The sequence below is a fragment of the Streptomyces sp. NPDC102467 genome, assembly GCF_044765445.1.
In the GTDB taxonomy this organism is placed as follows: Bacteria; Actinomycetota; Actinomycetes; order Streptomycetales; family Streptomycetaceae; genus Streptomyces.
In genome coordinates this window covers 170,329-225,772 of the sequence record NZ_JBIWKA010000013.1, presented here as the reverse complement: position 1 = coordinate 225,772, position 55,444 = coordinate 170,329, and the positions used below count along the sequence as shown (strand labels likewise).

The following is a 55,444-nucleotide window of genomic DNA, read 5'->3' as shown; positions in this document are numbered from 1 at the left end:
CTCGACCACCTGCTGACCTGGAACGAGTCCCACGCCCAGCAGGTCCTCGATGCCTGTGCCCGGCATGACAACGGACATCGCCCGCACCAAGCTCGGGGACAACTCCCGCCCCTCGCCCAAGAGCACCCGGCGTCCGGGACCAACCTGACCACTCACCAGCTCCTCCGCACCCGAGCGGGTGCGTGATCAGCGAGTACAGATACACGGCTTGACCAGTGGCGACGAGTTCCCGAACGGCACAGGGTCTGCGTCTCAGGCACCCGCCGCATCCATGCCGGCCCGCGCACCTTCACTTGATGTTGATCTTCCGCAGCATCGTGATACCCAGCAGTGCGGTGAGGATTCCGGTGCCGAAGAGAACCGGATAGTTGCCGCCGTCGCCGACCGCCAGCAGGGACGGTGCGGCGAAAGGGACGAGGGACTGCGGAATCGTGGTGGCGATGTTCACCAGGCCGAGATCGCGAGCGGTGGTCGAGGCGTCGGTCAGGGTGGCCGTTGCCATGGCGACGTACAGGCCCTGGAAGAGGCCGTTCCCCACGCCCACGATGCCCACGCCGACGAAGAACACCGGCAGACTCTTCACGCTGAGCAGCACGGCCAGGCCGACGGCCGCCAGCAGTGCTGAGGCCATGAACACCGGCTTGCGGCGGCCTATGCGGTCGGAGGTGACACCGGCGAGGGGGCTGCCGACCAGGCCCAGCAGGTTCATAATCAGGACGCTGATAAAGACCGTCCCCGGAACGTCATCCTTCGGGATGTGCAGGTAGTCCGAGGCGGTGGGCGCGGCGCTGAACACGGCGAGCTGCCGCGACAGATGGAGACCCAACGGGGCTCTGCTGCCCGGTAGTTCTGCGAGAGCCGACGAGTGCATGAGGCAGGTCGAGCGCGGCAGGACAGGGAACCAACGAGGTTCCTGTCTCAGCGAGTTGAGACTTCGAACATCTCTCTCAACGGCACGGGTGCTTCGTGCGTTGCGGCCCCCGCCACCCTCACCCGATCAGTGGCCACGCTGAAATGCTCACTGACATGATCCTTCGTTTGTACCAGTTGCACCGCATTTTGCTCGAGAAACTGAACCCGGTCGGCGAGCTCGACTGGTTACGCAAGATCCCCCCTTCTGGGCGGGATCATCAGTTGCGATTGGTGCACCGGCGCCGCGGTTTCGGCCCAATGCCAGTTCACCTGCTGCCAATGGCACTCGGCGGGGGTGTGCAGGACAGCTGCACCCCCCGCCATTTATGGCAGGAGAGCGCCTCTCCTGCGAGTGCGCGTCACTTTGTGGCCGCGTCCAACTCCTCGGCCTTTATCAGTTTCCTTAGCTCCGGCAAGGTCTTCTTCGAGGTCTGCTCAATGTAGAGGGTGCCTCCGGCCGGATGGTCCACGGTCACGGCGTAGACGGGGTCCACACCTTCGATCGCGTACACGGTTACAGGTTCCGAAGTCGCTTCCTGGTCATCGTCGTTGGGAGTGTCGTCGCACCCAGGGCTGGTGCCCGCCCCCAGCCGTCTGCCCGCTCTGACGTCGTCGCTGTCGCCTTCGTCATCGGGATAGAGCCCGTGGCCGAGATACGTGTGGCCCCCGTATACGAGCAGAGCCGCGCAGGAACTGTCCGCACCACCTTGCGTGGTGCCCGCCCCAGCGCAGGACGTGGACATGATCAGGGCCGCCGCCGAGAGCGCCGCCCGCACACTTGTGGTCCCCGCCAACCTTCCGCGCGCCGCCCAACCGACCGTCTGCTTGCCCGTCATGAACCGACCTCCCTCAGCTGCCGCTACCTGCGGCCTGCCGCACCTTCGACGCCACAGGGCCGCGAAAGGTTCGCTCGTCTCCTACGGCATGATGAGAGCTGTTGAACGACCCTCAGCAGGAGATCCTCAGCAGGGCGCCGACAGCTCCATCGGGCGGCTGACGCCCTTCGACGCTGTTGCCATCTGTCAGGCTCCGGCCCTGGTGCGCGGCGCGACCCCGGCTTCCGGTCGATGAGCTCTGGACATCAAGCAGAGCTCGGAGACTCTGCGCGGGGGCGTCGTCAAAAAATGATCAGGTGCGTCGGCAGCTTTGCCGGGGCCTCAACTCGCTTACCGTGCCCCGGAATCGGGTTGAGGTGTATGCGCTGCCGCGATCACTGTGGGTCACGCAGCCGGAGTGCAGTCCGCCGCGGCCGTGGGCCATGTCGCTTGCGTCCACGACGAGGTCGGCGCGGTGGTGGTCGGCCTTCAGTAGCCGACGACCTCGCGGGTGGCCAGGTCCAGCCGGCAGGCGAGGTGGTGCCGGCCCGCGGCGGTCGGCAGAGTGGTGATGTCGCCGACCGGTTCGTGCCGGGGGTCTCGGCGTGGAAGTCGCGGTCTGTCAGGTCCTGGGCCGGCCGGGCCTTCTGCCCGGCCGTGTCAGCGAACGGCGCTTGCGAGGGGTGACGTCCTGGATGCCGTGCTCGCGCATGAGGCGGACGACCCGTTTGCGGTTCACCCGCCCTTCCAGAGGCCGCAGTTCGGCAGGGACGCGCGGGACGCCGTAGGTCTGGCGCGAACCTTCGTGGATCACGATGATCTCGTGCACCAGGGCTTGGTCGGCGCCCGGCGGGTCGTCCGGTATTCGCCGCGGTAAGCCAGGCTTAGAACGAGGAACGGGCCACCTGCAGCAGGGGGCAGGGGGCAGGGGAAAGCGACACCGTGGGTGGCCTTCTCCGCCTCGATGAAAGCGAATGTCTCGTTCACCGATCGCTCTCCTTCGCGAAGAAGATCGCGGCTTTTCGCAGTACCTCGATCGTCTTGGCCTGTTCGGCGTTCTGCCGTCGCAGCCGCTTGAGCTCCTCGTGCTCGGCGGTCGTGAGCTCCCCCGAGGGCACCCTCGCCCCGGTCGGCCCTGGCCTGGCGGTACCAGCCGCGCAGGGGCTCCGCGCTGATGCCGCGCTCCCGGGCGCACGGCGGCGACCGTCTTGCCCGTGGAGTCGACGAGCGCGATCGCGTCGTTCTTGAACTCTGCGGTGTTCCGCTTCGTGTACTTGCTTTCCACCTGGTTCTTCTTCCTCTGGAACCTCAGGTCCCAGGCTCCAGGTGCCCGCGACCAAGGAAAAGGTTCAGATCGGTCGCCGGACCGCACGGGGTCCAGCTCGGTGCCGAAGCGGCGAACCTAGGCGACCGGCCCCCCATGCGGTAGCCCTGCACGCGGGGAATCACCATGCGGCCCTAACAGGATGCTGACAGGGCACTGACGGGAAACTGAAAGGTCATTGCCACTGTGCGCCTCATGAGACACCTCCGCCGTAGCATCCTGCTGACCGGCGCCGTGACCACCGGCGTCCTTGGTCTTTCCCTCCCGGCCGCCGCGGTCGGCGCCCCTGTCGCCGGACTTCTCACGGAGCGGCCGGCCGATGCCGGGCCCGAGTTGCTGTTCCTCCCGAACATCGACGACGACGCGGGCGTCTGCCGGGACCGGGCCCGCACCCTCGTCGAGGAGGCCGCGGACCGCGAGGCCGCCAACGACGACGCGTTGCAGGAGAAGCGTGAGCAGTTGGAGCAGGAGCCCAATAAGGAGAAGGCCGAGGCGGAGTGGGCCGAGGCGGTCCGCTCCCACCGTTGGAAACAGAACAAGACGGACCGCGCCCTTGCCGCCTGCAACGACGCCGCCGACGACGTGGTCAACGGACACACCGACGAGGCCGACCTGGCCCGTCTGCGCACCCGGGCCTGGCCCGGCGCCCCCGCCTCCGCGAAGGGCCGTCTCACCGTCCCCGCCCGGGACGCCGGCCGGATACGGCTTTTCATCCACCGTCCGGGCAGCTCCGCACCCTACGGTTGGGAGGCGGTCGGCCCACGGACCAGACTCACCGCGGAGGAACTGCGGCACGGCGTGGAGATCGGCGTCGAGGGCCGCGACGTGGTCCGGGACGCCGCCGTGTGGAACGGCCGCACCAGTGTCACCCTCACCGTCACCGCGAACGGCGCGAGCGCCTCGGCGGCGCTGAAGCTGCGCCAGGCCCCCGTCCTCACCCAGCTCAACACCGCCCCCGTCCAAGAGGTGCTGCGGGCCCGGGCCGATGAGGACGACGCCTACACCCAGGCGTTCGTCAAGGAGCTGGACGCCGCCCTGCCGGCCGGCCGGGTGCAGCGCCCCTCCCGCGCCCTCGGCACCCAGGGCGACGCCTGGGCCCAGGACATCTTCGAGCCCGCCTACACCGCCGTCCCCGGACCGGACGGCCGTCCGCACGGTATGCGCGTCCTGATCACCTCGGTCAACGACGACCGCCGGGTCGCCGCACGCACCGCCTTCACCGAGCTCGCCGGACCCGACGTGGCCGCCGTTCACATCACCCACGTCCCCGACGTGAACGAGAAAAGCGGCTACGACTCGATGGGCAACCTGGAGACGGCCCCGCCGAGCCCCGGCAACCCGCACGGCCGCGTCGTCATCGGCGGCGGCGACGGCTCGGCCCCAGGCCCGACCGGGCCCGCCCCGGAGATGCTCACCTTCCTGCGCGCCCAGGGCGTGCAGGACCCGATCTCCCTCGACACCTCATGGCTGACCGTCGGTCACGTCGACGAGTTCGTGCAGTTCCTGCCGGCGCCCGGCAGCCGACTCGGCTGGCGGGCCGTGATCGCCGACCCGCGTGCCGGCCTCGCCCTCCTGCGCGACGTACGGAAGAAGGGACATGGCGGCGACCTCCTGCACGGCGGACTGCCCGAGCTGGAATGGCCGTACGACACGCGGCTCGACCAGCGCAGCGTCGACGCGTTCCTGACCGACACCCAGTTCATCGGGACCAACGAGCGCGCCGCCGAGCGGATCGACACCAACGTCGCCGTGCTGAAAGCGAAGGCGGGCCTCACCGACGCAGACATCGTCCGCGTCCCCGCCCTGTTCACCGCCCGCTCGATGGACTACGGCATGCTTCAAACTGAGATCGCAAGCATGGAAGACGGCCCGGAGAAGGAAGCCAGGCAGAAGGAGCTGGCAGGGATGCGCGACGCGGTGGCCGAGATCCCCGGAACCGTCAACGGCCTCGTGCTCAACGGCAGCCGCTACGTCGCCCCCAAGCCCTACGGCCCGGTCTTGAACGGCAAGGACGTCTTCGCCGAAGCGATCACCAAGGCGTTCCGCGGCACCGGTTACCAGGTGACCTACGTGGACGACCTCATCAGCTCGCACATCAGCGAGGGTGAGATCCACTGCGCGACCAACACCTTCAGGGACGTCTTCAGCCCCAGCAACCGCTGGTGGCGGCACTGATCCGTCGCTCGGCGCCACAGCCGGTCCGTCGAGTCGTCCGACGGGGTGTCCGAGGCGACCGCGCTCGTACGGCCTTCGCCGACGCGGCCCAGCATCGCGTCGCCACGGTCTCCTATGATCTAGGCGACCGTGCCTACCGGCTGCCGGCCACCGGCGAGCCCGTCGAACTCGCCGCGACTGTGCCCTATCCCCGCAACCGAACCTTCCCCGCGGGCGCGGCGGCGACCCGGCCGGCGCTCCCTCCGCCTCTCGCAACCGCTCTTACACGGGGACGTAAAGGTCCTGCGGTGACGCGCCCAGGATGAGCCCGTTGTCGAAGCGGACCTGCACCGTCACCAGTGGCCCCTGTTTCTGGAACGCGACCCACGCCGGCTGCAGTGCGCCGACCTTCTGCTCCAGCTGCCTCCTGCTTTCCGGGGGCATGCCGTCACCGTAGGAGTCGAGCAGCGACTTGAGCCGCTCGTATTCGCGGACGTCGGCGTCCTCGCGGGCGTGCTCGACGACTTCTTCCACGGTTCCTTCGGTGTCGGCGGCGAGGGAGAGGATGCCAATGACCGCCCCGGACACCTCGATCGGGTCGGTCAGTCGGAGATCAGCGACCAGCTTGACCCGCTGGCCTTCCTGCAGAGTCATAAGATTCCCTGTTCTACGGTCCGGTCGTGCTCGCCCCATGATCGCGCTCGCCCCGCTGGGCCGTAATACCGGCCGGGCCGCTGGCGGCGATCGCAAGGTGTCTGCTGCCAGACAGCGTTCGTCGGCCGTGGGGGGCGCCCCCTTCCGGGTGCTCAGCCAGGCCACGATGCGCGCCTGGCACACCTGCCGCTCGCCAACCGGCCGCTGCCCTCGGTCGCGGCCTACGGCCAGCCGTGCGACCGAAGCGGCCGACCGACCACTTTGCCGTCGAGGGAGAAACGCCATGACGACGTGCAAACGTCACCGCGGGCTGACCGAACAGGCCGCCGACGCTGCTGCCGACCAGGCATGCCCGATGTTGCGGCTGCCGACCAACGGACATCGCGGTATCGGGGAAGCAGCCGACCGGGGACGCTACCGCGGCTCGGTCCCGTACGCAGGCCGGGCCGGGTCCCAGCAGTAGCCGTCCACGCTGGCGCCGGCTGGAGCGAGGTTGGGCCAGGATCCGATGCTGCGCCGCACTGCCAGTGCGGCGCCGCTTCTGTTCCGTCGAACTGCGATACATCGTTCCCCTCCAGGGGAACGATGTATCAGCTCCTGGCGATGTCGGGGCGTTGGGTGGCGAGCCGGCTGAACTGGGTCACGGCCGGGCCAGTAACGCCGGGGCAGCACGGCGCCCAGGCAGCGGGCAGCGTTGCCCTGGTCCGGGGAGCCTATGTAAATGCTGCGCTGTCCCTACGACGCCGCCCTAACGGGATTTGGGCGTCCAGGCCTCTAGGGCCCTTCTGACGGATCTCCGTGGGAGAAGGAGCGGCGTAGTGGGGTCTCCCCTGCTCGAACGGAGTTGAGAGCTTGGGGAAGCGTGCCCTCGGCGTGCGGTGTGAAGGGACATGTGGCGGAGCCACCTGTCCCTTTGCGCCGTGCGCCGAGGGGGCGTGCCGGGCGTCGTGACGCCGCGGAGATCCGTCAGAAGGGCCCTAGGTGGGGCTCGGGGCGTCCTTGCAAGCAACCGGGCAGCTGGGGCGCGGCGGCAACCGGATCAGACGCTTCGGCGGTCGCCCTTGGCGTCGCAGGGGATCTGGGTGGCCGGGTGGTGGGCGAGGAAGTCGCGGGTGGCCTGGCGTTCCACGTCCGTGATCGCGGTCGGTTTCACGTCGATGATGCCTCCGAAGGGCCGGTCGACGTCGCGGATGATGACCAGCATCGTCGTCAGCAAGGCGGTGATCACGGTGAGGGTGATGAGCTGGCCGCGGTTGTGCCTGCGGGGCAGGCAGACACCCAGCGCCAGCACCGTGATGAACAGGGTGGCGAGCAGGAACCAGAAGATGGCGGGAGGGATGCTGGCGCTGGCCTGGGTGAGGCGTTCCTCGCGCTCGTCGGAGCGCTTGTTGTCGGCGGCGACCAGCATGCCGAAGACGGACTCGCCCTGCAGGGTGCGGAAGGTGCGGCGCACGTCGGTGGACCACACGCTGGGAGCGGTGGAGCCGTTGCCGTTCGACATCGCCGGCCACTCCTGGACGCGTACGGCGCGGGCGTAGCAGACGGCGTCGGCCTGGATCTGGGCGCGCTGCTTGGCGGGTGCGTACTCGGCGGTCTCGACCAGCTGGTCCAGGGCGCGGGCCTCGCCGCGGGAGGCGACCTCGGCCTTGCCGTAGGAGCCGTTCGCGGTCACCAGCACGAACGCCAGCAGTAGCACGGTCAGCGTGAGCAGCGGGCCGACCAGGTCCTTGACCGCCATGCCGGTGTCGTCGTCCTCACTGAGCAGCCGCGGACGCAGCCAGCGGTTGGCCGCAAGACCAACCAACAGAGCGATGACAGCGACGACGATGACAACGAGCACAGACAGCCACCTCAGGTGAGCGAAGGGGATCTGCCCTGCTGCGGGTGCGGGCCGGGCTTGGTGATCATGTCGCGGGCGTGGCCGGCCGGCGACCGCACGACGGTCGTCTGCTTCGAACGGGCGACACCCTTTCCGCCAAGAGGGCGCCCTCGCGCAGGGGCCGGAAGCCGTGCTCGTGGACATCCCCACCGCCGGCACCGCCCTGGCCAGACCGATGACCGCTCAAGCCCGTCCGACCGGCGGCCCGTTACGGGTGCGGGCGCCCACCGCAGGGACAACGCCCCCTGATTCACCGGGCAGACTTCCCCAAGTACGACTGGCACGGCATGCGTGGCGGCGGAGGAGAGCCGGTCGGGGTCGAGGATGCCCACGGTGACGGCAAGCGCCTCCTCCCCCATCTCTGCTTCAGCACCGCCCTCTTCGGAGCGCAGCACCGCAGCGGTTCTCCTGGCTGGTCTCAGCCGAGGATCTGGACCTTGTCCGCTTGCAGCCCCTTTTGGCCTTCTACGGCCTCGAAGGTGACTTTCTGACCTTCCCTAAGGGTCTTGAAGCCGTTGCCTTCGATCGCTCGGAAGTGGACGAAGAGCTGTTCGGCGCCTGAGTCCGGGGTGATGAAGCCGTAGTCCTTGTCATCGTTGAACCACTGCACTACGCCGTTCTGACGCTCAGCCATGCCGCCTCCTCTATGTAGTCAAGCGATGAGAGATATCGATCATCGCGTTCACAGGAAGGGATCGGCTGCATCTGAAGGAGGCGGGGCACAGGTCGACCTGCGCGACAATCGTTCAAGGGTGTCGTGCGTGGGTTGATCTTGTGGGCCGTCTACGGGTCGCCCATCCCGGCAAGGCCTCGGTCCCGCATCCCGTCCCTCGGTCGCACCGGGCTGCACCAGCCCCGCAGGGGGCGAACCGGTGCAACCCGCCAGGTGGTATTGGTGCCTCCCGCGACGGCAGCACCACAGTCTGGGACGGCGCGGCCAGCTCTATCAGCCGGGCCCCCCGGGTCACGGCGGAGCAGGCAGGTGCAGCTCGAGGAGCGCGTGGCCGGTCTCGGTCAGGGTCAGGCGACGACTCCTGGGTGACCACAGCACTCCGGCGCCCGCCCAACGGCGAACTCTCGCCGACCCAGCAGCCCGTCAACCGCGCACTCGCCCAGGCCAGATCGCCGGTCGAGCGAGGTGTTACCCGCCTGAAGTCCTGGCGCATCTTCCGCAGAGCCCGATGCAGCCCAAATCGACTGACGCCAATCGCCAAGGCCGTCCTCACACTCGAGCGGCAACGCCGAAAGAGCTCACTCAGGGGACGACGATGGAGGAGTCCGCTCAGCTCAAGCCATTGAAGAAGGAGAAAGCCGAGCTGAAGCGGGCCGGATGAAGAACTACAAGGTCCCCTGCGACTGCCGGCAACGCGGCGACGGTGTCCACCATGCCGTCCAAGCCGCCCCCCACATGCACAACCTGGCCCTCGCATCATGCCCAGAAGACCGCCATCACAGGCCCTGGCCTGCCCGAACGCAGCCTTGTGCAACACCCTTCAGCGCTCGGGGAAACACAAACGTCTCGGCATGAACGTCCAGGCCCTGACCGACCCCTTTGGCCGCCTGCTGTGGGCCTTGCCTGCCCCGCCAGGCGTGACTCATGACCTGACGGCCGCCCACACCCACCTCATCATCGACGCACTCGTAGAGGCGGGGCTCAAATGCCGGACGGACAAGGCGCACCAAGGAACCCGCCGCCATGTTCACGTTTTGTTCCGGGGCCGCGGGCTCAAGCACGCCGCGACGGCAGAATGAATGAGGCTCACTGCTACCGATCGACCCGATCGACCCGATCGCGACGGAGAGGCCGCACGCCGGACGGCGTGCGGCCATGTTCCGAAGGGAGACTCTGCCTGGTCCAGTGCGCCCCGGGGGTCAGTCGACGTACTGGTAGTCCGTCAAGATCTGACCGAACTCATTGAGCGTGATGAAGTCGAATCCGACCGAATCCGCTGCACCCGTGACTACGGAGTGCATCTCCCAGTTGAACCGCACCGACCGGTGGTGGCCCGTCGCGTTGGGGACCGCCCGGAAGGCGAACTTGCCGGGCTTGACCCACTTTTCGTACGCGGTGCCGACGCGCTCCTCCATCTCGGCGCGACCGCGCACCTCCTGAGCCGGCGTGTAGTGCCGGGCCTCGGGGGCGAAAAGCTCTTCGATCGCCTTACTGCGCAGGCCGGGGTCGGGCTCGTTCCACATGGCGATGTAGCGGGTGGCGAATTCGTTCAGGTTGTCGGTCACGATGTTCTTCCTTCGCTTGTTACTTGACGTCGGCGGGATTCTTGGGCAGGGCCTGCACCACGAGTCCGAGCAGCACGGTGATACCGAGCACGTAGAACAAGCAGGCCCGGAAAGCATCCGAGAAGTCGGCTGTGGCCGGGCTGTTGCCGAGGACGTTGTAGAAGACGAGGCCGATCAGGGCGACGCCGAGACCATTGCCGACCTGCAGACCGGTGGTGAGCACGCCCGAGGCGGAGCCCGCGTGCTGCGGTTTGACCCTGGCAAGCACGGTGGAGACGAGCGGGGCGATCGCGAGGCCCATACCGGCACCGTCCAGGAACAGGCCGGGGATCAACCAACCGATACCGCCGGTGACGCCGACGTGGCCGACCGCCCAGATCTGCAGCACCAGGGCGACGACCCGAATCACGCAGCCGATCGCGATCGTCTGCGGTCCGAGCTTGGCGGCGACCTTGCGCGCCGACATCGAAGTAATGATGTAGCCCACTCCCAGCGCCCCGAACACGATCCCGGAGTTCAGGGGCTCCAGCAGCCGACCCTTCTGGAGATAGAGCGCGAGTACCAGAAAGTACGACGCCATGCCGGCGAAAAAGATCAGCTGGGCCGTCAGACCGACGGCAAAGGCTCTCTCCTTGAACAGTGAGAGGTCCACCGATGGCGTTCTGCCGCCCGCACGCAGCCTGTTCTGCTGCACGGCGAAGACGACGAACAGCGGGAGAGCCGCGATGAGAAGGCCCCAGGCCCAGCCCGGCCAGCCCTGCTGCCGGCCTTCGATCAGCGGAGCACACACGGCTACCAGCGCCATGGTCACCAGCACCATGCCGAGCAGGTCCAGCCGTGGACGGCCCGGGGCCTTCGACTCGGGCACGTACTTCAGCGCCATCGCCGCCGCGACGAGACCGATCGGCAGGTTGATCAGGAAGCAGGCGCGCCAGCCGAGGCCGAACACATCGAACTTGATGAGTACGCCGCCGATCAACTGGCCGAACACGGCCGCGAATCCGGAGATCGCTCCGTACCAGTTGATGGCACGGGCCCGGGCCGGACCTTCGTAAACGGTGGAAAAGATCGCCAGCACCTGAGGCGCCATCAGGGCCGCTGCGGCACCCTGCACCATGCGGAAGGCGAGCAACGCCTCAGGAGTGGGCGCCAGCCCGCAGGCCGCCGAGGCGAGCGTAAAGGAGACGAGTGCGATCACGAACAACCGGCGGCGTCCGAAGAGGTCGCCGAGCCTGCCGCCGGTGATCATACCGACGCCGTACATCAGCGCGTACGTCGCGACGATCAGTTGGATCTGCGCTTCGCTCGCGTGCAGATCGGCCTGGATCGCGGGAATGGCGACATTGACGATGAAGAAGTCGAGGCCGCTGAGGAAGACACCGACCAGGACGATGGGCAGCGTGGCGGGATGCGGCACCGACCGGGCCGGTTGTTGGGTTGCCCGGCCTGAAGACGTGGCTGATGCAGCGGATGTGGTCATGGAGGATCTCCCGATCGGGGCAGGCTGATCTCACAGGCTCCCGGGGGCCTGGACTTGATGCCGCCAATCTCCCGCCGAGAGGTATGGAGTGCAATTACTTCCGAGGTAGGAAGCTCCCACCCCAACCCCTTGACCTGCGGCGATTCCCTGAAAGAGTTTCCCGCCTCAGGGGCGGCTCATACCTCGTACCGCCTCGGCGGTGGCCTCGTCGGCAGGGAAGAAGGACTCAATGATCAACTCGGCCACCGTGATGTCACGCGGCGTGCCGAACGTCGCGAGGGTGCCGAAGAAGGACAGTTGGTGCTCGCCCCTGCGCAACTGCAGGGGAATGCAGATGTCCCCGAGGCCCGGAACGTCGAGTTCTGGTTCCTCCTGGTGGCACGGGTACTCCAGGAGCTCCTCGTAGAGCGGGCGCAGCCGGGGGTCCGCGGCCGCACGACGGCTGAGCCGGCCGAGGAGTTTGGCGCGCCACACACCGAGGTTGATGATCCGCGGCGCCATGCCCTTGGGGTGCAGCACAAGGCGCAGCGCATTCACGGGTGGTTCGAGGAGTTCGGGTGCGGCCCCCTCGGTGAACAGCTCGAAGCTCCTGTTGGTGTCGACGAGGTTCCACTCGCCGTCGACCACCAGCGCCGGGTAGGGGTCATGGCCGCTGAGCACCTGCTTGATGGCGTCGCGTACCGGCTCCATCATCGGGTCCGCGAGCGGCTTCTGCTCATACACCGGGGCGTAACCGGCCGCGAGCAGCAGCGCGTTGCGGTCGCGCATGGGGACTTCGAGGTGCTCGGCCAGTCGCAGCACCATGGCCCGGCTGGGCTTGGCCCGGCCGGTCTCGACAAAACTGAGATGGCGGGAGGAGACTGCGGCTTGATTGGCGAGGTCCACCTGGCTGAGGTGGCGTCGCTCGCGCCATCCTCGCAGCAGCGGCCCTACCTCCGACTGCGTACGCTGCTCGGACACGGCCATGCCCTTGCTCACTCCCCTGCCCGATGTGACGGCTCAGGTCAGGCGCCGATCCCCCCAGACCCGGGCTGTCACGTTAGACGGTCCGCCGCTGCTTGACCAACGGAACGTGACCGTCCACCCATGGCGCACCGGGATGCGTACGGTGCGCCATGGCCCGGGTCCGCCGGGTTCAGGACCGGCCGGGCACACCGCCGGGTCTGATCGGGTCGCGCGGTTCGCGGCGGAACACCTTGCCAGCGGCGTTGCGCGGCCGCATCTGGGCTCGGAGCCGAACTCCCCGAACTCGGCGGGCATGAGGGCACCTCCGTAGGTGGCCTTGCACAGCGAGGCGAACGCCTCGGCCCCGGCGATGGATTATTCGTCGAGCATCATCTGCGGCGTGGCGGAGCACAGAAGGTGATGGTGACCTGCTGCTCGCAAATCAGCCGGGCCGGGTCGCCCCGGCCACGATGCCAAATATGAACCAGGCCATTCGCATGGACAACGGTCGCTCAGCCAACTCCCCACACGGAGCGGGTGGGACGCTGCTCCACCCATCCCACCGAGGAACTGACCAAAACCCTGTTCAGCACCCGCCCCCGATGAAGTCGGTCGGCGTGCTGTCATAGGGCAGTGAGGTCACCCCTTCACTCATCCCGATTCATCTTGCGCTCTCGCCACGCCCACCCCAGGACGGTGATGAGCGTGATGACGACGAGCACGATCGCACCGGTAGGCCAGAACGGGGTGGGACGGTCGGCCGCCCAGTAAAGGAGTTCCACGCGTACCTCTTCCGCCGGTCGTGGGCCAGGCCCGTCAAGCCGCAGCCGTTTCTGGACGCATACCCGCCTTCATCCACGACACGGCAGAGAACGTCGCCTCAGGCCACCTCGTACGGGCGCCGTGCGAATGGACATGACTTCCGCTGGCATCGCGGAATGACCCCCACACAGACCTCCGTAGCCACCCATATCTACTCGGGCCGGCCGGCGCCGCTAGGACGCGCAGCAGACGGACGTGCAGGTACTCGACTACGACCCTGCGCGCGGAGTACGCGGGCCAGAATTCAGTGAGACCGCTGGCGCTTTACAGAATTACGACGTGTGGCTCGCAAGCAGTCACCATCGTGGGTGGCCTGGATATTTGGGCGATCATCAGCACGGCCGCCACCGGTCTGCTCGGCGCCGGTATCGGCAGTGCCGGCGTTCTTCTCAGCGCGCGGTGGCGAGCACGAACATCAGCTGATCAAGATCGGCGTGCGTCCGATCTCCCTGGCAGCTCCCCCTCTGCTTTAGGCGACGTCGGGCCTGGTCATCAGCGGGGAGCGGAGGTGCAGCAGCAGGCTGGGGCCGGTCAGAGGCGGGGGGCTCCAGGTTGCCGTCGCGGTGCCCGTGCCAGCATCGACGGCCAGCCGGACATGATGCGGGGTGGTGATGACGCGGAGATCGGCGACGAAGGTGCCGTCCTGCCAGGCGCCGGATGCGACGGCGGGCCGGCCGAGCGGTGCGCTCTCCCGCCAGTGACAGTGGCCGACATCCACAGCGATAAGTGGCCCGAGCATCGCCCCGCTGCCCGGACACGCGCCCAGGGGCCAGGGCTGGAGCCGCGCAGTCGGCGATGCGGCTCCAGCCAGTCTCACATGGCACGGCTCGGGGACCGGGAGCCTTGAAAAGAGGCGGGCACCAGGCCCTGCACTCTCTCTCCAATTCCTGAGCGTAGAGCGGACGCACGGGCCCAGGGAAGCAGTTCAAAGGGGCCTACATGTTCGATCCTCTGCCACTCCCGGTGCCCGGACCTTACCGTCGCAACTGCCGCAGGGACGACGGCGTTCGCGTAGACAGCCCTGCCTGTATCGCGCGCGTCACCGAGACAACCGCGTACCGCGTGATCTCCGCCGCGAACTGGTACGCCACCCGGTCGGCAAGGCCCATCGCCTCGAACCCGGGCCGGTCGGCCGATGGAACCGGTCAGCCTGTCGCGCAGACTCAAGGCGCTCGGCATCAGGCCCCGGCCCACCAGGAACGCCTCCCTCATGGACCTGGCCGCTGAGCTTCCCGCGTTCGTTTTCAGCCGTCTGCTCGGCTTCTGCGAGCAGACCGCAGCGGACTGGATGTCCGAGCACGGCGGCGACGAGGCCCGCTATGCCGCCCGCCGGGCCCGTGGGGCGGGCTGCGTCCGCCCGGCCCACCAGGGCGATGCAGCACCGGCGCCGCGCGTGCCATGAATCGGTGTTCCGCAGCCGGACGCCGCTGCAGTTGTAACAGCTGAAGCTGTCCCGTGTTGGCACGGTCCACTGTTCCATCTCCCGGTTCTGCCAGGTGAGGGGCGGGACACACCGGGTGGGCGGGGATACCTACAGCAGGGCGCCGCCGGACACTTCGAGGCGCTGGGCGGTGACCCACCGCAGGTCCTCGGAGGCGAGCGCGGCGATGGCGCCGCCGATCTCCTGCGGTTCGCCGACGCGGCCGAGCGCGGTCTGCGCACTCAGGCCCTCGCGCAGCTGCGCGTCGTCCCGCATGGCGCCGCCGTTGAAGTCGGTGGCGGTCGGCCCCGGCGCGATGGCGTTGACGCGGATCTTGCGCGCCCCCAGCTCCACTGCCAACGTCCGGCTGAGAACCTCGACCGCCGCCTTGGAGGCCGAGTAGACCGAGGTGCCGGCACTGGTGTGGCGGCTGAGGGAGGAGGAGACGTTGATGATCCGCCCCCCGTCGACCAGCACGGGCGCAAGTGCCTGGATGAGGAAGAACGTGCCGCGCACATTGGTGTCCATCACCGCGTCGTAGTCGTCGACCGTGACCGCTTCCAGCGGTCCGAACAACCCGATCCCGGCATTGTTGACCAGGACGTCCAGCCGGGTCGCGTCCCAGCGCTCCAGCTGCGCGGCCAAGTGGGAGACGAAGGCAGGAAAGGAGGCCACGTCGCTGATGTCCAGCCGCAGTGCAGCCGTGGCGCCGGCTTCCTGAACGCTCTTGACCGTCTCCTCGGCCTCCTGTGCGTCGCCGCGGTAGGTGACGATGACGCGCAGCCCGTGCCGGGCCAGTGACTGGGCCGTGACCCGGCCCAGCCCACGATTGCCGCCGGTCACCAATGCGATCTTGCCTGACTCCATGAGTGTCTCTCCATGCACGAACGGAAGGACACCGGCGGGAAATGCTCCCGCCGGCCGGATGCGAGTCGTGCGACTCGCCTCCCTTTCCACGTAAACACCTGCCGAGTGGCGAGTCAAGTGACTCGCCTCGTGATAGGTCATACTGGGACCATGACCGCAGGACTCTCCGCGCACCATCAACAACTCGCTCAGCGCAAGCGCGAGGCGATCACCGCAGCGGCCACGAAGCTGTTCCTGGAACGGGGCTATGACGGAACCTCGCTGGCGAAGATCGCGCAGGAAGCAGTCGTCTCGAAGTCCACGCTGTTCAAGCAGTTCCCCACCAAGGCGGCGCTCTTCGAAGCCATCGTCACCGAGTACTGGAAGGGCGGGCCGGACCCGGCGACGCCCGCGACGCAGCCCGGTGACCTGCGCGCCGGCCTGAGCGCGATCGGCCGCCAGTACGCCGACCTGATCGGCCGGCCCGCGATGGCGGCCCTCTTCCGCATCGTCATCGCCGAACTGCCGCGCTTCCCGGAACTGGGACGGGCTCAGTTCGCGTTGGGCAAGCTGCCCTACTTCATCTCCGTCCAGCACTACTTGGAGGCCCAGCACGCCACGGGCACCGCGGTGGTACCTGACGCGGAGAGCGCCACCAACCAGTTCCTCGGAATGATCGCCAACTACGTCCTGTGGCCACGGATGCTGCTCGCCGACTGGAGCCCCGCACCTGCCGACGTTGGCCACGCCGTCGACGAAGCGGTCACGACGATGCTCGCCCGCTACGGCCGCAGCGCCGAGGATCCGCAGCACTCCTGAGGGCTCCGGCGCCGCTGCGGGTGCGGGTGCGGGTGTGGGTGTGGGTGCGGACAACGCCCGCCCCCGGGCCCTCGGAACGCTGCGGGAGGCTGCCGGTCAGCGCCGGGGCGGCCTGCAGGCGTCATTCACGGCGACGGAGCCCGGCGGCTGTGCCGCGTCAGGAATGTAGACGGCGTCCCCGACCGTCGCCTCAGCGCTGGCATGGCGCGGCAAGAGCATGGGAGCCAGGCGCTGTCAGCAACTGCGAGCCATGTCGGCATACCCTCAACCCCTAAAATATTCCGCAAGGTCCGGCACGGATGCTCTAGTTGAGAGCAGGGACTTCTGGCTTCTCTCGGAGGCCGGGTGGAACTTGAGGCAGACCTGGCGGCCTTGAGCATCAGGCGTTGAGCGGTTCTCTCCGCCGCTCTTGCGGCTCGCCAGCACTCCGGGGTCGCTGCGGAAGATCTCCTGCGGCGACCGAGCCACCGGATCGATGCTGGAACTCGCCTGACGAACAGGGAACGTTGCGTACGGGCGATGCGGAACTTGGCCCACGGAGGCCAGTCCGTCTCGTACAGGTGGCCGTCGAACGTCGATCTTGGTGTGGCCTTACTTCAGAGGTAATCGTCTCGCCCTGCCTTGCGTTGGCAAGATTGGTGATCTCTCCGCGTCGACAGGACGCGGGCCAGGACGGAGGGCCAGCCATGTCCATAGCCGCACCTACGAACACGCACACCGTGGTTGACGAGCTGCTGCGCAGGATCGGTGAGGGCGACCCCGAGCGCATTGCCGAGCTGTATGCCGAGCAGGGCGATTGGAAGCTGAACTGGCCGGAGGCCGAGCATGGTCGTACTGCCACGCCGTGGATCCGTCACCGATTCACCCGGGCCGACGCGGCCGCCCACTATCGTGAGCTTGCCGAGCACCACATGCCGGAGCGCGTGGCGACCGAGGTCGAGCGCATCCTCATCGACGGAAACGACGCGGTCGTGCTCGGCGAGATCCGCCGGACCGCCCGGTCCACCGGACGTGCGTACAGCGCGCGGTTCGCCCTGCACCTCACCGTCGAAGACGGCCTTGTCACCCGGCACCATGTCTACGAGGACAGCCTCGCCGTAGCCCAGGCATTCGAGGCGGACAATCGGTGAAGGGTCACAGGCCGAACGTGCAGATGCTCGTCACAGCCACTCGTTGAGGGCTGCGATGACGACCGTGGCTTCGTAGCGGACAGCGAGTTTGTCGTAGCGAGTGGCCACGGCCCGGTGCTACTTGAGGCGATTGATCCCGCAACGCTTCCGCTTCTCCCCCGGCCAAGCCCTCATCCTCCTGCACGAACACAGCCTCAGAACGCACCAACCCTGCACGGTCCTCGCCCGCCAGGCCGTGCAGCACCAGGGCCTGGCCCCATAACCCCGCCCGCAAGGACACCTGCACCAGCCCCACGGCCAGTGGCTGTGGGTGCGCCCGGGGCACGCGCAGGGCTGGCATCCGCCCGGCGCCGCCCGCGGCCCGTTCATCCTGTTCGAACCAGATGTACTGCGGCCCGACATCGCCCGCCTGCTGGCCCCGCTCACCGCACACGAGGCCCCCGCCGTGCTGAGCCCGCACCCCGACGACGCCGCCTGGCTCCAGCAGACGGCACTCCAGCTCCTGGACGAACACCGCGCACTGGGGCGCCGTCCCCTCGACGTCCACCACGCCCTGCGGCGCAGCCTGCTCGAATCGCTGCTGCTGCGGCTTGCCAACGCCCCGGGCATCGCCCCCATCGACACCGACAGGGCAGGCGCCAGCCGCGCCAACAGATACGGGCGCTTCCTGGACACCTTGGAGCTGCACTTTCGCGAGCTGCACCAAGGCGCGGACTACGCCGAGTTGCTCGGCTGCTCGGTCCGCAGCCTCAGCCGCGCCGCCCGGGAAGCCTCCGGCAAAGGGGTACGTGAGCTCATCGACGAGCGGCGCCTCCTGGAAGCCCGGCGCCTACTGGGAGCTGCCCGGTGGGATGCCCGGTCCGTGGCCGACCACCTCGGCTTCACCGATCCCGCGAACTTCGGCCGCTTCTTCCGCGACGGCACCGGTCTCACCCCGGCCGCCTTCGCGGCCCGCGACACGACCCACCCGTGACGGCGGCCGGGCTCCGGCTGCCCATGCGGTGGAACCGGTGGTCGATGCGCAGGTCCGCTTGCGTTGGGGGCAGACCCAGTTCGGGAGATGCTCTTCGGCGTAGCGAGCGCCGAATCCACCGTTCGGGAGGATCTCGCGGATCGCGGCGAGATCGGCCTCGGTGAGGGCGACGTCGGCGGCGCGGGCGTTCTCTTCCGTACGGGTGGCGCTGCGGGTGCCCGGGATCGGGACGATCTGGTCTCCCTGAGCGGCCCGCAGCATTGCGCCACTCGCATGCCACGTTGAGCGGTGGTCGGGCGGGCGGCACGGGCGGTCGGTCAGCCACCCTGTTGGCGCCGAGGCGGGCGGCACAGGCGGTCAGCCAGCCGCCCTGTAGGCGCCGAGGCGGGCAGGACAGGCGGTCAGCCAGCCGCCCTGTTGGCGCCGAGGCGGGCGCGGTGCCGGTCCACGATTCCCTCGACGATCTTCATCAAGCGGTCTCCCGTCCGATCGATGCTTCCGTTCTGTGTGCTGACCTGCGCCCCTTCGAGTACGAAGGTGATCTCGGCCGCGGCCTGTTCGGGGTCGGGCATCTGGGCTTTGGTGCACATGCCGATCAGTCTGCGGGCCTGGTGGGCCTTGTGGTCCTCGATCACCTGCCGCGCCGGATGAAGGCGGTCGGGCAGCTCGGCGAGGGAGTTGATGAACGGGCAGCCCCTGTATGAGATCGCCGGCAGCCCCTCGGCGATGAAGCGGGCCAGGCCCAGAATCTGCTCCTCGGGCCGCTCGGGGTACTCGGTTTCCACGCGGTCGAAGGCCGCCTGATAGTCGGCGGCGACGATCCGCAGCCACTCCGCGACCAGCGCGTCCTTGGTCTCGAAGTGCCGGTAGATCGCCATTTTGGTGGTCTCGGCCTTGTCGGCGATCGCCTGGACCCCCACCTGCCGAATCCCTTCTCTCTGGAAGAGCTCTTCGGCCGCGTCGAGAATGCGCTCCCGCGGCGGCAGCTTCGCCACTCTGCTCGGCCTGCTGAGGGTCGATGCCATGACTACTCCGTCACTCCAGTCGATCGTGGGGGTTCGCACCCTTACGCACCCTTACGGTACCAGCCCGACCCCCTCGATACCGTAGGGTATCTTTCGGAACTCAACGGTATCGGTTAGGGCAGGGAGTGACAGTGAAAGTCTCTGAATACGTGAGCTTCGACGCGGTCGGACTGGCGGAGCTGGTGGCCACGGGCGAGGTGCTCCCCGCCGAACTGGAGGCAGCCGCACGCGAGGCTGTACAGGTGGTCGATCCGCGGATCAACGCCGTCGTGGAGACCTGGCCGTCCGACGACGAACCTGCCCCCGGCAGCGCACCCCTGGCCGGTGTCCCCTTTCTGATCAAAGACATCGCGGTGACCATGGCCGGCAGGCGAATGGAGCTGGGAAGCCGTCTGGCGGCCGGTAACGTCGCCGGCTCCGACTCCTCACTGATGCTGCGCCTCCGTCGCGCCGGCCTCGTGACGTTCGGGCGCACCGCGACACCGGAGATGGCCTACGGCATCTCGACGGAGTCAGCGTTGTACGGCGCGACCCGCAACCCGTGGGACCTGGAGCGGAGCGCGGGCGGATCCAGTGGAGGCGCGGCCGCCGCAGTCGCCGCCGGGGTGGTCCCGGTCGCCCATGGCACCGACGCCGCCGGATCGCTCCGTGTCCCCGCCGCCTACAACGGCCTCTTCGGGATCAAACCCACCCGTGGCCGCGTGTCCATGGGGCCCGGCGTCGACGAGGTCTTCAACGGCCTGGCCGTGCACGGCAGCGTCAGCCGCACCGTACGCGACAGTGCGGTACTGCTCGACCAGATACGCGGCCCGGAATCGGGCGACCCCTACTTCGCCCAGCAGCCGTCACGGCCGTACGCGGAGGAAGTCGCCCGTCATCCGGGCTCGTTGCGCATCGGTGTCCTCGCCCAGGCGTGGGGCGGACGCCGCACCACCGCACCGGTGACCGACGCCCTCTCCCGTACCGTGCGACTGCTTGAATCCCTCGGTCACCAGGTGGAGGAGGCCGAGGTCGACCTCGGCGCCGACTGGGACGAATTCGTCCTGGCCAACGCCCGGCTCATGACGGTGAACCTCACCACCCTGGTCGACGGGTTGGCCGCCGCCTTCGGCCGTCCCATCGACTCCTCGACCCTTGAGCCGGCGACCCTCGCCGGCTACCACTACGGGCAGCGGGTCGGCGGCGCGCAATTCCTCACCGCGCTCTCGATGCGGAACCGGGTGGCCCGAAGCCTGGCGCGGTACTTCGACGCGTACGACATCCTCCTCACGCCGACACTGCCGGAGCCCCCCTTGCCTCTGGGTACTCATACCGAGGGTGCGGAGACGCTGGACGGCCTCGGCTGGATCGAGCGCATCAATGATCTGTCGCCGTTCACCATCCCGTTCAACGTGGCGGGCACGCCCGCCATGTCCGTACCCGTGACGGCCGACGCCGGGACGGGGCTTCCGGTAGGTATGCAGTTCGCCGCCGGATACGGCCTTGAAGGCCGGCTCTTCCGCCTCGCCGGCCAACTCGAACAGGCAACTCCGTGGTCAGGCCGAACTCCCACGGTATGGGCGGGGAACCACCCAGGCCGCTGAAGAAAGCTCCTGGCACGCGGCAAAGAAACATCGAAGGTCCGCCTGCGGCGCACAGCACGGGAAAGAGCATGACGTCCTGACGTCCATGCCGTCGGGGTCGCGAACGCAGGCGGGCAGGCCGTGAGAGATCCGAGGCGAATGCGGCGCCGCCGAGCCTCAAGCGGACGTAGGAATTCATGCAGACCTGAGCGGCCGCGACACCACGACGCATGAACAGAGATCCCTTGAAGGAGTGTCCGCCATGGTTGAGCGCATCGACGTACGTATTCCCCTGCCCGACGGCATCGAACTGGCAGCCTGGCTGTTCCTTCCCGAGAACGCCGAGAAGCCGTTGCCCGCCATCACCATGGCCCACGGTTTCGGCGGCACCCGCCATCACAGCATCGAGCACACGGCCCGCCGCTTCAGCGAGGCCGGCTACGCGGTTCTCCTCCACGACCATCGCAATTTCGGCGACAGCGGCGGCACACCCCGCCAGGACATCGACCCCTACCAGCAGATCGCGGACTGGCGGTGGGCGATCACCTACCTCGGCACACGCGGGGAAATCGACGAACAGCGTATCGGCGTCTGGGGATTCAGCTACGCCGGTGGTCACGCCCTGGTCCTCGGGGCCACCGACCGCCGCATCAAAGCCGTTTACGCCCAGGCCCCCACCGTCAGCGGCTACGAGACCGGACTGCGCCGGGTGCCGCCCCACGAGGTACGCGCCCTGGAAGAGCGCTTCCACCAGGACGAACGCGACCAGCTGGCCGGCAAGCCGCCCGTCTACGTGCCCTTCGTCGACACCGCCACGAGCCTTGGCCTTCCGGCGGCCTACCCGCAGAAGGGCGCCGCCGACTTCTACCTGCACCAGGCACCGGACGACACGTGGACGAACGAGGTCACCCTCCAGTCCAGCCGTCGCGCCCGCGCCTACGAACCAGGTCAGTGGATCTCCCGCATCGCCCCCACACCCCTGTTGATGCTCGTGGCCAAGGAGGACGACGTCGCCCCCGCTGACATTGCCCTCGACGGCTTCCACCGCGCTCACGAACCCAAGAAGCTCGTCCTCACGGACGGCAACCATTTCCTGTCCTACATTCAGCAGTCCGCATTCTCTTCCACGGTCGCGATCGACTGGTTCGACACCCACCTCAGGAGCGCCGAGAAGAACGATGCCCCACCCGGCCGGTGAGCCCGCCCCCTGCGGCCAGCCTCGGCACGGACACTCGGATACCACCCGATACGTTCACTCACCCGAAGAGTGCCTCTCCCCGTGCGGCCGACAGAACCCTGGATGAATCACGTCGTTGCAACTCAGGGGCCCTATTCGCTTATTCGGTCAAGGCATCGACGAACGCGCTGACGAAAGCGTGAGGTTAGCGGGTTACGGGTTCGTCGAGTTCCGCGGCGACGCGCTGGGCTGCCTGCCGTAGCCAGATGTGGGTGGAGTCATGTGTGTGCAGGGGGTGCCACCACAGCGCTTCCTGCAGGGGAACGGCCTCGTAGGGAGGCGGCACGATGCGAACCGCGGACAGGTTGTGCATCAGGTGGGCCAGGCGCCGTTGGATCAGGGCGATCCGGTTGGTGCCGGCCACCAGGAAGGGCAGCATGGTGAAGCTGTCGACCGAGATCTCGACGCGGGGTTCGATGCCGAGCATGCCCAGTTGCCGTACGGCGGGGGCGTCGTAGGTGCGCTGGTAGGTGACCCAGGGCAGCCGGGCCAGCTGGGCCCGGGTGAGTTCCTCGCCGACGTCGGTGTTGCTCTCGGACACGAGGAAGACCCACTCGTCCCGGAAGAGGTCGGTGCGGGGCATGTCGCCGATCACCCCGTGGGGCATCAGCAGGCCGTCGGTGGTGCTCAGCAGCATGCCGAGGTCTTCCACCACCGTCGTGGGGGTCTGGGTGAAACGGAGCCGGACGTGGGGGGCTTCGGCGTGCACGAGGCGGCCCAGCGCGGCGCCGAAGACGGCCACGGCGTAGTCGGAGGCGAGCAGGGTGAAGGTGCGGCTCTCGGTCACGGGATCGAAGTCGGCCTGGCTGCTGAAGAGGCGCTCTATGAGGTCGCAGGCGGTTGCGGTGCGCTCAAGAAGGACCTGCCCCAAAGCGGTCAGTTCGTAGTGGCCACCGGTGCGGGCCAGCAGGTCGTCGTCGAAGTGGCGGCGCAGACGGGACAGGGCCGCACTCATGGCGGGCTGGGACAGACCGACACGTCTGCCCGCGCGCGTGACGTTGCGTTCCTCGAGCAGGGCACGCAGGGCGACAACGAGGTTGAGATCGAGGCTGGAGAGGTTCACAGGACCTTCGTTCGGGCGCGAAACCATCGGTATTTGTCTGCTGGATAAAGCATATCCACAGAATCGATTTCCCTGATCAGGGGTGTGGGGGCCAGATTAGTCACACCGCAATCAGGAGGACATGTTCGTGAAACCTGAAGCCGCCCCCGCGCTCTTCTCCGGCCCGTACGCCCTGGGAACCCTTTCCGCCCTTGGCCAAGAGACGTTTCCCGCACTGCTCCGCCGTGGCGGCTCTGTGGTGAATCTGCGCCGCTCCTTCGATGCGCCCGGGCTGACGATGCTCGACGTCATGGAGGACTGGGACCGCTTGTCGTCCGCCTTCGCCGAGTTGGCCGAGCGTCCCTGCGGTGACGATCCGTCGGTGACCGCGTTCCGGGTGCACGCGCCGATCGCGCCACGGCAGGTGCTGCAGTCCGGCGCCAACTACCGCCAGCACGTCATCGATCTGCATGTCGCCCACCGCGACGGGTCCGACGGGCTGAGCGAGGAGGAGGCCCGCGCCGAGGCCGCCGAGATCATGGACAGGCGCGCGGCCGAGGATCTGCCTTACGTGTTCATCGGCCTGCCGAGCGCGATCACCGGCCCCTATGACGACGTCGTACTGCCCGCCTGGGCGAAGAAGCCGGACTGGGAGCTGGAGTTGGCCGCCGTCATCGGCCGCCCCGCCTATCAGGTCTCAACAGAGCAGGCGCTGGCCCATGTCGCGGGCTACACGATCGCCAACGACCTCACCGACCGTGCCACCGTCTTCCGCCGCGACATGCCGCAGATCGGCACCGACTGGCTGCGCAGTAAGAACGCCCCCGGATTCACGCCGCTGGGACCCTGGATCGTGCCGTCGCAGTCCGTTGCCACACCGGACGATCTGCAGGTCACGCTGAAGCTGAACGGCGAGACCATGCAGGACGAGTCGACCAAGGACATGATCTTCTCGGTCGCGCGGCTGATCTCCTACCTCTCGCAAACCGTGCGGCTGCTGCCCGGCGACCTGGTCCTGACCGGCAGCCCCGCGGGCAATGGCATGCACTGGGGTCGGCTACTGCGTGACGGCGACGTGATGGACGCGACCATCACCGGGCTCGGCGCCCAGCGCACGCGCTGCGTGGCGGAGGTGCCGGCATGAGCCTCGACCGTACTGATCCCGAGGGCGCGGTCGCCGAAGCCGCCAACGCGTACTCGAACTGGGGCCGTTGGGGCCCGGACGACCGTCTGGGCACCTTGAACTTCCTCACCGAGGCCAAGCGGATCCAGGGCGCGGCTCTCATCCGCCGCGGCGTCAGCTTCTCCCTGGCGCAGCCCTTCGACATGAACGGCCCGCAGAAGGGCTGGCGCAGGCGCACCAACCCGGTCCACACCATGCTGGACACCGGCGCGGACGCCGCGCTCGGCACCCAGGGCCTGCCGCACGGTATCGGTGGCGCGGACGATGTGGTGGCCATGCCGCTGCAGTGCTCCACCCAGTGGGACGGCCTGGGCCACATCTTCGACCACGGCAAGGCCTGGAACGGGCGCGACGCCGCGACCACGGTCACCTCCGACGGCGACCTCGTCACCGGCATCGAGCACATGGCTGCCCACATCGCCGGGCGCGGCGTGCTGCTGGACGTCGGCCGCGCCATCGGCGCCGACGGTGAGCTCGCCGACGGATTCGCCATCACCACCGAGCACCTGGAGGAGACCGCGCACACTCAGAGGGTGAGCGTCGAGCGCGGCGACATCGTGCTGGTGCGGACCGGGCAGCTGGCCCGCGTGCAGCGCGACGGCTGGGGCGAATACGCCGGCGGGCCCGCACCCGGCCTGTCGTTCACCACAGCGGGCTGGCTGCACCGCAGCGAGATCGCCGCGATCGCCACGGACACCTGGGGTTTCGAGGTGCGCCCCAACGAGTTCGAGGCCGCCTTCCAGCCACTGCACCAGGTCGTCATCCCCAACATGGGCCTGCTCGTCGGTGAGATGTGGAACCTGGAGGCCCTCGCCGACGACTGCGCTGCCGACGGCGTCTACGAGTTCTTCCTGGCCGCTCCCCCACTACCCATCACCGGAGCGGTCGGCTCCCCCATCAACCCGCTCGCCGTCAAGTAAGCACCGGGACAAAGGAGTTCTCCATGGCCCCCTCTCGCAACGTCCTCGTGATCGGAGGCGGCGCGGCCGGCAACGCCCTGACGATCCTGCTGCGCCGGGCCGGCCTCGCGGTCGACCTCGTCGAGGCGAAGCAGGACTGGAACGCCACCGCCGGGTCCGGCATCACCCTGCAGGGCAACGCCCTGCGCGTGCTGCGCGACCTGGGCGTGTGGGACCAGGTCAGCGCCTTGGGCTACGGCTTCGGCTCGGTCGGCATCACGGCGCCGGACGGCACCGTGCTGCACGTCGAGGACGACCTGCGCACCGGCGACGACCTGCCCGCAACGGTCGGCATGCAACGCCCGCAGCTGCAGCAGATCCTCATCGAGGCCGTCCGCGCCAGCGGCGCGAACGTCCGTCTGGGCACGACCGCGACGATCGTCGCCCAGGACGACGACGGCGTGTCGGTACGTCTGAGCGACGGCGGTGAGGCCCGCTACGACCTCGTGGTCGCCGCCGACGGTCTGGGCTCCGCCACGCGCGCCGCGATCGGTATCACCGACAGGCCCGAGCCCACGGGCATGGCGATCTGGCGGGTGGCCGCACCGCGCCCCGCGGGCGTGAGCCGTACCGACCTCGCCTACGGCGGGCCTGCCTACATCGCCGGCTACTGCCCCACCAGCGAGGACACGCTGTACGCGTACGTCGTGGAGGCCAACCGGGACCGGGCGAGCATCCCGCCCGAAAGCTACGCGGATGAGATGGTCCGCCTGGCCTCCGCGTACGGCGGCCACTGGCCCGAGATCACCAAGACCATCACCGACCCCGCGCAGGTCAACTACACCTGGTTCGACCAGATGCTGGTGGAGGGTGCCTGGCACCGCGGCCGTGTGGTGCTCATCGGCGACGCCGCGCACTGCTGCCCGCCCACCCTCGCCCAGGGCGCGGCGATGTCGCTGGAGGACGCCGCGGTCCTGGCCGAGCTGCTGACCGGTAGCGACACCTGGGACGACGCGCTGCTGAGCGCCTACTACGAGCGGCGAATCGGACGCGTCCGGGCGGTCGTCGAGGCGTCCGTGCAGATCGGCCGGTGGCAGCTCGACCAGGTCCGCGACGCCGACGTGCCCGGCCTGATGGCCCGCACCATGTCCCAGTTGCGGGAACGCCCGTGACGCACACCGTCGATGTCCACGCACACGTCCTACTGCCCGAAGTGGAGCAACTCGTCGCCGGGCAACCGGAGTTCCAGGATGCCAAGGCACTGGATGCGCGACGCAACGGGCCGACCGCACTCAAGGTCAGCGGCGAGATGATCCGGGAACGGTTCGCGCGCCTGACCGATGTGCAGGCCCGGCTGCGGGCCATGGACGAGCAGCAGGTGGACGTCCAGCTGGTCAGCCCTTCCCCCTCGCACTACCACTACTGGGCCCACGAAGACCTGGCGGAGAAGGTGTTCCGCCTGGCCAACGAGGCCACCGCGGCCCACTGTTCCGCCGCGCCGACGCGGTTGCGCGGTCTGGGTCTGGTGCCGTTGCAGCATCCGCGGCTGGCCGTCGCCGCGCTGGACCATGCGCTGGAGGCGGGGCTGCTCGGGGTGGAGATCTCCAGCCACGCTCCCGGGCGCGAGCTGTCCGACCCTGCGCTCGATCCGCTGTGGGCGCGGGCCGAGCAGACCGGTGCGCTGCTGTTCCTGCACCCCTTCGGCTGCACCCTGGATGAGCGCCTGGACCAGTGGTACCTGTCCAACTCGGTGGGCCAGCCCGCCGAGAACGCGGTCGCCCTCTCCCACCTGATCTTCTCCGGCGTCCTCGACCGCCATCCCGGTCTGCGGATCATCGCGGCGCACGGCGGCGGCTACCTGCCCACCCACATCGGCCGCGCCGATCACGCCTGGCGGTCTCGCTCGGACGCGGGCGCCAACTGCGCTCGCCTGCCCAGCAGTTACCTCAAGCGCCTGTACTTCGACTCACTCGTCCACGCCCCCCACGTACTGCGCGAACTCGTGCGCGTGGCGGGCGCCGACCGGGTTCTGCTCGGCTCCGACTTCCCCTTCGACATGGGAAGCGGTGACCCGCTCGGCGCACTGCGCGCCGCCCGCCTGGACGATGCCGAGTTCGCGGCCGTCCGCGGCGCCACCGCTGCCGCGCTGCTCGATCTCTCCTGAAGGAGGACCACCATGACGTCCCGCCTGCTGACCCATCTGCGCCACGTCGACCTCGCCGTGCCCGACTACGACAAGCAGCTCGACTTCTACGCCGGCGTCTGGGGCCTGACCAAGGTCGAAGAGGACTCCGGCATCTCGTTCCTGGCCGCCGAGGGCTCGCCCGAGCAGTATGTGGTGCGGCTGCGCAAGGCCGACGAGAAGCGCCTGGACCTGGTCTCGTACGGGGCCGCGTCGGCGAAGGACGTCGACACCCTGGCCGAGCAACTGCTGTCCGACGGCGTGCAGTTGCTCTCACGGCCGGGTGCGGTCGACACGCCCGGCGGGGGCTACGGCTTCCGGTTCTTCGACGTCGACGGTCGCACCATCGAGGTCCTGGCCGACGTCGCGGTGCGCCGGCACCGCAAGATCGAGGAGAAGGAGGCCATCCCGGTCAAGCTCTCCCACGTCGTCCTCAACTCCCCTGATCTGAACCGGACTCGGGAGTGGTACGAGCGTCACCTCGGCTTCGCACTCTCCGACACGCTGTCCTCGCCGCACATGGGCGAGGTCATGCACTTCATGCGGATCTCCAACCAGCACCACTCCATGGCCATCGCGCAGGGCCCGCACACCGCCCTGCACCACGTCTCCTTCGAGATGCGGGGCCTCGACGAGTACATGCGCGGCTCGGGACGCGTGATGCGGGCCGGGTTCCAGAAGATCTGGGGGCCGGGACGGCACATGGCCGGCGACAACACGTTCACGTACTTCCTCGACCCGCACGGCAACACCGTCGAGTACACCACCGAGTTGGAGCTCCTCGACGAGGACACCTGGCACCCGCACGTCTACGACTTCTCACTACCCGAGGTCACCGACCAGTGGGGCACTGCCAACGCGATGAACGAACTCGTCGCCAAGGAGTCGTTCAACGACCCCGACCGCGGCGTGTTCGTCGCCCCGCCGGTCTGACCGAACCGACTCCCGGGAGCGCGCCCGCTCCAGTGGTGCCCTGCTCCACGCGGGCGCGCTCCCGGGTCCATGTGGAAGGAGCCGCCCCCATGCGCTTTGTCACCTACGAGTACCACCAGTCCGTGCGGGTCGCCGTCCTCGAAGCGGGCGGCGCCTTGTTCCCGCTGCCCGCGGTGCGGTCCCTGACCGAGGTCATCGCGGCCGGCGGCGGTCTGCCCGCCCTGCTCGAACTGGGCGCGCAGGCGCTGGACGTACCGCCCGGCCCGAACGTGGCCGACGTCCGCCTGCTGGCACCGTTCCAGCCCGCCTCACTGCGCGATTTCGTCACCTTCGAGGAGCACGTCGAGGGCGTGCGCCGCTCCGTCAGCGGCATCAGCGGCGTACCCGAGCAGTGGTACGCGGCGCCGACCTTCTACTTCAGCAACCCCCACGCCGTGTTCGGGCCCAGCGACGCCGTTCCCATGCCGCCGGGCTCCTCCGTCCTGGACTTCGAGCTTGAAGTGGCCGCCGTCATCGGCCGTGAGGGCCGCGACCTCACTCCCGAGCAGGCGCGCGAGCACATCATCGGCTACACGATCCTCAACGACTGGTCCGCAAGGGACTTGCAGTCCGCGGAGATGACCGTCGGCCTCGGCCCCTGCAAGGGCAAGGACACCGCCAACAGCATCGGCCCCTGCCTGGTCACCGCCGACGAACTGGAGCCCCACCGCGACAGCGAGGGCTTCCTCCGCCTGGCCCTGACCGCCGAGGTCAACGGCGAAGTCGTCGGCCGCGATCTGCTGTCCAACATGAGCTGGACCTTCGAGGAGATGGTCGCCTACGCCTCACGCGGCACCCGCGTCGTCCCCGGCGACCTCCTCGGCTCCGGCACCTGCGGCAACGGCGGCTGCCTCGCCGAACTGTGGGGCGTACGCGGCGAACAGACTCCCCCGCCCCTCAAGCCCGGCGACACCGTCACGCTCACCGTCGAGGGCATCGGGTCGCTGACCGTTCCCGTGGTGCCCGGCGTCGCCCCGGTGCCGCTTCCCGCGGGCCGGCGCCGTCTCCGGGAGCGCCCGTGAACGACCTGCACCCCAGGCCCCTGCTGGGCAAGGTCATCGTCGTCACCGGAGCCGCCCGCGGTCAGGGCGGGGCACCTTCGCGCCGGACACGCAGCAGTCCCGGTGCACGGTCGGCGAGAAGGTTGATCACCGAGGCGGTGTAGGCGTGCGCGGCGCCCACCGAGATGCCGAAGCCGGCGGCGAGTTGGGTGAGGGTGCCGCGCCGGCGCAGATAGTCCAGGCCGACGAGAGCGCGTCGGTGGGGCGGAAGCTTGCAGCGACGGTCACCCTCGCGGGTGACGATGAGCATGGTGACCCACCTGACGAGTGCATGAGGCAGGCCGAGTGCGGCAGGATAGGAAACCAACGAGGCTCCCGTGCCAGCGAGTTGAGGCTTCGAACACCTCTCTCGGTTCGCAGCTGACTGTTCAAAGGCCCGTACGCGCGAGGCGGCAAGCCGAGGCGGCGGCTGCGCTATCCGGCTGGCAGCCAGCCGCGAAGGTGATTCCATATCTGGTTCACGACCTCGATCAGCCCGCTCGTACTGAGGAACGTTGCATGAAGGCGTTCCAAAGCCCCCTGGATGCGGCCCACTTCCCGTTCCTCCTCCGGGGCGCGGAGTTCTCGGTCAACTTCGTCGAGATCGCCTGCGGCCCGGTGGCGAGCGATGTCTGAGAGCCCTTCAGCGTTGGGAAGTGCTCTGCGTAGCTGCTCCAGTAATTCCAGGACGGCGGCCAGGTCCACATCCGACGGTGTGGACGCGCCTGGTGTGTTGTTCACTGTGGTCCCGACGATGCCACCGTGGACCGTGTGCGCCACGTTGCCGGCTCCACGTGCGTCGATCATGACGTTCGGCTGGTGACGCTTCTTCTCTGCCTCGTCCATACGCTTCCTGTCTCCTGCGAATTCTTCGAAGATGCGATGCCCGCGGCGGGTGAGCCGCCAGCGTTGTTCGTCGTGGTCATACAGGGCCAAGCCTTCGCGGACTGCTCTGTCATGTGTTTCCTTGATCTCTTCTCCTCTGAGGTAGACCGGCGCGGTCCTTTGTGGGTGCCGCAGCCACACGTCGATCGATGCGGAGTCCTTCGGCTTCTTCAAAAGTTCACGCAAGACGTGGTCCATGACCAGCTCTGGCCACTGCGGACTTTCCCGCACCAGCTCTGCAAACGTTTTCGGTTTCGGCATCGCGGCCTGCGCTTCGCGGTCGCGCTGCAACTTCTCCTCGTACTTTCGGCGCCGCACGCCCGAGTCGCGACGTTTGTGTTCGCGTCGTGCTTCTTCCTCAGCTTCTGCCCGCCGTCTGGCAGCGGCTTCATCAGCGAGCCGTCGTCTTTCTGCACGCCGCCTGGCAGCGGCTTCCACAGCAAGCCGCTTCGACCTGCGCTCCCGCATACCATCACGGACAGCAAGGAAGACGACAAAAAGGAGGAACAGCACGACCAGCGCAAGAATGCCGAGCCCCACCTGCGCAAACTCCTCTGGCCCTACGACATAAGCATCCGCTGTACGCATCCCCGCCCCAGCCTGCGTAGGCAAACTCCTCCAGGACAACGCTAGTTGCCAGAACTCCACATGCACCACCGGCAGTCAGGTGCCGAATGAAGTTCTTCGCCTGACACCTCACAGTCGTCCTGCTTTACGGCGCGGAACAGGCTCTACAGAGAAGGCTGGAGGCGTGGTTGAGGGCGGATGCGGACGACCCAGTTGGCGGCCGTCTTCTGCAGCAGTCCGTAAGCGAGAACGGGAAGCAGCAGGTGCGGTTTTTCGGGCAGCGCGGTGGTGAGCAGGACCGCGCTCGCGCTGCTGTTGTTCATGCCGCAGGCCAGGGTCAGCGAGGCGGCGGCCGGGGCGTCCAGGCGCAGGGCGCGGGACGCGATCCGGCCCACGGCGAAGGAGAGCGCACACACCGCGGTGGCCACTGCAAGGGCGGCGCCGAGCAGTAGCGGGCGGGGGTGGGTGAGGAAGGCGGCCAGGGCGCCGCTGGCGTTGACGTAGGTCAGCACGAGGGAGCCGACCAGCGCCGTGGGGATGACGCCGACCAGCAGTCGGCGAAGCCACATGGCCGGCAGAACGACGTGGCACAGCACCCCTGCCCCGCACGGCACTACGACTTCGGTCAGTGCGAAGCCGCTGCTCAGGAAGTGCCCGGCAGCCGTCAGCGTGTCCGCGTAGGCGCCGCTGAGCAGTGGGGTCAGTGCGTGGACGGTGAGAGGAACGGTGAGCGGGCTGATCAGGGTGGAGGCGAGCACCAGGCCGACCATGGTGGGCTGGTCGCCGTGGCCTTTTCCGGTCCATACGGTCGCGCCGGCCGCGACCGGCATCGCCACGATGAGGATGATCGCGGTGACCAGGCCGCTGCCGCCATCGCTGTCGGGTGAGTGGCGCAGCGCGAACGCGACGATCGGCACGATCAGCAGTGGCGCTGTCAGGTGCAGGGCGAGGCCGGCGAGGAGCGCGCGAGGGCGGCGCAGCAGCGCACCGAGGGCCTGCACGGGAACCTGTAGGCCGGCCACGAACAGCACCAGGCCGAGGAGTAACGCCGTGGTGTGGAGCTGGAGGTGGAGGTGCGGGGCCAGTGGGAGTGGGTGGGGGCGGCGCAGCCACAGTCCCGGTGCGGGCAGCAGTGTGGCGAGCAGGTAGGCGAGGGCGACGGCGCGGCCGAGGCGACGGCGCAGCCAGTCGGTCGCGCGGTCACCGGGGTGTGGAGGGGTGGCGGACGTGGTCGAAGTGGTCATGGCGGTGCTCTTCCGTCGTGGGGACAGCGCGGGGACACAGCGCCGCTATGACGGAAAGCACGGGACCGGGGACACGGGTGCACATGACAGCCATGATCCTCCGACCGCCGGCGACCGGCGAGGGATGCCGCACGGCAGTCAGGATGCGTTCAGGTTCCCGCTGGCACGCTCTCGCCCATGACATATGAGAGGTCCGAGACCGCCGAGGTCTCCTCCGCCCCGCCCTCCCCAACGGCCCCTGCGGGCCACCGGCTGAGCTGGAACAAGGTCCCCGAAGTCACCGTCTACTTCTGGATCATCAAGGTGCTGTGCACCACGGTCGGCGAGACCGCGGCCGACCTGCTCAACGAGAACCTGGGCCTGGGCCTGGCCAAGGTGTCGCTGCTGATGAGCGTGGCGCTGGCGGTCGCGCTCATCGTCCAGTTCCACACCAGCGCCTACCGGCCCGGCACCTACTGGCTGTCGGTGGCACTGATCAGCGTCGTCGGCACGCTCATCAGCGACAACCTGACTGACAACATGGGCGTGCCGCTGACCGTGACCACCACCGTGTTCGCGCTCGCCCTCACGGTCGTCTTCGCCGTCTGGTATCGGCGCGAGCGCACCCTGTCCATCCACAGCATCGACACCGCCGGCCGTGAGGCGTTCTATTGGCTGGCGGTGCTGTTCACGTTCGCGCTCGGCACGGCTGCGGGTGATCTGCTCTCCGAGCGCATGGACCTGGGCTACTGGCTGTCCGCTGTCCTGTTCGCGCTGGCCATCGCCTCGGTCACCGTGGCCCGCTTCGCGCTCGGTCTGCACGCCGTGTGGAGCTTTTGGATCGCCTACGTCCTCACCCGCCCGCTCGGCGCCTCCATCGGCGACTACCTCTCCCAGCCGGCCGGCGACGGCGGACTCGGCTTCGGCACCGTGATCACCAGCGTGCTGTTCCTCGCGGTGATCCTCGCCCTGGTCGTGTTCCTGACGGTGACCCGCCGGGACGCGACCGAACGGGAACGGCGGCCCGGGCGCGTCGAGTAAGAGGCGCGGCGATCCTCGTCTCGATCCTGGCCGTCGTCTTCGCCCTGTGGAAGGCGACGGGGATGACGTTCGTGATCGGCGCCATCACCCGTCGCCGCGGCAAAGGCCCTGTTGTGGCCGCGATCCTCGTCTCCAACACGCTGGGCACCTCCGCGGGCGGCCAACTCCGGGCTCGGCTACGTGGGCGGCACCCGTCCTTGGACTCTCACCGCCCTGGCCCTGCTGACGCGGGTGCCGGTGGTCCCGACGTGCTGCTGTTCTGGCTGGCGTTCGTGCTCACCCGCCTCCTCGGCGCCCCCGCCGGCGACTTGTTGACCAAGCCGGTCACCACGGGGGCCGCCCTCGCCACGGCGGACTCGTCGGCCGTCCTCTTCGCGGTCCTGATCGGCGTGACGGTCGACGTGCGGCGGTGCGAGGGGCCGGTCAGCCGGGCGGCAGGTTGATGACGAATCCCGCACCGGGCACGTGGTCCGCGTCGTAGGAGACGCCCCCGCCGGCGGAGCGGGCCAAGCGTCGCGCCAGGGGCAGACCGAGGCCCGCTCCGTCGTGGCCGTCCGCGGGGTCGGCACGGCGGCCCGGCTGGAACAGTTCACCGGTGAACTGGTGCGGCACGCCGGGCCCGTCGTCGGTGATGTCGATACGGATACGGTCCGGCTCCCGGCCGACACGGACGACGACGCGGGTGCGCGCGTAGCGGAGCGCGTTGGCGAGTAGCGGGCTGACGATGCGCTCCAGCAGTGCCGCAGGAACACCGACCGGCACTGCCGGCTCGTCTGTCTCGACTGAGACAGTCAAGTGTTGCGGCACATGGGTGCGTTGGGTGAGCCGGAGGAGCGTGGTCCGGGCGTCGGACAGACCCGTGTGCGGGGTGGCGGCGTCGTCGCGGGCCGTGTCGAGGAGGGTGTCGCACATGGTGCGCATCGACTGCGCGGCGTCCGCGATCGTCCCGTGCCCGGCATCGATCTGCGCCGGCGAACGAGGCCGGGCCCGCAGCCAGTCCACCTCGGCGACGATCCGGCTCAGCGGCGTGCGCAGCTCGTGCGACAGTTCCCCGGTCAGTTGCTGCTCGTGGCGCAGCAGCGCGCGGATCCGGTCCAGCAGCGTGTCCAACGAGCTGCCGAGCCGGGCGAGTTCGACCGGGTGGGCGAGGCCGCAGAAGCGTCTGTCGGAGGCCGTCGCGCTCCACTGTGCGGCCTGCTCGGTCATGGTGTGCACGGGGCTCAGGGCGCGCCCGACGGCCAGGCGGGTGAGGACATAGGTGCAGGCGAGCATGGCCCCGTCGAGCGCGAGTGAGCCGGACAGTAGCGCGTCGGCGGAGCTCTGGTAGGGCGCCAGGTTCAGGGCCGTGACGATCGTGGCCGCCTTGCCGGTGTGCGCCACCGGTTGTGCGCACAGCCGGATGGAGCCGGGCGCCTCGACGGTGCCGCAGCGCTCTTTGCCGCTCGCGGCGAGCCGCGCCGCGATGGCTGACAACTCCGGTGCGGAGGAGGCAGGTTGCTCGATCGGACGGGGGCCCTCGAAGATCCATACGTTCGCGTCCAGGAGCCGGTCGCCCGGTGTTTCCAGGACGCGTACGGGCTTGCTGCTGGTGTCGATGGTGGTGGCGACAGCGGCGGCGCGGGTGCGCAGCTCGTCGTCGGCCTGGCGCTGCAGGTGCTCGCGGATCACGACGTTGAAGACGGCGGTGAGGAGCACCATGACGAGCGTGGCGGTGGCCAACGCCACCAGGGAGAGCCGTCCACGCAGTGTGCGCGGCGCCCAGCGTGCGTGGCATTTCATGACAGGCAGTGACCGATCCCGCGGGCGGTGGTGATCGTCAGGTCGCTGCCCGCGGTGCGCAGCTTTCGGCGCAGCCGGGTCAGGTACTGGTCGAGTGTGTTCTCGCTGACCCGTGCCCCTTCCGGCCAGGCGGCCCGTACCAGGTCACGTCTGCGCACCAGATCCCCCGGCGCCGCGAGGAACGTGGCGAGGAGACGGAACTCGGTAGGGGTGAGACCGACGGGGCAGCCATGCACGGTGCAGTGGTGGCGTACGGGGTCCAGGGCAAGGCCGCCGGCGGTGAACGCCGTCGAGGTCTGCGGGCCGGTGCGGCGGATCGCCGCGCGCAGCCGGGCGGCGAGTTCGGTCAGGTGGAAGGGCTTGGGCAGATAGTCGTCGCCGCCCGCGGAGAACCCGGCGAGCCGGTCCGCGAGCCGGTGGCGGGCCGTCAGAAAGACGATGGGGGCCCAGAAACCGTTCGCGCGCAACGCCTGGCACACGTCCCGCCCGTCCGCGTCGGGCAAGCCGATGTCCAGGACGGCCGCCGCGATCTTGTCGGTGGACAGCCGCAGGGCACTGGCCCCGTCGGACGCGGGCACGGCGTCGAAGTCCTCCTCGCGCAGCCCGCGCACCAGGACGTCACGCAGGGTGTGGTCGTCCTCAACGATCAGGATCTTGTGGCGCATGTTGCTCCCATGTGTGCGAGGCGCGCTTGGTCGGGTGTGTGGTGAGCCGGTCCGGGAGCCACCAGGCGGCCGTGCACAGGCACAGGCCCAGCCAGCCGACGGCCAGGAGCCAGCCGCCGAGCACGTCGGTGAGCCAGTGCACGCCGAGGTAGATCCGGGTCAGGCCGACCAGCGCTCCCCAGCAGCCGATGGCCGCGGCGAGCGGGGTGCGGCCGCGCGGGGCGCGCACCAGCAGGGCGGTGATGAGGATTCCTGCGGTCAGCGCCGCCGTGGTGGTGTGCCCGGAGGGAAAGGACCAGCCGGAGGCCTGGGTCCGCCAGTCCACGCGCGGCGGACGCTGCCGGCCGGCCAACGTCATCAGCCCATACCGCAGGGCCTGCCCCGCGGTCAGGCAGCCAAGGCCGAGCGCGGCGCAGACAAGGCGGTGACGCATGGTGCGGCCCGCGATGAGGCCGGCGAGCACGACGAGCCCGTACGGAATGACGCCCGTCCCGGTCGCGGTCAGCCCGCGGGCCAGCGCCACGACGACCACGGGCCGGTGACCGACGGACCAGGTCAGCAGCGCCTCGTCCCCGGGCAGCCGGCTCGCACCACGGCCGACGACGCACATGGCCAGGAGACCAAATGCTGCCCACGCACCCAGACCCACCCCGCCGGCCAGATCGGCGAGACCGCTGCGGCGGGCAACTTCCCCGGCCACGGCTCACGCCCCCAACAGCAGACGCAACCGGGTCGCGGACAACCGACCGGCCAGCTGCTGGGGCCGCCGCCGCACCAGGCGCATCAGCAGCACACCGGTCACGGCACCGACCAGCAGCCCGGCCACCACGTCGTGCGGATAGTGCGCGCCGACCCAGATACGGGAGGCGCTCATCGCACACGCCGCCACCACGGCGAGGGCGCCGAGCCGCCGGGAGACGAAGAGCAGCGCCACGGCGGCCGCGGCCGCGACCGCCGCGTGATTGCTGGGAAACGACCAGTCGCCCGGCGCCGGACACGCCTCCAGCGTGGCAAGGTGCAGGCTCCGGCACGGCCGGTCCTCGCGCACCAGCATCTTCACCACGTCGTTCAGTGCGTACGCCACGACCACGACCACCGGCGCCGCGAGCGCCGTCAGCGCGGCCGCGGCACCGGTTCGGCGCGCCCGCCACCAGGCCAGCACCAGCAGCACGGCGAAGACCGCCAGCCCGTACGTGGACCAGGCGGACACCGCGCCGTCGAACCAGCCGGGCGCACGCCCCGCGAGCTCCGTCACATCGCGATACCCGGAACCGTCGATCGACGATCCGTCGAAGGCGAGCATCATGGTGAGCGCGGACATCAGCGAACCTCCTTCGCAGCCCGCGCCGTCCGGCGCGAGCGCAGCAGCCCGGCGGCGAGCGGGATCAGGGAGACCGCCACGATCACGGCGATGACCGGCAACAGATACCGGTCCACATCCGGAATCGAAGAGCCGAGCGCGTACCCGGCCGAAGTGAGTCCCACGCTCCACAGCAGGCCGCCCGCGATCTGCCAGAGCGTGAACGTCCGCGCGGGTACCCCGAGCGCGCCCGCCAGCGGGTTGAGCACCGTGCGCACCACGGGCACGAACCGGGCCAGCACGATCGCCTTGCCGTGCCCGTAGCGTGCGAGGAACTCCTCGGCGCGCCGGGCTCCTTCCGCCAGCCGCACCGATCTGCCGCGCGTGAGCAGGGTGTTGCCCGCCCGGCGGCCCAGCAGATAGCCGCACTGCGCGCCCGCGATCGCGCCGACGGCCGCCGCGACAAGCAGCGGCCCCAGCGAGAGGTGCAGGCCTGGGGCGGAGCCGCTGCCCGTGCACAGCAGCCCCGCGGTGAACAGCAGCGAGTCGCCGGGCAGGAAGAAGCCGATCAGTAGCCCGGTCTCGGCGAACAGCACCACGCCGACGCCCAGCACACCGAAGGCGGCCAGCAACGACTGGGCGTCCAGCACGTTCACGGCGAGCTGAGAAGATAGGGAGTGAACAAGGGGGGTGGACATCAGCGAGGGCCCTTCGCCTCGGCGCGGCGGGTTCCCGGGTGGGAACGCGCCACTCGCGACAGCTGGTGACTACAATTCTGTAGACGGTCTACTGCACTGTAGACGATGGCGGGGTGAGGATCGTTCCCATGACCGACGCAATGGACGAACGCCGGCCGGCCGGCGAGCTGGAAGCCGCCGTGATGGCCGCACTGTGGGCTGCGGAGGCGCCGCTCACACCGGGCCGGGTGCAAGGCGAACTCGCCTCCGGCCTCGCCCGCACCACCGTGACGACGATCCTGTCCCGGCTCCACGAGAAGGGAATCGTCGACCGGGTCCGCCAGGGCCGCGGCTACGCCTACTTCCCCGTGCAGGACGCCGCCGGCCTGACCGCCCGCCGCATGCACACCGAACTGGACCGGGACACCGACCGCGAGACCGTCCTCGCCCGCTTCGTCGCACAGCTCGACCCCGGCGACGAAGCGGTGCTGCGCCGCCTCCTGGAGGCCGAAGAGACATGAGCACACTGTTACTCGCCCTGGTTCTCGTGCCCCTGCTGCTGGCATTCACGGCGCCGCCGCTGGCCCGGCGCGTCCTGGACCGGCTCGCACCCGCCCACGCACTGTGGGTACTCACCGGGTGCGCGCTGGCGCTCGCCGGGTCAAGCGCGGCTGCGCTCGGCGCCCTGGTCCTGACCGGGCTGCTCAAACTGCCGCTCTTCGCCGCCCTCGGTGACCTGATCCACCCGCTGCACACCCCCTCGAACCTGCTGATACTGCCCGCCGCCGCGCTCGCCACCGGCGCCCTCGCGCTCAGCGCCTGCACCCTCGGGCGCTCCGCACTGCACCAGCTCAGCGCGTTCCGCACCGCACACATCCGGGCGGCCCGCCGCCCCGCCGCGGGCGACCTGTGCGTCGTCGACTCCCCCCGCCCCGACGCCTACGCCCTGCCCGGCCGCCCGCACCGCATCGTCGTCACCACCGCGATGCTGCGCAGCCTCGACGCCGCCGAACGCGAGGCCCTCTTCGCCCACGAACGCGCCCACAACCGCGCCGGCCACCACTACTTCCTGGCCGCCGCCGAACTCGCCGCCCACTGCCACCCCGCTCTGCGCGCCCTGCGGACGGACATCCGCTTCGCCGCCGAACGCGCCGCCGACGAGGCCGCCGCCGCTGCCACCGGCGACCGCCGCCTGACCGCCCGCGCCATCGCCCGCGCCGCCCTCGCCGGACACGACACCGCCTCGACGCGCCCCGCCTTCGCCGCGGCCGCGACCACCGGCCCTGTCCCGCGCCGCGTCACCGCACTCCTCACACCCGGCCACCCCCGCGCAGCCCGCGGCATCGCCGTCGCCCTGGCCCTCGGCACGCTGCTCTCCACGGGCGCTGCCATCACCGCCCTCGTCGACATCCACCACCAAGTAGAAGTAGCCCAAGGCGAAGAACCCAAATAGACACCGCTCCCACCAGAAGCGACCCAGGTGGTGATGGAGAACATCGGCCGCAGGATCGTCAAGATCGTGGCGCGCACTCTGAGAGTTTCTATGTGCTGTTCGACCTCGCCCTTGGTCGCGAAGTGCTGCACCCGGCCGGGTCGATCGGGGCCGTCGCAAAACCCACGGCTACCGCACTCTGGCAGAGATCTACGTTGTCCTTCTCAACGGGGTTGATGCGCTGACCACTTGAGCTCGCCATCGTCTGCCGACACTGTCTATCGACGGCTGTGCATTGACATCATTCGTGCGTCAATCGAGACGATCTTGTTGTTGGACTTGGCGTACTGAGTGACGCAAAGCTGGCCCTCGCGCCATCCCGGCGATCCGGCCTGTCATGAGAGGCAGTCTCCATGGACGTCTTCAAGACGACGAGCGGTTCAGTCAGAGGTTTTCGGGCCTCCGCCGACGTCGTCGCCGTCCTCGGCATTCCCTATGCCGCGCCTCCGTTCGGCGCCAACCGGTTCCGGGAACCTCTTCCGGCACGGACATGGACCGGCGTGCGGAACGGTACGGAATTCGGCCCGATCGCCCCGCAGTCGGCGCAGTTGCCCGGCGCGCCCGTGTGGTCACCAGGCGACGAGGACATCCTCACCGTCAACGTGTGGACGCCGATCCCAGACGGAAGCCGCCTTCCTGTCCTGGTATGGATGCACGGCGGTGCCTACACCTTCGGATCCTCGGCCCAGCCCGACTTCGACGGAACCGTCCTGGCCGGCGCCGGGCTGGTCCTGGTCACCCTCAACTATCGGCTCGGCTTCGAGGGCTTCGGCCACGTACCCGGTGGGGGGACAGCCGCCTACCCGGACAACCGGGGGCTGCTCGACCAGGTCGCGGCCCTGCGCTGGGTACGTGAGAACATCGCCGAGTTCGGTGGTGACCCCGGCAACGTCACGATCGCGGGCCAGTCCTCCGGGGCTGCGTCAGTGGCCTGTCTGATGGTCATGGACCGCGCCCGCGGCCTGTTTCACCGCGCCATCGCCCACAGCGCCGCCAGCCCTTGCTACACGCTCGATATCGCTGCGGCGACCACACACGAAGTCGCCGCGGCGGCGGGCTGCCCAGTCACACCCGAGGGTTTGGCATCGACGACTCCGAAGGCACTGGTCATGGCATCCGACCGGGTGGTCGAGGACTACCGGCAAAACCCTTCCTCCGGATCCCGTCACTACGACCCCTCGCTCTACGCGCCGGTCCTCGACGGTGATGTCCTGCCTGCCGATCCGCTCATCGCGATGAGCACTGGAGCGGCCCGGGACGTGGACCTGTTGGTCTGTCACACCACGGAGGAGTACTGGTTGCTCGATGCCGTCGGCAGCAGCGCGAAGATCACCACCGATGAACAACTGGCTCTCTTCGCCCAAGACTTCGGCCTGCCCGGCGGCCTGGTGGCCGGCTATCGCGCCGCGCTGCCCCACGCTCCAGTCCTTGACGTCTACCTCGCCATCTTCGGTGACCTGCTGTTCGGGGAGTACAGCAACCGACTCGCCGAGGCCCACAGCCAAGCCGGAGGCCGGACCTACCTGTCGCGGTTCGATCGTCGACGCGCGGGAGGCGACGGGGTGGTGCGGGCCTGGCACTGTGCGGACATCCCCTTCGCCTTCGGCAACCTCGATGACGACCGTCTCGCCTTCCTCATCGGGGGCGCACCCACTTCCGCAGACCATGGGCTGGCACACCAAATGGTCCGTGCATGGGCCGATTTCGCGGCGACTGGTAACCCGGGCTGGCCATCGGTCGACACCTCCACCACCCACACGAAGACGTGGACCACCGCCACCCGCCCGGCCTCCGACAGGCCCGCCACTCCGCGCGCCCTATGGGCCAAGGTCGGCTTTCCCCTCCTGTATGCGTGAGGGGAGAACCGCCTCAGCACGAAGCCTGGCAGAGGGCCACCGACATGCTCGGCGTCACCGCCAGTTCGTCCGGGAGAAGCCGCCCGGGGTGGGTCACCCCCGCGCCGCCCGATCTGGCCGCCGGGGTGTGCGGGCCGGGCACTGTGGCAACGGCGAGGTACGGGCAGGCGTCCATGCCCAGGTCGACCCCTCCGTACGGGCGGACAGGTGACCAGAACAGCGGGGTCGGGCCACGCCGGTCGGCGGGTGTGAGAGGCCGGCCCACTCCGCCGATCGCCTGGCCCACGTCGGCGTGCGCGATCACCGCCTGCTTCAGCTGGACGATCTCCTTCTTCAGCTGGGCTACCTTCGCTGCGGCATCGTCACGTGTCGAGGCAGCACTCTGCTCCCGGGTATCGAACGTCACCTCGTGTCTCCGGGTTCTTGAGGGGGCATCGGCATCAGTGCCATGAGCGTCCGCCCACCCCGGGTGACTTGCAGCTCCCCCTCGCCCACGCCCCGTGCCGCCCGACCGGACAGCTGGCACGGCGTCCCGCGCGTGATCTCTCCGGTCACCGTCGGCAGCCGGATCCTCGGCACGATCTGCTTGGACTGCACCGGCCCTGGCGCATCAGCATGCGGACCTTCGCGCCGCTGGCCCACCTGGACTGGGCTGTTTGCTGGCTGGGCAGCCCCGCGACCTGCGATCTCCGGATGAAGATCTCTCATTGCGGCGACTTGCCCGATGTCTCCTCCCCAATGCGGTGTCTGTCGGGTGCGTTGGGGCGAGGCGCTGCTGCGCATAGGGGTCTTGCGCCCTGCGGCGCCGTTCGCGGACAGCGGCGGGGCAGTGAGCCCATTTCAACCTGACGGTCCGGTCCGCCAGTTGAGCGGGTAGCCGCGGTCAGCATGGCTCCAGTGTCGCGGTGCCTGCATGTGGGGAAAGCTCCGCCTCCGGGCCCCCCACGGGTGGCGCCTCGACGGGGTCCAGTTGCATTCGGTCGGTCAGTAGTGGGAGGCGCTGCGGTGTGCGGTCTGCCGTCGCCAGCTGCTCCTGGCTCTTCTTGCGGAGTTCGCGAGCGAGGTGCCGCGCTGCTTCGGCGCGTTCGCGTATCAGTCTCATCTGGACCTGATCCACCGCTCTCACCTCGCCCTTCCCGCGCATAATCCCGCCGTCAAGGTGAGCGTGGCCGGGCCGTCGGCGGGCCGCAACGCCGACAACGAACGCCGTGGCCGCCCGCAATCCGGAAAACGACGAACTGTCCGCTGCCACCCGTGTCCACATGCCGCGGCAACTGCACGCCGCCGGAGGTCGCGCTTGCACCAGCCCCTCTTCCGCCAAGCGCCACCAGGGGCACCCACGGGCAGGGGGAACGCCCGGCAGAGGAGAACATCGGCCACGTCTCTCTCCGCGCCGGCACTGGGTTCGGAGGGTTCCGGCCAGTGCACACCGGCAGGGGTGGCAGGCCGAGCCGCGGTGTTATGTCGGTGTTCGCCGCCTCCTCCCAGGTGGTGGCCCCGACCAGCTCGCACGGCAGACCCGCGAGGCGAGGCCCGACGCGCGGGTCGTGCCGTGTCAGGTGCGAATCTGTCGCGGTGTCTGACAGCTCGCGCTGCGGGCCCTCGCCGAACGGCAGGAGAGTTCCGTCGACGTCCAGGAACAGCAGCGGGCGTTCGTCGCGCAGACTCATGCCGCAACCTCCTGCTCACGCCGCCTCACCCGGACGGTGGCCTCCCTCACGTCGCCCCAGCCAGAAGGAAGTTTTGAAAAGGCTGGAGCGCCAACAGCGCGTGCATGTCAGGCTGGTGGGATGTATCCATCTTCTGCGCTGGGCGAGTTTCTGCGGTCCAGACGGGCTCGGCTGCTGCCCGATGAGCTCGGGCTGCCCGGCGGGATACGACGGCGCCGGGTGACCGGGCTTCGGCGGGAGGAGCTGGCTCCGCTGGCCGGGGTGAGCGTTGGCTACTACATCCGGCTGGAGCAGGGCCAGGCCCCGAACGTGTCGGACGAGGTCCTCGACGCCCTGGCCCGCACCCTGCGCCTGAACGGTGACGAGCGCCGCCATATGCACCGGCTGGCGCGCGTCGTGCAGGCACAGGAGACAGTGCAACCCGAAGTACTACGGCCCGGGATCACGCACATGGTCAGGGCGTTCACCGACACTCCGGCCATCGCGGTCGGCCGCCGTGGGGACATTCTCGCCTGGAACCCGCTCGCGCACGCCCTGCTGGCACCGCACTGGCCGTTCGAGTCTGCGGGCCGCCCGCCCAATTTCATACGCATCGACTTCCTGGAGCTCGAGTTCGCCCGCGGCCTGTACGGCGACTGGACCGCCAAGGCCCGGGACGACATCGCGTACCTACAGGTGTCGATGGGCAGATTCCCCGGCGACGAGGACCTGTTGGCGCTGATCGACGAACTGAAGGAACAGAGCCCGGAGTTCCGCGAGATGTGGGCCGAGTATCCCGTGAGCAACTGCGCCTCCATCTCGCGCGAGTACCGGCATCCCCAGGTAGGTGCCATGACCCTCACCGCGGAACTTCTGCGCACCCCGGACGACGAAGGACAGGGCGTGACGATGTTGCAGGCGGACCCGGGGTCGGCGTCGCAGGAACGGCTGCGGCGGCTGGCGGAGCTGGTGCTCGATACCGTGGTGTAAAGCGTGCAGGACGTCGGCGCCGCCCTTGCTGATGAAGGGGCGGCGCCGGAAGGTGGCGTTCGGACGCGGGCTCTCAGGCCGCCAGCACGTCTTCCCGCTCGCCCGCGCGGCTGCGGTGCAGCACTGTCCCGCCCACCATCGCTCCGCTCAGCGCGACGGCCCCCGCCAGCAGGAACGCCGTATGCAGTCCGCCGAGCGTCGCCAGCACCTGGGTGGTGGTCGGCGCCAGTGCCTCGGCACGGGCTGCGACGATCGCGCTCAGCCCGGCCACGCCGATCGCCCCGATGAAGGTCGGCATCTGCGCCAGGCTTCCGGCAATCCCCTGGTCGGACTCGTCGAGACCGGAAGTGATGGTGGTGACGGCAGCCACCACGGCCAGCACATGTCCGAAGCCCATCGCAGCCGAAGTACCCAGCAGCAGGGTGAGGTTGCCGTCCACGGGGAGCAGCGCCATTGCGGTGGTGCCCAGACCCTGCACTGTGAGACCAAGAGCGATCGCAGCGCCGGCCCCGCGAGCACTGATCAGCCGCGCGGCCATCGTGCCCGCGACCAGGGCGGCGACACCCTCGGCGGCGAATCCGAGGCCGGTCTGCAGCGCGGTCCAGTCGACGACCTGCTGCATGTAGATGCTCAGCAACAGCGTCGCCCCGCCGCACATCCCGAAGGTGACCAGTCCCATCGTCATGCCCCACTTCACGGTGGGACGGCGCAGCAGGCGCAGCGGGACGAGCGGCTCACGGTGACGTGCCTCGACGACGAGGAAACCACCGAGCAGCACCGCGGCGCCGACCAGCGAGATCAGGGTGGGCAGGCTCAGCCAGCCCTTCTCACCGCCGGTGGTGATCCCATAGACCAGCGCGAAGAGGCCGCCGCTGGCCAGGATCGCACCAGGTACGTCGAGCCGGGCGGACCGGCTGCGGCGGGTGTCGCGCACAACGGTGAGGGCGCCGAGGAGCACGAGCAGACCCATGCCGAAGAGAATGAGCATGGTCCAGCGCCAGCTCAGGCCGCTGGTGACCACTCCCCCGCCTATCGTGCCGATCACAAAGCCGAGCGAAAGAAGTGCTCCGTTGACGCCCAGCGCCCTGGTGCGCTGCGGGCCCTCGGGGAAGGCAGAGGTCATCAGAGCCAGCGCGGTCGGGCCGATCGCCGCGGCCGCGATGCCCTGTCCGGCCCGGGCGGCGATGAGAAGTCCGGGTCCGGCGGCGAGCCCGGCGGCAAGCGAGAACCCGGTGAAGGCGATGACCCCAGCGATGAACAGCCGCCGCCGGCCGGTCAGATCCGACAGCCTGCCGAACAGCGGCATCAGAGCCGCTGTGGGCAACAGGCAGGCGGTGACCACCCACTGCAGGGCAGCCGGGGTGGCGAAGCCGAGGTCACGGCCGATCTCCGGCAGGGCTACGGTGATGATCGAGTAGTCGAGCCCGGTGATAAACGTGGCGCCGCACAGGGTGAGCAGAACCAGCCACCCACGAGCGCCGAGCGGTATTTGCGTTGCATCCGTCATGCCGACCACGATGCGATGCCGCACAGCCACCAACCAGCGCCCTGGTGAAGGTACATCTGGCAGATGCAGGCAGGAGTGGCTGTGCTCGCTTCTCCGGTCTCCGGTCTCCTGTCTCCTGTCTCCTGTCTCCTGAGAGCGTTTGTCGATGACTTGGGGTGTCGTTCTGCGGTCCTCACGAACATTGAAGTCGACGAGATTGAGCGTCGCGCACGTGTGCGAGGAGTCTGCGCGGTTGGTCAGTCCCGGTCGGATGGCGGCTGGTCGACTCGGCCCGCCCTTGTGTGGTGTGGGGATGTAGTCCTGAGCACCGCCGGGCAACGGGGCCGGCCATCGCGGGAACGGGCAGCTGAGGTCGGCCGGGCCGGGCCGTGATCAGCTGCCCGAACCGCCGAGGAGAACCGTGCGTTGCGGTCGGAGCCAAGATCGCTCGGCCAGCATCTCGGACGCATCGCCGCGGGCGAGGAAGGTTGCCCATGGCTCGTGGCCCTGGAGGCCGAGTCGTTCGATGCGCTCTGCCTCGCGGGACTGGACGCCCTCCAGAGCATCGAGTACATCTGCCGACCGTGCCCCGTACGCGGCGCAAAGGGCGTCGAGGCGGCCCCGAAGGGTGTGCTCACCGGCGATTGCTGCTCTTCGCTGCTGCTCGACGGGGCGCAGTGGCACGGCGTACCAGGCCAGTTGTGCAAGGTCGTCGAGGGCATGGCCGGGCGCTGCGAAGTCCCAGTCGATGAAACCGGCCAGATGGTCGCCGTTCCAGATGGAGTTCCATGGACCGAGGTCTCCATGCCTGATGATCATGCCGGGACTCCAGGCGTCCTCCTGGCCCTGCCATCGTGCGTCGGCCGGCGGCTGGAAGTCCTGGACAGCGTCGTGGTACTCGCGTAGCCAGCACCCCAGTTCGCTGATTCCGAGGGTCGATCGCAGAGCCGACGGCCAAGGCGCAAACGCGGGTTCGCCGTGCACCAGCGACAGCACCTCATCGGTGCCGTCGGTGCCAAGGACCCGCGGAGCCCGAGTGAAGCCCACCGTTTCCAGATGGGTCAACAAGGCGTGTACCGCGGACGTCCACTCGCCGACGGGCCGGCGGATCGTCTCTCCGATCCGCCGCACCGTGGTCACGCTGCCCTTGTCCGTAGCGCCATCCGCGATCATTGGGTCAGCGTAGCCCTGCCGCCCACATCAGCGTCATGGATACCGGCGACCCCAACAGTCAGCGCCCTCGGGCGGTCGCGCTCGCGTCCCGCTGACGACCGCGTGCCGTGTGGTTCCGACGAGCACCTTCACCACCAGGCAGTACTGCTGGTGCGACCATTCGCCGGCCAACGCCACTGGCACGGCAGGTACGCCCCCGCGTTGGGGCTTGACACCGCGGCAGTGCTGCTCCATGGGTGATACGTCGAACCGGCGTGCTGTCAACTGCAGTTGCAGCCGGATGCGCTCTTGGCTTCGGTGACGCTGCGGTTGGGGTCGTGGGCCTGTTCGGCGGGTGTGCAGCAGGCGGTGACGCCACAGCAGGAGTCGTCGGCTGTGCTCGCCTCGGTCTTGTTGCTGGTCGTGGGTTTCATGGCGCGGACGATGGCGGAGTGCATTCCGTCCGCGACCGCGTGGGTGGGGTTGATCTCGATGCTGGTGAAGCCGGCGGCTTCGAGGCCCGCGCGGTATTCGGCGAAGGACAGCGCGCCCGCGATGCAGCCGACGTAGTCGCCACGTTCGGCGCGCTGGGCGGACGTGAGGGTGTCGTCGGCGACGACGTCGGAGATGCCGATGCGGCCGCCGGGGACGAGGACGCGGAACATCTCGGCGAAGACGGCGGGCTTGTCGGTGGAGAGGTTGATGACGCAGTTGGAGATGACGACGTCGATGGTGTGGGCGGGCAGCGGGACAGCCTCGATGGCGCCCTTGAGGAACTCGACGTTCGTGGCGCCGGCCTTCTTCTGGTTGGCCAGGGCGAGGGCGAGCATCTCCTCCGTCATGTCCAGGCCGTACACCTTGCCGGTGGGACCGACGCGGCGGGCGGAGAGGAGTACGTCGACGCCGCCGCCGGAGCCGAGGTCCAGGACGCGCTCGCCCTCGTGGAGGCCGACTACCGCGGTGGGGTTTCCGCAGCCGAGGGAGGCGGCGACTGCCTCGGCGGGCAGGGTGTCGCGCTCGTCGGCCGCATAGAGGGTGGAGCCGAAGTTGTCGTCGATCTCGATGGCCTGAGGGCCGCAACAGGCGGTTCCTCCCTCGGTGACCTGCACGGCGGCTGCGGCGTAGCGCCGGCGGACGGTCTCGCGGAGGTCGGTGATCGGTTGGGTCATGGCGGTGACTCCTTGATCGTGAGGACAGGGCCCGAGCCGGTTTGTATTGATGCTTCTCGATGCAACCTTGCGACCTGAATCGAAGCCCGTCAACATAGAAGCATGTCGAAACAAGAACTGGTGGTGCTCGGTCAGGACGAGACGGGCTGCTGCCCGACCATGCTGACTGCGCCTATGGAACAGGACCAGGCCGAGGAACTGGCGAAGGTGTTCAAGGCCCTGGGTGACCCGGTCCGTCTCCGCCTGCTGTCGATGATCGCCTCGCGTGAGGGCGGGGAGATCTGCGTGTGCGATCTGACCCCGGCGTTCGATCTGTCGCAGCCGACGATCTCCCATCACCTCAAACTGCTGAAGCAGGCCGGGCTGATCGATTCCGAACGTCGCGGGACGTGGGTGTACTACCGGCCACTGCCCGCGATGACGGACAGGCTCGCCGCCGCCCTCACGCGCCCCCAGGGCTCCGACGTCCAGACCCCGAACGCGCCTGCCGGAGCGGCCTCGTGACCACGTCGGCTGCCGCCCCGGCGGGTTCGGTGGCCGGGCGGCTTTCGCTGGTGGACCGCTTCCTGGCGGTCTGGATCCTCGTGGCGATGGCCGTCGGCCTCGGGCTTGGCCGTCTGGTGCCGGGCCTGGGCGACGTACTGGCGAAGGTCACAGTCACCGGCGTCTCGCTGCCGATCGCGCTCGGCCTGCTGGTGATGATGTATCCGGTGCTGGCCAAGGTCCGCTACGACCGCCTCGAAACGGTCACCCGCGACAAGCGCCTGCTGGTCCCGTCCCTCGTCATCAACTGGCTCGTCGGCCCTGCGGTGATGTTCGCCCTTGCCTGGATCTTCCTGCCGGACCTGCCCGCGTACCGGACCGGGCTGATCATCGTCGGGCTCGCCCGCTGCATCGCCATGGTCATCATCTGGAACGACCTGGCCTGCGGCGACCGCGAGGCCGCCGCTGTGCTCGTGGCCCTCAACTCGGTGTTCCAGGTGATCGCGTTCGCCGCCCTGGGCTGGTTCTATCTCTCCGTCCTGCCCGGCTGGCTCGGCCTGGAACAGACCACCCTGGACGTGTCGGTGTGGGAGATCGCCCGCTCAGTCCTGATCTTCCTCGGCATCCCGCTGATCGCCGGATTCGCGACCCGCAGGCTGGGCGAGAAGGCCCGGGGACGTGACTGGTACGAGACGAAACTGCTCCCGAGGATCGGGCCGTTCGCCCTGTACGGGCTGCTGTTCACGATCGTGGTGCTGTTCGCCCTGCAGGGGCAGGCGATCACCTCCCGGCCCCTGGACGTGGTGCGGATCGCGCTGCCGCTGCTGGTGTACTTCGCCCTCATGTGGGCCGGGTCCATGACCCTGGGCAAGGCCGTCGGCCTGGACTACCCACGGGCGACGACGCTGGCGTTCACCGCTGCGGGCAACAACTTCGAACTCGCCATCGCGGTGGCGATCGCCACCTTCGGCGCGACCTCCGGCCAGGCCCTGGCCGGTGTGGTCGGGCCGCTCATCGAGGTGCCGGTGCTGATCGCGCTGGTCTACGTCGCGCTGGCCGCCCGCCGCTTCTTCTCCCAACCCGCTTCGGTGGCCGACCCGTTGGCCACCGTCGAGGAAGGTTCCACTCGTGTCTGAAACCGTATCCGCCAGGTCGTCGGTGCTGTTCGTGTGCGTGCACAACGCCGGACGCTCGCAGATGGCTGCCGCCTTCCTTACGCACCTGTCCGGCGGCCGGGTCGAGGTCCGCTCGGCCGGGTCCGCGCCGGCCGGGACCGTGAACCGGGCGGTCGTCGAGGCGATGGCCGAGGCCGGGATCGACCTGTCGGCCGAGGTGCCCAAGATGCTGACGGCCGAGGCGGTCCAGGCGTCCGACGTCGTGATCACGATGGGCTGTGGGGACGCCTGCCCGGTCTTCCCGGGCAAGCAGTATCTGGACTGGAAGCTGGACGACCCCGCCGGTCGGGGCGTCGACACCGTCCGCCCTATCAGGGACGAGATCGAAACGCGGATTCGCGCTCTGCTCGCCGAGCTCCTTCCCGCACAGTGACTGACCGTTCGTACGGTGCGTCAGCTTCTGGAGCCGATGGTCGGGGAGCCACAGGAAACAACCACGAGGCGGGCCCCAGGTGGCGTACTGGTCGGCCCTGGGGCTGCGTACCCGGGTGATCTCCCTGTACTGAGCGGCGATTCGGGACAGCGCGCAGGTCTTGAACTCGGTCAGGATCTCGATCGACTCACCCTGGCCGGCGAGGCGGGCGCGCAGGGCGGCGTTCTCGGCTTTAGCCGTGCGATCTTGGCCTCCCGGGGATCCGGGAGGTCGCCCGCGGTGTGCAGGGCCTCCGTTCAGCAGACGGTCCATGGCGGCCCGAATCGCTGCCTCGTTGCACCGGAGTTATGTGAGGGATGCCCGGCGGCAGGACCCGGGTCGTCCGAAGTGTCAGTACTGGCGCTCAACATCGTCAATAACGGCCATACCTGCCATGCGGGACGAGCGAGATGATCGCACAGGTCACGATGGCGAAGGCGGCGCCGCCGTAGTTGCTCTGGGCGATGCTCGCGGCGGCGATCACGGTACCGATGACGAGGGGTGTGCCGGTGGTCATGCTGCTCTTCTTCAAGAAAGCTCTCCTGAGGGCGAGTTGAGAGGCTTCACCAGGATGGATAGGTCGTCCGAAGTATCTCGAACGGCAGCACGGAGACGAGCAGCCTCTCCGCTCACTCCGCCGACGAAGTGTCGATGTCGCCAGAGATGAGGTCGTCCCGAATAGCTGGTAACCGCCGGAAATCGACGTACTCGTCTCTGATCGTGCGGAGGTCGTGAGTTCGAGCTCTGGCCAGGTAGTCGGCCGGATTGGTGACGCCCCGAGGCCGCCTCGGGGTTCGCGCCCGGTGCCGCGGCTGACGAACCTGGCGAAGAGTCGTGTCCTACCGGCTCGAGGCGCGACCGACCGGCCCGCTACGTCCTACTCCTCCGGCTCCCAGGCGCGGAGCAGGTCGAGCAGCCCTGCGTCTCCGTCGACGTGCAAGGACTCGTCCGGGATACGGCCGTACAAGTAGAGGACCAACTCACTGGCCGTGCCGTGGATGGAGGCACCGGCTGCGTCCGAGTCCTCGCCGGTCGCGGCAGTGGCCGCGGGGATGCGGATGGAGGCTGCGCCGTCGCCGTCGACCGTGAGGCGCCAGGAGCGGCCCTCGGCGGTGTGGAAGTCGAAGGCCGTGGGCTTGTGCGGCCAAGCGCTGGGCGTCGCGACGCAGGTGAACAGAAACTCCTCGACACCGTCGAGGGCAACCTCGGCCGGCAGCGGCTGCGGGGCGCCCGCGGCGAGCTGGGCGTCATAGGTGTGCACCGCGCTCTCCTGGACTCGGTGCCGGGCGACTCCGCCAGAGGCCCGCGGCGTCTGTTGGGCACTCCACCACGCCCAGCAGCCGGCGTCCGGTCCTGCCTCGCGCAGGGCGCTCAGCAGAAGCTGCGTCGACGCGGCCAGCCAGGGCAACAGGACTTCACGCTCCCGCGGCGCCTCCAGAGCGGCGCGCGCCACGGTGGCCTCGGCCGAGGGAGCGTCGGCAGGCCCCGCGCCGACGATGGCAGCCCAGTAACGGTCTCCCCCACCCAGGTGCTTCACCAGATCGAGCAGCGTCCACCCGGGGCAGGTCGGCACCTGTGCGTCGAGACCGGGCGCGGCGGCGACCGCGGCGCGGAAGGCGGTCGACCGTTCATCGATCAGTCGCAGCAGGTCAGAAAACCCAGGATTCTTTTCCACGCCGGATATCTATCACCGCGCTCCAGTGACCGGACAGCGATTTTCACAGTCGCCGCCGATTGGCCAGTGCGGACGCCGTCCTCGCCTGCCACTGCTCGGGGGACAAGCTGCGCACTACTGCGAGGACGTCGATGGTCGGCGGTACGCCCGGCGTCGTGCCTGTGGGTGCCCTGACCTCGCCGCGCGGCTGGACGCCTCGGCGAGGTGACATCCACCCGGTACACACGGTCATGCTGCCGTCCAATGTGAGTCACGACGGCGGAGGCGGCCGGACTTGCGGTCCTGATCCGCAGCACGCGGCCGTCGCGCGCCGCAAGCATGGCGACGGTGCAGCCGAGGATCACTACAGCGGCCCCGAGCAGTGTCGTGTTTACGCCGATCGCGGCGTTGAGCGGGCCGATGGTCGCCTGGCTTGCGTCCGATCCACTGCTCACCCGTCTCGACCTGCTGCGCTTACGGGGCGCGTCCAGGAAGGCGACTTCGCGTGCACGCGCCGGTGGATCGCGGATACAGAGCGGCGCGAGGCAGAGAGGCGCGAGACAGAGAGGGCCCGCGCCGCGGCGACCCGCCCGCCGGCCCCGGACTGGCTCATCGAACAGGGCGTCGGGAAGGGCCGCTCGCGCTGCGTCATCCCGCGGGCGGAGCAGAGAGTCCAGCTGTGCGGTGATGGTCGGTGTTGAGTCGTTGGGCTTCTTCGAGCTGGTCTTCGAGGATGACGATGCGGCAGGCGGCCTCGATGGGGGTGCCCTGGTCGACGAGTTCGCGGGCGCGGGCGGCGATGCGCAGTTGGTAGCGGGAGTAGCGGCGGTGGCCGCCCGCGGAGCGGAGCGGGGTGATGAGGCGGGCGTCGCCGATGGCGCGCAGGAAGTTCTGGGTGGTGCCGAGTATGTCGGCGGCCCGGCCCATGGTGTAGGCGGGGTAGTCGTCATCATCCAGTCGGTTGAAGGAGTCGTCTGCGGTCATTGCACCTCTCTGCCAAACGCGTGGAGGGGCCCGGGTGCGCTATCTGCACCCGGGCCCCGAAGGAATTGCTACACCATCTGCCGGCCCTCGTACTGCGCCAGCCTTCTGTGTCCGCCGCCCCGACCGAACTGCTGTCGGGGGTGCGGGGATCGCGGTTGCTTGACCGGAGACCACCTCACGTTCGATGTCCTGCGGTACCCGGGCTCAACACTCCGCCCGGGCGATCCTGATGGCGCCCGCTCCTCCGTTCTTTCCCTCTGAGATGAATCACTTACCTACTGCTGGTACTGCTCTCCTGCGTACTGCTGGTGGCCTGTCCCAGCGCCACCTCTCCGGCAGCCAGCCCCGTCGCCCGTCCTGCACCTGCTTGTGGCTTGGAACCCCACTGCCGAACCTCCCGGTGCGCGCGTCCGCAGCCGACGCCTTCACCGAGGTGCTGCTCACTTGTTTCACTGCGGTCCTGCGCACTGCACTTACTGATACTGCGATTACTGCTGGTGGTGGCCCCTGATCACTGCGGGCCACCCGGTCCGGCCGCCAGCCCCGTCGCCGTCCTACGTTTTCCTGGCTTCGGAACTCCACCACCGCACCGTCCTGCAACTGCACATGCGGGTACTACTGCCCGGCAGTTCGTCTCTGCCAGACCCTGCTCGACCTCGCTTACGAGAGAAACCATAACCACACCCATGCCTAATGTCTACTCCCGCCAGCGCAGGTTTTCAGGTGTTCGACGGTGAGGTAGTAGCCCTCGAACGGCACAGGGCCGATTGGTGACGCCAGCCCGCTCGCCCCGACCCCATGCCTACCTGCGCGATTACCGGGAGGGCGGCCGGTACGGCGGGCGAACGCGCCGCATCAGCGAACACACCGCCCAGAGCATCGCCGCCGACCTCAAACAGGCCAGCCTCTCAGCCGGGAACGCCACGGACGCTGCACCCACTACGCCCTCCACCTGGACAGCACACTCCACCTCCCAGCCGGCACCGCGTCGCCTCCCGGGTGATGTGCAGGGGGGTGCGTCCCTGGCACCTCCCGCGAGGGGCGTGATCAGACAGAGGTCCGCTGCACGGCAATAGCACCCACCACACGGGCGGGGGCGGCGCCAACTGCGCTGCGGGCACGCCCCGTTGCACCTGCGTTCGGTGCCGGCGCACATGACGCCGAACAGCAGCTCCACTGCGAGGTGCACGTCGCCGACCTCGCGAAATTCCCCGTGCGACATGCCGTCCCGGACGACGTTATCCACTTCGACAACGAACTCGGTGAACGGGCGCGTCCGGCCCCGTCGGCAGCTCCGAACACCCGACTGGCAGGCTGGAGTTCGACATCGTGTTACGGATCCCCGCGCCGAGCCCGTGTCAGAACCCGAAGAAGGACGTCACAGCCAGTCAGCGACCCAACCCCCGCGTTCGAAGGTGTTGCCAGGCCCACCCCCGCAGGGATGCTGGGCCGCTGGTCCGGTCAGCGGGCCGCTCATAGCGTCGCACCATGATGAATACCGCGAAGGAACAACGAACGGATACCACCAGGCGGACGGCGCTGCGCGGTCTGAGGCTCGCGGTGGGCGGCACGGTCCTGGCCGGCGGGCTCGGAGCCTCACCAGCGGTGGCCAAGCCACGTCGCGGGCCCGCCACCTACGTGCTGGTGCACGGTACCCACAGCGCCGGCGCGTTCTATATGCCGATCGCTCGGGAGCTGACGCTGCGCGGCCACCGCGTCGTCATGATGGACCAGCCGCTCCATGGCGCGGAGGCTTTCGTCCCGGAGTCGTACCAACGGCAGGACCTCCAAGCGATGGCGGTCGAGCCATCCCCGCTGAAGCACCTCGGGCTGGACGACTACGAGGCGCGCGTCACGGGCATCGTGCGGCGCGCGGCACGGAACGGCCCGGTGGTGCTGGTCGGGCACAGCCTGGGCGGCGTATCGGTCAGCCGTGTCGGCAACACGGTCCCGCATCTGCTGCACCACATCTGCTACATGGCGGCCTTCTGCCCCAGCCGTGCCCTGCCTACAGCGGATGCCTGCACGGCGGCACCCGAGAACACCAACGCCGTCAGCCCGGTTGAGCTGACGGTGGGTGACCCGGACCAACTCGGGGTGCTGCGGCTGAACTTCAGGACAGGTGACAGCCGCGCACTGGCCCTCCTGAAGGAGATGATCTGCGCGGACTACCCCGACGCCGACTTCCGCCGGATCCTGACCGGCATGCAGACCGACGAGCCCATCGCCGCTTATGCGGGCCGAGCGGTCGGCCGGGCCGGCAGCTGGGGACGCATTCCCCGCACCTACATGCGCTTCGGCAAAGACCGGACGATCGCCACTGCGCTCCAGGACAGGATGATCGCGGAGGCCGACGCACTCACACCCGGCAACCGCTTCCGCGTACACAACTTTCCCGAGGCCTCGCACGTAGGCCCTCTGGATCCCGCCTCCGTCACCGAAGTCCTGGACACACTCGCGGCGTAGGCGCAGCCTGGTCGACCCTGTTGCGGCGCAGGCGATCGGTCCGACTTCGTCGTCCGTCCGCCGTGCCGCGGTTCACCGCCAGAACTGGGCCAGTACCCCTTCCTTGAACGGCTCCGGAGAGACCGAGAGGGCACCGGCGAAGGGATGATCGAGGGTGAGCACGAGCAGCAGGCTCACCCCGATCAGGGCGGCGACCGAGGTGATGAACATCAGCTGGGCGCGGAGGCTTTCGATGCCGTAGAGGAAGGTCAGCGGCAGCATGACGAGCGCTCCGCCGTACACGAGTACGGTCAGCAGGATCGGCAGTTCCTGCCCGGCCTGGGCAAGGCGGCTGCGGCGGGCGGTGGCGATGTCGGCGAGGGTCGCGACGGACTGCTCGTAGTACGCCTCCTCGCTCGCGCCGTGCGGCTCGTACTCCTGGTACGCCGAGTAGAGGTCGGTGATCTCGGAGTTGGTGAGACCCGGGTCCGGCTTCCCCTCCCGCATCAGGGGCCACTGCTTGTCGACGACCGCGTGGACGTACGTCCCCATGGCCGCGGACACCCGCCGCTGCTGCTCGGGCGGGAACGCGGCGCACTCGCGCAGGACTTCGGCGGTCTGGCTGGCCTCGGCGGCGACATTCGCCTCGGCCGTGCTCAGGCTCTCCCACTCGGACACCACGACGAACGCGAGGATGATCCCGTAGATCGCGGCGTACATGCCGAGCACGACACCGATCATTTCGTTGTACGTGCCGTCGGCGACGCGCGGCAGCCTGCGTCTGACCAGCAGGCAACCGGACACCGC

General features: G+C 68.9%; 53 protein-coding genes and 7 pseudogenes (2 of these 60 running past the window's edge). 28 read left to right on the top strand and 32 right to left on the bottom strand.

What is annotated here, in order from left to right:
* A pseudogene (locus ACIREE_RS27495) lies at positions 1 to 212 on the top strand (integrase core domain-containing protein); it begins 879 nt to the left of the window's first position.
* 77 nt (positions 213 to 289) lie between these two features.
* On the opposite strand, the gene ACIREE_RS27490 reads toward ACIREE_RS27495, so the two are convergent.
* The 4 genes from ACIREE_RS27490 to ACIREE_RS27475 form a co-directional block, all read right to left on the bottom strand.
* Positions 290 to 826 (bottom strand): MFS transporter, encoded by a 537-nt coding sequence (locus tag ACIREE_RS27490; RefSeq protein ID WP_404157499.1) that lies wholly within the window; start codon positions 824 to 826, stop codon positions 290 to 292.
* A gap of 445 nt (positions 827 to 1,271) precedes the next feature.
* Entirely contained in the window at positions 1,272 to 1,748 is a 477-nt protein-coding gene (locus tag ACIREE_RS27485; protein WP_404157496.1) for a DUF6281 family protein, read from the bottom strand.
* A gap of 601 nt (positions 1,749 to 2,349) precedes the next feature.
* Positions 2,350 to 2,556, bottom strand: coding sequence for an IS3 family transposase (locus ACIREE_RS27480; RefSeq protein ID WP_404157493.1), 207 nt, complete (start codon positions 2,554 to 2,556; stop codon positions 2,350 to 2,352).
* Positions 2,557 to 2,710: 154 nt separating this feature from the next.
* The gene (locus tag ACIREE_RS27475; protein ID WP_404157490.1) at positions 2,711 to 2,845 is read right to left on the bottom strand and encodes a hypothetical protein; all 135 of its coding nucleotides are present in this window, start codon (positions 2,843 to 2,845) and stop codon (positions 2,711 to 2,713) included.
* 401 nt (positions 2,846 to 3,246) lie between these two features.
* Between ACIREE_RS27475 and ACIREE_RS27470 the strand changes: the two genes are divergently transcribed.
* Entirely contained in the window at positions 3,247 to 5,226 is a 1,980-nt protein-coding gene (locus tag ACIREE_RS27470) for a protein-arginine deiminase family protein (RefSeq protein ID WP_404157487.1), read from the top strand.
* Between the two features lie 261 nt (positions 5,227 to 5,487).
* Here the strand turns inward: ACIREE_RS27470 and ACIREE_RS27465 are convergent, their stop codons facing one another.
* Positions 5,488 to 5,859, bottom strand: a complete 372-nt coding sequence (locus tag ACIREE_RS27465; RefSeq protein WP_404157484.1) for a hypothetical protein — start codon at positions 5,857 to 5,859, stop codon at positions 5,488 to 5,490.
* 283 nt (positions 5,860 to 6,142) lie between these two features.
* Here ACIREE_RS27465 and ACIREE_RS27460 point away from each other — a divergent pair.
* A pseudogene (locus ACIREE_RS27460) lies at positions 6,143 to 6,283 on the top strand (AAA family ATPase); the annotation flags it as partial.
* Between the two features lie 615 nt (positions 6,284 to 6,898).
* On the opposite strand, the gene ACIREE_RS27455 reads toward ACIREE_RS27460, so the two are convergent.
* On the bottom strand, positions 6,899 to 7,699 hold the full coding sequence (locus ACIREE_RS27455) for a hypothetical protein (RefSeq protein WP_404157482.1): 801 nt from the start codon (positions 7,697 to 7,699) through the stop codon (positions 6,899 to 6,901).
* Between the two features lie 457 nt (positions 7,700 to 8,156).
* Complete coding sequence (locus ACIREE_RS27450; RefSeq protein WP_404157479.1) at positions 8,157 to 8,372, bottom strand: cold-shock protein; 216 nt, start codon at positions 8,370 to 8,372, stop codon at positions 8,157 to 8,159.
* Positions 8,373 to 8,767: 395 nt separating this feature from the next.
* Between ACIREE_RS27450 and ACIREE_RS27445 the strand changes: the two are divergent.
* From ACIREE_RS27445 to ACIREE_RS27435, 3 genes and pseudogenes are all read left to right on the top strand, one after another.
* A pseudogene (locus ACIREE_RS27445) lies at positions 8,768 to 9,037 on the top strand (transposase family protein); the annotation flags it as partial.
* A gap of 25 nt (positions 9,038 to 9,062) precedes the next feature.
* Positions 9,063 to 9,170, top strand: a pseudogene (locus tag ACIREE_RS27440) (IS5/IS1182 family transposase); the annotation flags it as partial.
* Between the two features lie 92 nt (positions 9,171 to 9,262).
* Positions 9,263 to 9,490 carry a hypothetical protein gene (locus ACIREE_RS27435; RefSeq protein ID WP_404157476.1) on the top strand — a complete coding sequence of 76 codons (228 nt, stop codon included), beginning with the start codon at positions 9,263 to 9,265 and terminating at the stop codon, positions 9,488 to 9,490.
* 120 nt (positions 9,491 to 9,610) lie between these two features.
* On the opposite strand, the gene ACIREE_RS27430 is transcribed toward ACIREE_RS27435, so the two are convergent.
* The 5 genes from ACIREE_RS27430 to ACIREE_RS27410 form a co-directional block, all read right to left on the bottom strand.
* Positions 9,611 to 9,976, bottom strand: a complete 366-nt coding sequence (locus ACIREE_RS27430) for a nuclear transport factor 2 family protein (protein ID WP_404157474.1) — start codon at positions 9,974 to 9,976, stop codon at positions 9,611 to 9,613.
* A gap of 19 nt (positions 9,977 to 9,995) precedes the next feature.
* Positions 9,996 to 11,456: an MFS transporter gene (locus ACIREE_RS27425; RefSeq protein ID WP_404157472.1), complete on the bottom strand. Its 1,461-nt coding sequence runs from the start codon at positions 11,454 to 11,456 to the stop codon at positions 9,996 to 9,998.
* Between the two features lie 165 nt (positions 11,457 to 11,621).
* Positions 11,622 to 12,422 carry a helix-turn-helix domain-containing protein gene (locus ACIREE_RS27420; protein ID WP_404157469.1) on the bottom strand — a complete coding sequence of 267 codons (801 nt, stop codon included), beginning with the start codon at positions 12,420 to 12,422 and terminating at the stop codon, positions 11,622 to 11,624.
* Between the two features lie 626 nt (positions 12,423 to 13,048).
* Complete coding sequence (locus ACIREE_RS27415) at positions 13,049 to 13,183, bottom strand: hypothetical protein (RefSeq protein WP_404157466.1); 135 nt, start codon at positions 13,181 to 13,183, stop codon at positions 13,049 to 13,051.
* Positions 13,184 to 13,692: 509 nt separating this feature from the next.
* The gene (locus ACIREE_RS27410; protein ID WP_404157464.1) at positions 13,693 to 13,962 is read right to left on the bottom strand and encodes a hypothetical protein; all 270 of its coding nucleotides are present in this window, start codon (positions 13,960 to 13,962) and stop codon (positions 13,693 to 13,695) included.
* Positions 13,963 to 14,358: 396 nt separating this feature from the next.
* Here ACIREE_RS27410 and ACIREE_RS27405 point away from each other — a divergent pair, with 396 nt between their 5' ends.
* Positions 14,359 to 14,625, top strand: a complete 267-nt coding sequence (locus ACIREE_RS27405) for a hypothetical protein (protein WP_404157461.1) — start codon at positions 14,359 to 14,361, stop codon at positions 14,623 to 14,625.
* A gap of 129 nt (positions 14,626 to 14,754) precedes the next feature.
* On the opposite strand, the gene ACIREE_RS27400 is transcribed toward ACIREE_RS27405, so the two are convergent.
* Entirely contained in the window at positions 14,755 to 15,510 is a 756-nt protein-coding gene (locus tag ACIREE_RS27400; protein WP_404157459.1) for an SDR family NAD(P)-dependent oxidoreductase, read from the bottom strand.
* Positions 15,511 to 15,660: 150 nt separating this feature from the next.
* Between ACIREE_RS27400 and ACIREE_RS27395 the strand changes: the two genes are divergently transcribed.
* The 3 genes and pseudogenes from ACIREE_RS27395 to ACIREE_RS27385 all read left to right on the top strand — a co-directional run.
* On the top strand, positions 15,661 to 16,308 hold the full coding sequence (locus ACIREE_RS27395) for a TetR/AcrR family transcriptional regulator (protein ID WP_404157456.1): 648 nt from the start codon (positions 15,661 to 15,663) through the stop codon (positions 16,306 to 16,308).
* 686 nt (positions 16,309 to 16,994) lie between these two features.
* Entirely contained in the window at positions 16,995 to 17,438 is a 444-nt protein-coding gene (locus ACIREE_RS27390; protein WP_404157453.1) for a nuclear transport factor 2 family protein, read from the top strand.
* 295 nt (positions 17,439 to 17,733) lie between these two features.
* Positions 17,734 to 18,411: pseudogene (locus ACIREE_RS27385) on the top strand (helix-turn-helix domain-containing protein); the annotation flags it as partial.
* 75 nt (positions 18,412 to 18,486) lie between these two features.
* On the opposite strand, the pseudogene ACIREE_RS27380 reads toward ACIREE_RS27385, so the two are convergent.
* Both ACIREE_RS27380 and ACIREE_RS27375 read right to left on the bottom strand, forming a co-directional pair.
* Positions 18,487 to 18,660, bottom strand: a pseudogene (locus ACIREE_RS27380) (aldo/keto reductase); the annotation flags it as partial.
* A 152-nt stretch (positions 18,661 to 18,812) separates the two neighbouring features.
* Complete coding sequence (locus tag ACIREE_RS27375; RefSeq protein ID WP_404157450.1) at positions 18,813 to 19,436, bottom strand: TetR/AcrR family transcriptional regulator; 624 nt, start codon at positions 19,434 to 19,436, stop codon at positions 18,813 to 18,815.
* A 131-nt stretch (positions 19,437 to 19,567) separates the two neighbouring features.
* On the opposite strand from ACIREE_RS27375, the gene ACIREE_RS27370 reads away from it, so the two are divergent.
* Together ACIREE_RS27370 and ACIREE_RS27365 are read left to right on the top strand one after the other, a co-directional pair.
* On the top strand, positions 19,568 to 21,019 hold the full coding sequence (locus ACIREE_RS27370; RefSeq protein ID WP_404157447.1) for an amidase: 1,452 nt from the start codon (positions 19,568 to 19,570) through the stop codon (positions 21,017 to 21,019).
* Positions 21,020 to 21,260: 241 nt separating this feature from the next.
* On the top strand, positions 21,261 to 22,196 hold the full coding sequence (locus ACIREE_RS27365) for an alpha/beta hydrolase (protein WP_404157444.1): 936 nt from the start codon (positions 21,261 to 21,263) through the stop codon (positions 22,194 to 22,196).
* A gap of 184 nt (positions 22,197 to 22,380) precedes the next feature.
* On the opposite strand, the gene ACIREE_RS27360 is transcribed toward ACIREE_RS27365, so the two are convergent.
* Positions 22,381 to 23,298 carry a LysR family transcriptional regulator gene (locus tag ACIREE_RS27360; protein WP_404157441.1) on the bottom strand — a complete coding sequence of 306 codons (918 nt, stop codon included), beginning with the start codon at positions 23,296 to 23,298 and terminating at the stop codon, positions 22,381 to 22,383.
* A 127-nt stretch (positions 23,299 to 23,425) separates the two neighbouring features.
* Between ACIREE_RS27360 and ACIREE_RS27355 the strand changes: the two genes are divergently transcribed.
* The 6 genes from ACIREE_RS27355 (at position 23,426) to ACIREE_RS27330 (ending at position 29,535) form a co-directional block, all read left to right on the top strand.
* Positions 23,426 to 24,421, top strand: a complete 996-nt coding sequence (locus tag ACIREE_RS27355; RefSeq protein ID WP_404157438.1) for a fumarylacetoacetate hydrolase family protein — start codon at positions 23,426 to 23,428, stop codon at positions 24,419 to 24,421.
* Positions 24,418 to 25,380: a cyclase family protein gene (locus ACIREE_RS27350; RefSeq protein ID WP_404157435.1), complete on the top strand. Its 963-nt coding sequence runs from the start codon at positions 24,418 to 24,420 to the stop codon at positions 25,378 to 25,380. Before ACIREE_RS27355 ends, ACIREE_RS27350 begins: the two co-directional genes overlap by 4 nt.
* A 23-nt stretch (positions 25,381 to 25,403) precedes the next feature.
* A complete protein-coding gene (locus ACIREE_RS27345; RefSeq protein WP_404157433.1) occupies positions 25,404 to 26,531 on the top strand; it encodes an FAD-dependent oxidoreductase in 1,128 nt (375 codons plus the stop codon).
* Positions 26,528 to 27,523, top strand: coding sequence for an amidohydrolase family protein (locus ACIREE_RS27340; RefSeq protein WP_404157430.1), 996 nt, complete (start codon positions 26,528 to 26,530; stop codon positions 27,521 to 27,523). The genes ACIREE_RS27345 and ACIREE_RS27340 overlap by 4 nt, the downstream gene beginning before the upstream one ends.
* A 12-nt stretch (positions 27,524 to 27,535) precedes the next feature.
* Positions 27,536 to 28,474, top strand: a complete 939-nt coding sequence (locus ACIREE_RS27335) for a VOC family protein (RefSeq protein ID WP_404157427.1) — start codon at positions 27,536 to 27,538, stop codon at positions 28,472 to 28,474.
* Between the two features lie 89 nt (positions 28,475 to 28,563).
* Complete coding sequence (locus ACIREE_RS27330) at positions 28,564 to 29,535, top strand: fumarylacetoacetate hydrolase family protein (RefSeq protein WP_404157425.1); 972 nt, start codon at positions 28,564 to 28,566, stop codon at positions 29,533 to 29,535.
* 67 nt (positions 29,536 to 29,602) lie between these two features.
* Here the strand turns inward: ACIREE_RS27330 and ACIREE_RS27325 are convergent.
* The 3 genes and pseudogenes from ACIREE_RS27325 to ACIREE_RS27315 form a co-directional block, all read right to left on the bottom strand.
* Positions 29,603 to 29,881, bottom strand: a pseudogene (locus ACIREE_RS27325) (transposase family protein); the annotation flags it as partial.
* Between the two features lie 107 nt (positions 29,882 to 29,988).
* A complete protein-coding gene (locus ACIREE_RS27320) occupies positions 29,989 to 30,978 on the bottom strand; it encodes a hypothetical protein (protein ID WP_404157422.1) in 990 nt (329 codons plus the stop codon).
* A 191-nt stretch (positions 30,979 to 31,169) separates the two neighbouring features.
* Positions 31,170 to 32,249, bottom strand: coding sequence for a sodium-dependent transporter (locus ACIREE_RS27315; RefSeq protein WP_404157419.1), 1,080 nt, complete (start codon positions 32,247 to 32,249; stop codon positions 31,170 to 31,172).
* A 177-nt stretch (positions 32,250 to 32,426) separates the two neighbouring features.
* On the opposite strand from ACIREE_RS27315, the gene ACIREE_RS27310 reads away from it, so the two are divergent.
* The gene (locus tag ACIREE_RS27310; protein ID WP_404157416.1) at positions 32,427 to 33,269 is read left to right on the top strand and encodes a hypothetical protein; all 843 of its coding nucleotides are present in this window, start codon (positions 32,427 to 32,429) and stop codon (positions 33,267 to 33,269) included.
* Between the two features lie 62 nt (positions 33,270 to 33,331).
* On the top strand, positions 33,332 to 33,712 hold the full coding sequence (locus ACIREE_RS27305) for a hypothetical protein (protein ID WP_404157413.1): 381 nt from the start codon (positions 33,332 to 33,334) through the stop codon (positions 33,710 to 33,712).
* On the opposite strand, the gene ACIREE_RS27300 is transcribed toward ACIREE_RS27305, so the two are convergent.
* From ACIREE_RS27300 to ACIREE_RS27280, 5 genes are read right to left on the bottom strand one after another with little or no spacing between them, the layout of a single operon-like run.
* Positions 33,693 to 35,048 carry a sensor histidine kinase gene (locus ACIREE_RS27300; RefSeq protein ID WP_404157410.1) on the bottom strand — a complete coding sequence of 452 codons (1,356 nt, stop codon included), beginning with the start codon at positions 35,046 to 35,048 and terminating at the stop codon, positions 33,693 to 33,695. The two genes, ACIREE_RS27305 and ACIREE_RS27300, sit on opposite strands and share 20 nt — an antisense overlap.
* Positions 35,045 to 35,713 carry a response regulator transcription factor gene (locus ACIREE_RS27295; RefSeq protein ID WP_404157407.1) on the bottom strand — a complete coding sequence of 223 codons (669 nt, stop codon included), beginning with the start codon at positions 35,711 to 35,713 and terminating at the stop codon, positions 35,045 to 35,047. The genes ACIREE_RS27300 and ACIREE_RS27295 overlap by 4 nt, the downstream gene beginning before the upstream one ends.
* Entirely contained in the window at positions 35,688 to 36,413 is a 726-nt protein-coding gene (locus ACIREE_RS27290) for a phosphatase PAP2 family protein (RefSeq protein ID WP_404157404.1), read from the bottom strand. Before ACIREE_RS27290 ends, ACIREE_RS27295 begins: the two co-directional genes overlap by 26 nt.
* 3 nt (positions 36,414 to 36,416) lie before the next feature.
* The gene (locus ACIREE_RS27285) at positions 36,417 to 37,019 is read right to left on the bottom strand and encodes a phosphatase PAP2 family protein (RefSeq protein WP_404157691.1); all 603 of its coding nucleotides are present in this window, start codon (positions 37,017 to 37,019) and stop codon (positions 36,417 to 36,419) included.
* A gap of 14 nt (positions 37,020 to 37,033) precedes the next feature.
* A complete protein-coding gene (locus ACIREE_RS27280) occupies positions 37,034 to 37,711 on the bottom strand; it encodes a DedA family protein (RefSeq protein WP_404157401.1) in 678 nt (225 codons plus the stop codon).
* A 128-nt stretch (positions 37,712 to 37,839) separates the two neighbouring features.
* Here ACIREE_RS27280 and ACIREE_RS27275 point away from each other — a divergent pair, with 128 nt between their 5' ends.
* The 3 genes from ACIREE_RS27275 (at position 37,840) to ACIREE_RS27265 (ending at position 41,038) form a co-directional block, all read left to right on the top strand.
* On the top strand, positions 37,840 to 38,211 hold the full coding sequence (locus tag ACIREE_RS27275) for a BlaI/MecI/CopY family transcriptional regulator (protein WP_404157398.1): 372 nt from the start codon (positions 37,840 to 37,842) through the stop codon (positions 38,209 to 38,211).
* Positions 38,208 to 39,143: a M48 family metalloprotease gene (locus ACIREE_RS27270; RefSeq protein WP_404157395.1), complete on the top strand. Its 936-nt coding sequence runs from the start codon at positions 38,208 to 38,210 to the stop codon at positions 39,141 to 39,143. Before ACIREE_RS27275 ends, ACIREE_RS27270 begins: the two co-directional genes overlap by 4 nt.
* Positions 39,144 to 39,535: 392 nt before the next feature.
* On the top strand, positions 39,536 to 41,038 hold the full coding sequence (locus tag ACIREE_RS27265; protein ID WP_404157392.1) for a carboxylesterase/lipase family protein: 1,503 nt from the start codon (positions 39,536 to 39,538) through the stop codon (positions 41,036 to 41,038).
* A 13-nt stretch (positions 41,039 to 41,051) separates the two neighbouring features.
* Here the strand turns inward: ACIREE_RS27265 and ACIREE_RS27260 are convergent, their stop codons facing one another.
* Positions 41,052 to 41,444, bottom strand: coding sequence for a hypothetical protein (locus tag ACIREE_RS27260; RefSeq protein ID WP_404157389.1), 393 nt, complete (start codon positions 41,442 to 41,444; stop codon positions 41,052 to 41,054).
* Between the two features lie 1,384 nt (positions 41,445 to 42,828).
* On the opposite strand from ACIREE_RS27260, the gene ACIREE_RS27255 reads away from it, so the two are divergent.
* A complete protein-coding gene (locus ACIREE_RS27255; RefSeq protein WP_404157386.1) occupies positions 42,829 to 43,677 on the top strand; it encodes a helix-turn-helix transcriptional regulator in 849 nt (282 codons plus the stop codon).
* A gap of 73 nt (positions 43,678 to 43,750) precedes the next feature.
* Here the strand turns inward: ACIREE_RS27255 and ACIREE_RS27250 are convergent, their stop codons facing one another.
* From ACIREE_RS27250 to arsM, 3 genes are all read right to left on the bottom strand, one after another.
* Complete coding sequence (locus ACIREE_RS27250) at positions 43,751 to 45,184, bottom strand: MFS transporter (RefSeq protein WP_404157688.1); 1,434 nt, start codon at positions 45,182 to 45,184, stop codon at positions 43,751 to 43,753.
* A 372-nt stretch (positions 45,185 to 45,556) separates the two neighbouring features.
* On the bottom strand, positions 45,557 to 46,336 hold the full coding sequence (locus ACIREE_RS27245) for a phosphotransferase (protein ID WP_404157384.1): 780 nt from the start codon (positions 46,334 to 46,336) through the stop codon (positions 45,557 to 45,559).
* 260 nt (positions 46,337 to 46,596) lie between these two features.
* Positions 46,597 to 47,484 carry an arsenite methyltransferase gene (gene arsM, locus ACIREE_RS27240; RefSeq protein WP_404157381.1) on the bottom strand — a complete coding sequence of 296 codons (888 nt, stop codon included), beginning with the start codon at positions 47,482 to 47,484 and terminating at the stop codon, positions 46,597 to 46,599.
* 102 nt (positions 47,485 to 47,586) lie between these two features.
* Between arsM and ACIREE_RS27235 the strand changes: the two genes are divergently transcribed.
* From ACIREE_RS27235 to ACIREE_RS27225, 3 genes are read left to right on the top strand one after another with little or no spacing between them, the layout of a single operon-like run.
* Entirely contained in the window at positions 47,587 to 47,988 is a 402-nt protein-coding gene (locus ACIREE_RS27235; RefSeq protein ID WP_404157378.1) for an ArsR/SmtB family transcription factor, read from the top strand.
* Positions 47,985 to 49,103, top strand: coding sequence for an ACR3 family arsenite efflux transporter (gene arsB / locus ACIREE_RS27230; protein ID WP_404157375.1), 1,119 nt, complete (start codon positions 47,985 to 47,987; stop codon positions 49,101 to 49,103). The genes ACIREE_RS27235 and arsB overlap by 4 nt, the downstream gene beginning before the upstream one ends.
* A complete protein-coding gene (locus tag ACIREE_RS27225; RefSeq protein ID WP_404157372.1) occupies positions 49,096 to 49,515 on the top strand; it encodes an arsenate reductase ArsC in 420 nt (139 codons plus the stop codon). The genes arsB and ACIREE_RS27225 overlap by 8 nt, the downstream gene beginning before the upstream one ends.
* 412 nt (positions 49,516 to 49,927) lie before the next feature.
* On the opposite strand, the gene ACIREE_RS27220 is transcribed toward ACIREE_RS27225, so the two are convergent.
* From ACIREE_RS27220 to ACIREE_RS27210, 3 genes are all read right to left on the bottom strand, one after another.
* A complete protein-coding gene (locus ACIREE_RS27220; protein WP_404157369.1) occupies positions 49,928 to 50,086 on the bottom strand; it encodes a hypothetical protein in 159 nt (52 codons plus the stop codon).
* Between the two features lie 345 nt (positions 50,087 to 50,431).
* A complete protein-coding gene (locus ACIREE_RS27215; protein WP_404157366.1) occupies positions 50,432 to 51,229 on the bottom strand; it encodes a maleylpyruvate isomerase family mycothiol-dependent enzyme in 798 nt (265 codons plus the stop codon).
* 627 nt (positions 51,230 to 51,856) lie between these two features.
* On the bottom strand, positions 51,857 to 52,192 hold the full coding sequence (locus ACIREE_RS27210; protein WP_404157364.1) for a MerR family transcriptional regulator: 336 nt from the start codon (positions 52,190 to 52,192) through the stop codon (positions 51,857 to 51,859).
* A gap of 1,560 nt (positions 52,193 to 53,752) precedes the next feature.
* On the opposite strand from ACIREE_RS27210, the gene ACIREE_RS27205 reads away from it, so the two are divergent.
* On the top strand, positions 53,753 to 54,658 hold the full coding sequence (locus ACIREE_RS27205; protein WP_404157685.1) for an alpha/beta hydrolase: 906 nt from the start codon (positions 53,753 to 53,755) through the stop codon (positions 54,656 to 54,658).
* Between the two features lie 72 nt (positions 54,659 to 54,730).
* Here ACIREE_RS27205 and ACIREE_RS27200 read toward each other — a convergent pair whose 3' ends face one another.
* Positions 54,731 to 55,444, bottom strand: partial view of a DUF4239 domain-containing protein gene (locus ACIREE_RS27200; RefSeq protein WP_404157361.1) — the 3' portion only. The gene runs 75 nt beyond the window's last position; 714 of the gene's 789 nt are visible here — the last part of the coding sequence; its start codon lies off the right edge, out of view; it ends in the stop codon at positions 54,731 to 54,733.

What these genes read in the sequence shown, in the direction of transcription:
- ACIREE_RS27400 (WP_404157459.1), bottom strand. Translation starts at nt 15,510, where the DNA reads ATGGAGTCAGGCAAGATCGCATTGGTGACCGGCGGCAATCGTGGGCTG.
- ACIREE_RS27375 (WP_404157450.1), bottom strand. Translation starts at nt 19,436, where the DNA reads ATGGCATCGACCCTCAGCAGGCCGAGCAGAGTGGCGAAGCTGCCGCCG.
- ACIREE_RS27450 (WP_404157479.1), bottom strand. Translation starts at nt 8,372, where the DNA reads ATGGCTGAGCGTCAGAACGGCGTAGTGCAGTGGTTCAACGATGACAAG.
- ACIREE_RS27410 (WP_404157464.1), bottom strand. Translation starts at nt 13,962, where the DNA reads ATGCTCGGGCCACTTATCGCTGTGGATGTCGGCCACTGTCACTGGCGG.
- ACIREE_RS27280 (WP_404157401.1), bottom strand. Translation starts at nt 37,711, where the DNA reads ATGTCCACCCCCCTTGTTCACTCCCTATCTTCTCAGCTCGCCGTGAAC.
- ACIREE_RS27305 (WP_404157413.1), top strand. Translation starts at nt 33,332, where the DNA reads ATGACGTTCGTGATCGGCGCCATCACCCGTCGCCGCGGCAAAGGCCCT.
- ACIREE_RS27435 (WP_404157476.1), top strand. Translation starts at nt 9,263, where the DNA reads ATGAACGTCCAGGCCCTGACCGACCCCTTTGGCCGCCTGCTGTGGGCC.
- ACIREE_RS27425 (WP_404157472.1), bottom strand. Translation starts at nt 11,456, where the DNA reads ATGACCACATCCGCTGCATCAGCCACGTCTTCAGGCCGGGCAACCCAA.
- ACIREE_RS27255 (WP_404157386.1), top strand. Translation starts at nt 42,829, where the DNA reads ATGTATCCATCTTCTGCGCTGGGCGAGTTTCTGCGGTCCAGACGGGCT.
- ACIREE_RS27405 (WP_404157461.1), top strand. Translation starts at nt 14,359, where the DNA reads ATGGAACCGGTCAGCCTGTCGCGCAGACTCAAGGCGCTCGGCATCAGG.
- ACIREE_RS27395 (WP_404157456.1), top strand. Translation starts at nt 15,661, where the DNA reads ATGACCGCAGGACTCTCCGCGCACCATCAACAACTCGCTCAGCGCAAG.
- ACIREE_RS27350 (WP_404157435.1), top strand. Translation starts at nt 24,418, where the DNA reads ATGAGCCTCGACCGTACTGATCCCGAGGGCGCGGTCGCCGAAGCCGCC.
- ACIREE_RS27485 (WP_404157496.1), bottom strand. Translation starts at nt 1,748, where the DNA reads ATGACGGGCAAGCAGACGGTCGGTTGGGCGGCGCGCGGAAGGTTGGCG.
- ACIREE_RS27345 (WP_404157433.1), top strand. Translation starts at nt 25,404, where the DNA reads ATGGCCCCCTCTCGCAACGTCCTCGTGATCGGAGGCGGCGCGGCCGGC.
- arsM (WP_404157381.1), bottom strand. Translation starts at nt 47,484, where the DNA reads ATGACCCAACCGATCACCGACCTCCGCGAGACCGTCCGCCGGCGCTAC.
- ACIREE_RS27270 (WP_404157395.1), top strand. Translation starts at nt 38,208, where the DNA reads ATGAGCACACTGTTACTCGCCCTGGTTCTCGTGCCCCTGCTGCTGGCA.
- ACIREE_RS27235 (WP_404157378.1), top strand. Translation starts at nt 47,587, where the DNA reads ATGTCGAAACAAGAACTGGTGGTGCTCGGTCAGGACGAGACGGGCTGC.
- ACIREE_RS27335 (WP_404157427.1), top strand. Translation starts at nt 27,536, where the DNA reads ATGACGTCCCGCCTGCTGACCCATCTGCGCCACGTCGACCTCGCCGTG.
- ACIREE_RS27275 (WP_404157398.1), top strand. Translation starts at nt 37,840, where the DNA reads ATGACCGACGCAATGGACGAACGCCGGCCGGCCGGCGAGCTGGAAGCC.
- ACIREE_RS27470 (WP_404157487.1), top strand. Translation starts at nt 3,247, where the DNA reads ATGAGACACCTCCGCCGTAGCATCCTGCTGACCGGCGCCGTGACCACC.
- ACIREE_RS27310 (WP_404157416.1), top strand. Translation starts at nt 32,427, where the DNA reads ATGACATATGAGAGGTCCGAGACCGCCGAGGTCTCCTCCGCCCCGCCC.
- ACIREE_RS27300 (WP_404157410.1), bottom strand. Translation starts at nt 35,048, where the DNA reads ATGAAATGCCACGCACGCTGGGCGCCGCGCACACTGCGTGGACGGCTC.
- ACIREE_RS27365 (WP_404157444.1), top strand. Translation starts at nt 21,261, where the DNA reads ATGGTTGAGCGCATCGACGTACGTATTCCCCTGCCCGACGGCATCGAA.
- ACIREE_RS27315 (WP_404157419.1), bottom strand. Translation starts at nt 32,249, where the DNA reads ATGACCACTTCGACCACGTCCGCCACCCCTCCACACCCCGGTGACCGC.
- ACIREE_RS27330 (WP_404157425.1), top strand. Translation starts at nt 28,564, where the DNA reads ATGCGCTTTGTCACCTACGAGTACCACCAGTCCGTGCGGGTCGCCGTC.
- ACIREE_RS27265 (WP_404157392.1), top strand. Translation starts at nt 39,536, where the DNA reads ATGGACGTCTTCAAGACGACGAGCGGTTCAGTCAGAGGTTTTCGGGCC.
- ACIREE_RS27295 (WP_404157407.1), bottom strand. Translation starts at nt 35,713, where the DNA reads ATGCGCCACAAGATCCTGATCGTTGAGGACGACCACACCCTGCGTGAC.
- ACIREE_RS27390 (WP_404157453.1), top strand. Translation starts at nt 16,995, where the DNA reads ATGTCCATAGCCGCACCTACGAACACGCACACCGTGGTTGACGAGCTG.
- ACIREE_RS27210 (WP_404157364.1), bottom strand. Translation starts at nt 52,192, where the DNA reads ATGACCGCAGACGACTCCTTCAACCGACTGGATGATGACGACTACCCC.
- ACIREE_RS27465 (WP_404157484.1), bottom strand. Translation starts at nt 5,859, where the DNA reads ATGACTCTGCAGGAAGGCCAGCGGGTCAAGCTGGTCGCTGATCTCCGA.
- ACIREE_RS27285 (WP_404157691.1), bottom strand. Translation starts at nt 37,019, where the DNA reads ATGATGCTCGCCTTCGACGGATCGTCGATCGACGGTTCCGGGTATCGC.
- ACIREE_RS27245 (WP_404157384.1), bottom strand. Translation starts at nt 46,336, where the DNA reads ATGATCGCGGATGGCGCTACGGACAAGGGCAGCGTGACCACGGTGCGG.
- ACIREE_RS27420 (WP_404157469.1), bottom strand. Translation starts at nt 12,422, where the DNA reads ATGGCCGTGTCCGAGCAGCGTACGCAGTCGGAGGTAGGGCCGCTGCTG.
- ACIREE_RS27250 (WP_404157688.1), bottom strand. Translation starts at nt 45,184, where the DNA reads ATGACGGATGCAACGCAAATACCGCTCGGCGCTCGTGGGTGGCTGGTT.